The 57,671-nt window shown below is 42.8% G+C and carries 36 protein-coding genes (2 of these 36 cut by a window edge); 11 read left to right on the top strand and 25 right to left on the bottom strand.

Annotated features, from left to right (window positions below):
* Positions 1–774 carry the 5' portion of a DNA-binding domain-containing protein gene (locus NYE36_RS01415; protein ID WP_007409014.1) on the bottom strand. It extends 174 nt beyond the left edge of the window, so 774 of the gene's 948 nt are visible here — the first part of the coding sequence; the start codon lies at positions 772–774; its stop codon lies beyond the left edge, outside the window.
* A 1-nt stretch (position 775) separates the two neighbouring features.
* The gene (locus NYE36_RS01410; RefSeq protein WP_064107306.1) at positions 776–2,068 is read right to left on the bottom strand and encodes a sensor histidine kinase; all 1,293 of its coding nucleotides are present in this window, start codon (positions 2,066–2,068) and stop codon (positions 776–778) included.
* A 243-nt stretch (positions 2,069–2,311) separates the two neighbouring features.
* Here NYE36_RS01410 and NYE36_RS01405 point away from each other — a divergent pair, with 243 nt between their 5' ends.
* The 4 genes from NYE36_RS01405 (at position 2,312) to NYE36_RS01390 (ending at position 7,336) form a co-directional block, all read left to right on the top strand.
* The gene (locus tag NYE36_RS01405) at positions 2,312–3,295 is read left to right on the top strand and encodes a glutaminase (protein WP_007409011.1); all 984 of its coding nucleotides are present in this window, start codon (positions 2,312–2,314) and stop codon (positions 3,293–3,295) included.
* Positions 3,296–3,319: 24 nt separating this feature from the next.
* Positions 3,320–4,756 carry an alanine/glycine:cation symporter family protein gene (locus tag NYE36_RS01400; protein WP_032870223.1) on the top strand — a complete coding sequence of 479 codons (1,437 nt, stop codon included), beginning with the start codon at positions 3,320–3,322 and terminating at the stop codon, positions 4,754–4,756.
* A gap of 115 nt (positions 4,757–4,871) precedes the next feature.
* Positions 4,872–5,819, top strand: coding sequence for a homocysteine S-methyltransferase (mmuM, locus tag NYE36_RS01395; RefSeq protein WP_253620644.1), 948 nt, complete (start codon positions 4,872–4,874; stop codon positions 5,817–5,819).
* Between the two features lie 113 nt (positions 5,820–5,932).
* Positions 5,933–7,336: an amino acid permease gene (locus tag NYE36_RS01390; RefSeq protein ID WP_161620106.1), complete on the top strand. Its 1,404-nt coding sequence runs from the start codon at positions 5,933–5,935 to the stop codon at positions 7,334–7,336.
* 40 nt (positions 7,337–7,376) lie between these two features.
* Here NYE36_RS01390 and NYE36_RS01385 read toward each other — a convergent pair whose 3' ends face one another.
* Positions 7,377–8,444, bottom strand: coding sequence for a branched-chain amino acid aminotransferase (locus NYE36_RS01385; protein ID WP_251257347.1), 1,068 nt, complete (start codon positions 8,442–8,444; stop codon positions 7,377–7,379).
* 368 nt (positions 8,445–8,812) lie between these two features.
* Here NYE36_RS01385 and gltP point away from each other — a divergent pair, with 368 nt between their 5' ends.
* Positions 8,813–10,063, top strand: coding sequence for a glutamate-aspartate/proton symporter GltP (gene gltP / locus NYE36_RS01380; RefSeq protein WP_007409006.1), 1,251 nt, complete (start codon positions 8,813–8,815; stop codon positions 10,061–10,063).
* Positions 10,064–10,099: 36 nt separating this feature from the next.
* On the opposite strand, the gene NYE36_RS01375 is transcribed toward gltP, so the two are convergent.
* The 9 genes from NYE36_RS01375 to NYE36_RS01335 all read right to left on the bottom strand — a co-directional run bounded on the left by NYE36_RS01375 (position 10,100) and on the right by NYE36_RS01335 (position 17,342).
* Positions 10,100–11,068 (bottom strand): rhodanese-related sulfurtransferase, encoded by a 969-nt coding sequence (locus NYE36_RS01375; RefSeq protein WP_007609165.1) that lies wholly within the window; start codon positions 11,066–11,068, stop codon positions 10,100–10,102.
* 104 nt (positions 11,069–11,172) lie between these two features.
* The gene (locus NYE36_RS01370) at positions 11,173–11,448 is read right to left on the bottom strand and encodes a hypothetical protein (protein WP_064115784.1); all 276 of its coding nucleotides are present in this window, start codon (positions 11,446–11,448) and stop codon (positions 11,173–11,175) included.
* 42 nt (positions 11,449–11,490) lie between these two features.
* Positions 11,491–12,306, bottom strand: coding sequence for a phosphatidylserine decarboxylase (locus NYE36_RS01365; protein ID WP_015416721.1), 816 nt, complete (start codon positions 12,304–12,306; stop codon positions 11,491–11,493).
* Positions 12,299–12,787, bottom strand: coding sequence for a DedA family protein (locus tag NYE36_RS01360; RefSeq protein ID WP_003156711.1), 489 nt, complete (start codon positions 12,785–12,787; stop codon positions 12,299–12,301). The genes NYE36_RS01365 and NYE36_RS01360 overlap by 8 nt, the downstream gene beginning before the upstream one ends.
* The gene (gene pssA, locus NYE36_RS01355; protein WP_007409002.1) at positions 12,778–13,311 is read right to left on the bottom strand and encodes a CDP-diacylglycerol--serine O-phosphatidyltransferase; all 534 of its coding nucleotides are present in this window, start codon (positions 13,309–13,311) and stop codon (positions 12,778–12,780) included. The genes NYE36_RS01360 and pssA overlap by 10 nt, the downstream gene beginning before the upstream one ends.
* Positions 13,312–13,787: 476 nt before the next feature.
* Positions 13,788–14,942: a phosphoribosylglycinamide formyltransferase 2 gene (purT, locus tag NYE36_RS01350; protein ID WP_032870218.1), complete on the bottom strand. Its 1,155-nt coding sequence runs from the start codon at positions 14,940–14,942 to the stop codon at positions 13,788–13,790.
* 81 nt (positions 14,943–15,023) lie between these two features.
* On the bottom strand, positions 15,024–16,091 hold the full coding sequence (locus NYE36_RS01345; protein ID WP_265451258.1) for an iron-containing alcohol dehydrogenase family protein: 1,068 nt from the start codon (positions 16,089–16,091) through the stop codon (positions 15,024–15,026).
* Positions 16,092–16,163: 72 nt separating this feature from the next.
* Positions 16,164–16,634, bottom strand: coding sequence for a helix-turn-helix domain-containing protein (locus NYE36_RS01340; protein WP_003156718.1), 471 nt, complete (start codon positions 16,632–16,634; stop codon positions 16,164–16,166).
* A 264-nt stretch (positions 16,635–16,898) separates the two neighbouring features.
* The gene (locus NYE36_RS01335) at positions 16,899–17,342 is read right to left on the bottom strand and encodes a Ser-Thr-rich GPI-anchored membrane family protein (protein WP_007408999.1); all 444 of its coding nucleotides are present in this window, start codon (positions 17,340–17,342) and stop codon (positions 16,899–16,901) included.
* 375 nt (positions 17,343–17,717) lie between these two features.
* On the opposite strand from NYE36_RS01335, the gene NYE36_RS01330 reads away from it, so the two are divergent.
* The 3 genes from NYE36_RS01330 (at position 17,718) to hpaB (ending at position 21,986) form a co-directional block, all read left to right on the top strand.
* Complete coding sequence (locus tag NYE36_RS01330; RefSeq protein ID WP_265451259.1) at positions 17,718–19,892, top strand: glycoside hydrolase domain-containing protein; 2,175 nt, start codon at positions 17,718–17,720, stop codon at positions 19,890–19,892.
* A 72-nt stretch (positions 19,893–19,964) separates the two neighbouring features.
* Entirely contained in the window at positions 19,965–20,390 is a 426-nt protein-coding gene (locus tag NYE36_RS01325) for a hypothetical protein (RefSeq protein ID WP_023356680.1), read from the top strand.
* 150 nt (positions 20,391–20,540) lie between these two features.
* Positions 20,541–21,986: a 4-hydroxyphenylacetate 3-monooxygenase, oxygenase component gene (hpaB, locus tag NYE36_RS01320; protein WP_265451261.1), complete on the top strand. Its 1,446-nt coding sequence runs from the start codon at positions 20,541–20,543 to the stop codon at positions 21,984–21,986.
* Between the two features lie 55 nt (positions 21,987–22,041).
* Here the strand turns inward: hpaB and NYE36_RS01315 are convergent, their stop codons facing one another.
* Positions 22,042–22,284, bottom strand: a complete 243-nt coding sequence (locus tag NYE36_RS01315) for a DUF2651 family protein (protein ID WP_007408994.1) — start codon at positions 22,282–22,284, stop codon at positions 22,042–22,044.
* 334 nt (positions 22,285–22,618) lie between these two features.
* Here NYE36_RS01315 and glpT point away from each other — a divergent pair, with 334 nt between their 5' ends.
* Both glpT and NYE36_RS01305 read left to right on the top strand, forming a co-directional pair.
* Entirely contained in the window at positions 22,619–23,953 is a 1,335-nt protein-coding gene (gene glpT / locus NYE36_RS01310) for a glycerol-3-phosphate transporter (RefSeq protein ID WP_003156725.1), read from the top strand.
* 95 nt (positions 23,954–24,048) lie between these two features.
* Positions 24,049–24,936: a glycerophosphodiester phosphodiesterase gene (locus NYE36_RS01305; RefSeq protein WP_244805625.1), complete on the top strand. Its 888-nt coding sequence runs from the start codon at positions 24,049–24,051 to the stop codon at positions 24,934–24,936.
* A 68-nt stretch (positions 24,937–25,004) separates the two neighbouring features.
* Here NYE36_RS01305 and NYE36_RS01300 read toward each other — a convergent pair whose 3' ends face one another.
* Both NYE36_RS01300 and NYE36_RS01295 read right to left on the bottom strand, forming a co-directional pair.
* Positions 25,005–26,894: a glycosyltransferase family 2 protein gene (locus NYE36_RS01300; RefSeq protein ID WP_060675263.1), complete on the bottom strand. Its 1,890-nt coding sequence runs from the start codon at positions 26,892–26,894 to the stop codon at positions 25,005–25,007.
* Positions 26,895–27,323: 429 nt separating this feature from the next.
* Entirely contained in the window at positions 27,324–28,943 is a 1,620-nt protein-coding gene (locus NYE36_RS01295) for an APC family permease (protein ID WP_094032885.1), read from the bottom strand.
* A 185-nt stretch (positions 28,944–29,128) separates the two neighbouring features.
* On the opposite strand from NYE36_RS01295, the gene NYE36_RS01290 reads away from it, so the two are divergent.
* The gene (locus NYE36_RS01290; protein ID WP_003156732.1) at positions 29,129–29,389 is read left to right on the top strand and encodes a hypothetical protein; all 261 of its coding nucleotides are present in this window, start codon (positions 29,129–29,131) and stop codon (positions 29,387–29,389) included.
* A 44-nt stretch (positions 29,390–29,433) separates the two neighbouring features.
* Here NYE36_RS01290 and NYE36_RS01285 read toward each other — a convergent pair whose 3' ends face one another.
* From NYE36_RS01285 to NYE36_RS01240, 10 genes are all read right to left on the bottom strand, one after another.
* Positions 29,434–30,132, bottom strand: coding sequence for a hypothetical protein (locus NYE36_RS01285; RefSeq protein ID WP_094032884.1), 699 nt, complete (start codon positions 30,130–30,132; stop codon positions 29,434–29,436).
* A 109-nt stretch (positions 30,133–30,241) separates the two neighbouring features.
* Positions 30,242–30,490: a sigma-G-dependent sporulation-specific acid-soluble spore protein CsgA gene (locus NYE36_RS01280; RefSeq protein ID WP_007408989.1), complete on the bottom strand. Its 249-nt coding sequence runs from the start codon at positions 30,488–30,490 to the stop codon at positions 30,242–30,244.
* A gap of 80 nt (positions 30,491–30,570) precedes the next feature.
* Positions 30,571–31,047 (bottom strand): DUF4879 domain-containing protein, encoded by a 477-nt coding sequence (locus NYE36_RS01275; RefSeq protein WP_094032883.1) that lies wholly within the window; start codon positions 31,045–31,047, stop codon positions 30,571–30,573.
* Positions 31,048–31,203: 156 nt separating this feature from the next.
* A complete protein-coding gene (locus NYE36_RS01270; RefSeq protein WP_094032882.1) occupies positions 31,204–32,247 on the bottom strand; it encodes a methyltransferase in 1,044 nt (347 codons plus the stop codon).
* Between the two features lie 20 nt (positions 32,248–32,267).
* Complete coding sequence (locus tag NYE36_RS01265) at positions 32,268–38,894, bottom strand: amino acid adenylation domain-containing protein (RefSeq protein WP_342496874.1); 6,627 nt, start codon at positions 38,892–38,894, stop codon at positions 32,268–32,270.
* Between the two features lie 97 nt (positions 38,895–38,991).
* Positions 38,992–40,515: an FAD-dependent oxidoreductase gene (locus NYE36_RS01260; protein ID WP_053573785.1), complete on the bottom strand. Its 1,524-nt coding sequence runs from the start codon at positions 40,513–40,515 to the stop codon at positions 38,992–38,994.
* Positions 40,516–40,536: 21 nt separating this feature from the next.
* On the bottom strand, positions 40,537–45,327 hold the full coding sequence (locus NYE36_RS01255; protein ID WP_113766584.1) for a type I polyketide synthase: 4,791 nt from the start codon (positions 45,325–45,327) through the stop codon (positions 40,537–40,539).
* A 184-nt stretch (positions 45,328–45,511) separates the two neighbouring features.
* Positions 45,512–50,284 (bottom strand): type I polyketide synthase, encoded by a 4,773-nt coding sequence (locus NYE36_RS01250; protein ID WP_061861109.1) that lies wholly within the window; start codon positions 50,282–50,284, stop codon positions 45,512–45,514.
* 43 nt (positions 50,285–50,327) lie between these two features.
* Positions 50,328–51,581: an ACP S-malonyltransferase gene (gene fabD, locus NYE36_RS01245; protein WP_033575111.1), complete on the bottom strand. Its 1,254-nt coding sequence runs from the start codon at positions 51,579–51,581 to the stop codon at positions 50,328–50,330.
* 82 nt (positions 51,582–51,663) lie between these two features.
* Positions 51,664–57,671 carry the 3' portion of an amino acid adenylation domain-containing protein gene (locus NYE36_RS01240; RefSeq protein WP_342496873.1) on the bottom strand. The gene runs 4,750 nt beyond the window's last position, so only the last 6,008 of its 10,758 coding nucleotides appear in the window; its start codon lies beyond the right edge, outside the window — the gene reads right to left on this strand; the stop codon is at positions 51,664–51,666.

Genomic DNA, 57,671 nt, shown 5'->3' with positions numbered 1-57,671 from the left:
GGCGTAATATTCAAATTTGGGGTTTGAAAAATCAGTTGTGCCCAATGAAGCGAAATGGTTTAACGAATGAATGACGGCCCTTCTGATCCGCTGTTCCGAGGCTTTGATTTCCCTGTTAACCTCGGCTTGTGCCGCCGCAGGCCCCAGCTTCCGGATGGCGACGTTTGTAAACATCTGCTTTAAAGACGGGATGTTTCTTTCCGCCTGTTCATCCTCAAATAAATAGTGAAGGACGGCCATGAGGTCATGCGCCCCGCTTTCTCCCACGATGCCTAATTCCGATAAAAGAAATTTTCCTGTTTCTTTGATTGATTTCTCGTGCATCCCCCCCGGCCCGCTTTTTTTCGGCTCATTCCGCTGAATAAGACGGCTTAACGAGTGTTGGATGTCGCCGATCGAGGTTTCCAGTTCAATCCGCTCTTTTACTTTTCGCAAAACGGTGACGATCTCGATTTTGTTGATCGGTTTGTGGATAAAGTATTCGATGCCGAGAGAATAAGCTTCTCCCACCATTTCCTTTGCCTCCACCTGCGATATCATCACCGCTTTTCCGTTGTACGACCCCTGAAGATGCCGGATCGTCTCAATCCCGTCCCGACCCGGCATCAGCAGATCAATTAATAAAATATCGACTTGTTTAAAATGGAGATAATGCCCTTCAATCTGGCTTCCGTCCTCTGCCTCACCGACGACTTCTCCTAAGTCCTCGTCCTCGATCATCTGTTTTAAAATGGAACGGATCGCCCGGTCATCATCAGCTATAAAAAAACGCATACTATGAGTTCATCCTTTCTGCAATCAAATGCTTCACCGGCAGTTTAATCGTAAATATGACGCCTTTTGGCTTGTTATGAAAGGAAATGTCTCCGTCAAGTTCAGTTACGATTTCCTTCACGTAAGTAAGCCCGATGCCCGTTGAAGGTGTGCCGAATTCATCGTATTTGGATGTAAACCCGGGATCATAAACGACCTCTCCGATTTTTTCCGGAATGCCGGGACCGTCATCTTCCGCCTGAAATTCAGCCTTTTCTCCTTCCGTCCTGCGCAGCGCGAGGCGGATCTCACCCCTGTCACCCATGGCTTCGACGGCATTGGCGGTCAGGTTATTTAAGATCGACAGGACGGTAAAGACGTGATAATCGGGATGCTCTCCTTCAATCACGCTCCGGAATTGAATGTCCTTGCCTAAAGATTCGGCGTATTTTTCATTGATTCGGATGACGATGCCGACCAGAGCGGCGGCATTCATGTAATCCCGGAATCTCTCATTGGAAATCAGCTTCGACAGGCCGGCGAATATTCGCTGATTGTCTTTTTTCACTTCATGAATCTCTCCCGCAAGGCGCAGCATTCGGCTCCCGAGCTCCCGGTCGTTCCCGCTCATTTCCCGATATAGCTGATAGGATTCTTTCGTCACATGCTCCGTCGTTTTCAGCGTTTTTTTCAAATGAATCGTTTCTTCATATAAGTTAGACACAATCATCAGCATGTGCTCATGCTGCTTTCTCGTTTGTTTTTCCCTGACCTGAGATTCGTGCAGCTTCATCACGTTGAAAAAACTCAGCACAATAAATGTGTGAGAAACAGCGATAACCGCAATATCCGCCAGCTTGTCCGGCATCATAATCTGCCGGCCGCCGGAAAACTGAACCGTCATTTCAACGGCATCGGACGCAATTTCAATGAGAAAACCGAGAAAACCGATCATAAGCGGCCGATCCCAAAAAAGCCTGACCTTCAGCACATAAAACAAGCAGGCATATGTAAAGTAAAAAAAGAAACTGGGATATTGGCTGAAAAAAGCCTCCGTAAAGCCGGCATGCTCTCCTCCCCAGCACGCCAGGCCGATCCGGAATGCCACAACGGCTGCACCTGTCAACAGCCCTGACAATACTGCCGGCACATGCCGAAGCAGCAGCAGAAAAAAGAAAAAAGCCGGGGCGCCGAAGCTGATCCGATATACCTCATTCAGGGGGTAAAATTTCAGTTCCCCCGCCAGCGGCACGGTGACCAGCATAAGGGCGAAAAGATAGCCGTCTTTTTTCAGTAAATAGTCGAGCCTGATCATAATCACTTCCTTCTTCTGTCTATTTTGAACAAGACCGATACAGTCCGCAAATTTCTTTAGACCCGAATGGCGGGACGCTCCGGCTGATTTATAAATCTATCGGCTTATTTTAAGAATGATTTTGTCGTATTTTGTATGATTCTGTAGATGTCATTATACATTAACATGGAACACGCTATTTTTGAAAACGTTTTCCAAGACCGGTTTCCGCTTCGGACAGGCTTGCAATAGAGGAGGAATGTTATGAAAGATATGGTCAGAGAGCGCCTTGAAAAAGAGGAACTGGCTTCACTTTTACAAGATTGGGTCGAGCATTACCGACCGTTTTCCGTCAATGGAAAAAGCGCAAATTATATACCCGCCCTCGGAGAAATCAACGACTCTCAGCTGGGCATTTGCATATTAGAGCCGGATGGCTCAATGATTCATGCCGGTGAATGGAATGTCCCGTTCACATTGCAGAGCATCTCAAAAGTCATCAGCTTTATTGCCGCCTGCATGAACAGAGGCATTTCTTACGTGCTGGATCGTGTGGACGTGGAACCGACGGGTGATGCGTTTAATTCTATCATCCGGCTTGAAATCCATAAACCCGGGAAGCCCTTCAACCCGATGATCAATGCCGGCGCCATTACCGTCGCCTCGCTGCTTCCGGGTGAAACGGCGCATGATAAATTAGAATATCTCTTTTCCGTTTTTGAAAAATTAATAGGAAAACGGCCTCACATTCACGAGGAGGTCTTCCGTTCTGAATGGCAGACCGCGCATCGGAACAGAGCGCTCGCCTACTATTTAAAAGAAACGAACTTTCTAGAGGCGGATGTGGAAGAAACGCTTGAAGTGTATTTAAAGCAGTGCGCCATGGAGGGTACAACCGAGGACATCGCTTTAATCGGATTGATACTTGCCCATGACGGCTACCATCCGATCCGACGGGAACAGGTCATTCCGAAAGATGTCGCGAAACTCGCCAAAGCCCTGATGCTGACGTGCGGGATGTACAATGCGTCAGGCAAATATGCGGCTTTCGTCGGCGTCCCGGCCAAAAGCGGGGTATCCGGCGGCATTATGGCATTGGTTCCCCCAAGCGCCAGAAGAGAACAGCCTTTTCATAACGGCTGCGGCATCGGCATTTACGGTCCGGCCATTGATGAATACGGCAACAGCCTGACCGGCGGCATGCTGCTGAAACATATCGCACAGGAGTGGGAGCTCAGTATTTTTTAATCAAACGAACCAAGAGGTGATTGGATGCAGGAATTCCTTGAAAATGTAATCGGCTCGGCAAATGATTTTTTATGGTCAAAACTGTTAATCGTACTGCTTCTTTCTCTGGGACTGTTTTTTACGTTCAGATCAAAGGGTCTGCAAGTCCGCATGCTGAAGGAAATGATCCGGGTTTTGAAGGAAGGCGCGGCCGCCCGGACAAAAAACACCATTTCCCCGTTTCAGGCATTTTGCATCAGTATGGCGGCGCGTGTCGGAACCGGGAATATTACCGGAATCGCCATTGCGATCGCACTCGGCGGTCCGGGCGCTATTTTCTGGATGTGGATTATCGCAGTCATCGGTTCGGCTTCAAGCTTTGTTGAAAGCACGCTGGCCCAAATTTATAAAGTAAAAGATCAAAACGGATTTCGCGGAGGCCCGGCCTATTACATGGAAAAGGGTCTGAAGAAACGCTGGATGGGCGCGCTGTTCGCCGTATTAATCACACTGTCATTCGGGGTTGTTTTTAATTCCGTTCAATCCAATACGATCAGCGTCGCCTTTCAAAACGCATTCGGCACCAGCCGGCTTACATTGGGCATTATTTTAATCGTGGTTTTCGGCGGCGTAATCTTCGGCGGCGTCAAACGAATTGCGAAAATGGCGGAATACATCGTAGTCGTCTTGGCCGTTTTATATATCGGTGTCGCTTTCTTTGTCATTCTGACGAACATCACCCAATTGCCCGGCGTTCTGTCGCTAATCGTAAAAAATGCGTTCGGCATTGATCAGGCAGCGGGCGGCGCTTTAGGTGCGGCCTTGATGCAAGGTGTAAGGCGCGGGATTTTCTCAAATGAAGCGGGTATGGGAAGCGCTCCGAACGCGGCGGCGACAGCTACGACGAGCCACCCGGTGAAACAGGGGCTCATTCAGGCATTCGGCGTCCTGACGGATACACTCGTCATTTGTACAAGCACGGCGCTTATCATTTTATTTTCAGACGCTTATCACCAGCCGGGACTGAGCGGCATCGCGCTTTCTCAGGCCGCCTTGAGCGACCATGTCGGCGCGTGGGCGTCAGGTTTCCTTGCCGTCTTAATGCTTTTGTTCGGCTTCAGCGCTCTGATGGGCAACTATTATTACGGAGAAACCAATATCGGATTTTTAAGCCAGAACAAAAAATGGCTGTTCATTTACCGCATCTGCGTGCTCGGAATGGTACTGTTCGGCTGTATTTCCAAAGTCCAGCTTGTGTGGGATATGGCTGACTTGTTCATGGGCTTAATGGTGGTCGTGAACTTAATCGCGATTTTCCTTCTGTCGAAAAAAGCGTTTGCCGCTTTGAGCGATTATGCCCGGCAAAAGAAAGCCGGAAAGGACCCTGTCTTTTACAGAGATGTGCTCCCTGATGATGACGGGATCGACTGCTGGGAGTATTCAGACATCGCGAAAAGTGCGAAAGGCAAACACATTTCCTAAACAAAAGGTGTTCGGGCAGCGTCCTGAACACCTTTTTTCTGCCGGTTCATTGACAAAGAGAATAGCGTCCATTACCCTTTTTATATATTTTCAGTAAAGTCAGAAAGGAAGGCCTATGAATCCCATTACACAAATATTAAATGAATACCCGGTTATGATCATAGACGGCGCGATGGCAACCGAGCTTGAGCGGATGGGCTGTGATTTACATGACGATCTGTGGTCGGCCAAAATTCTTTTGGAGAGGCCAGAACTGATCAAACAGGTGCATGCAGAATATTTTGCCGCAGGCGCTGATTGCGCGATCACCGCCAGTTATCAATCGACAATTGAAGGATTTGCAGCGCGCGGCATCCCGGAAACCGATGCGATACGTCTCATTCAGACATCTGTTGAACTTGCCGCACAAGCACGCGATGAATTTTGGGCGCATGAAGAAAACCGTTTACACCGGCCCAAACCTTTGGTCGCCGCTTCTATCGGCCCTTACGGCGCGAGCCTCGCTGACGGCTCAGAATATCGCGGGCATTACGGACTGACGGAGGATGAGCTGATCAGCTTTCACCGCCCCCGGATGAAAGCCCTTATAGAATCCGGCGCCGATCTTTTGGCCTGTGAGACCATTCCGTGCCTGTCAGAAGCAAAAGCGATCACAAGGCTGCTGGAGGAATTCCCCGGCACTTATGCATGGATCAGCTTCAGCGCCAAAGACGGACGGCATATCAGCGAAGGCACGCCAATTTCCGAATGTGCGGTCCTGCTTGACTCCTGCAGCCAAATCGCAGCGATCGGCATCAACTGCACACCGATTGAACATATTCCGCCGTTGATAGAAGAAATCAAACGGTCAGCATCCAAACCGATTATCGCCTATCCGAACTCCGGCGAACAATATGACCCAGTGACAAAAACCTGGAAAGGCGCAGCGTGCGAAAACCATTTCGGGAAAAGCGCGCAAGGCTGGTACGAAAACGGCGTGAGCCTGATCGGAGGGTGCTGCCGGACAAAACCCGCGGACATTCAGGCCATTGCCGATTGGGCCAAAACCTTAAAAACAACTTGACTAATCGGAATAGTTTGTATATTCTATTCAAAAAGCCGGTTCGCCGGAATCTCGTGCCGTTCGCCGGCATGAGATTTTTTATTAGAACGGCCCTCGCAGAAAGTTGGAAAACAATGAACAACAAGAACGAGACGAATTTTCAGAGAAGTATGAAAAGCAGACACCTCTTTATGCTATCACTCGGAGGTGTGATCGGAACGGGGCTGTTTTTAAGCTCTGGGTATACCATTCATCAGGCGGGTCCGGCGGGCACCATTTTCGCTTACCTTTTGGGCGCGGGCATCGTCTATCTTGTCATGCTTTGCCTTGGTGAACTGTCAGTGGCCATGCCGGTGACGGGCGCATTCCACACCTATGCGAAGACCTATATCGGGCCGGCGACGGGCTTTACGGTCGCATGGCTGTACTGGCTGACGTGGGCGGTGGCGCTGGGCTCTGAATTCACGGCGGCCGGGCTTTTCATGCAGCGTTGGTTCCCGCATACTTCGGTTTGGATGTGGAGTGCGGTATTCGCTCTTTTCATCTTTTTATTAAACGCCTTCTCCGTGAAATTTTTTGCTGAATCGGAGTTTTGGTTCTCAAGCATTAAAGTCTTAGCCATCTTACTGTTTATTTTATTGGGCGGAGCAGCGATGTTCGGCATCGTCCCGATGAAAAGCGGTGAGGCCGCACCTATGCTGTCGAACTTTACGGATGGCGGCAGCCTTTTTCCAAATGGCTTTTTCCCGATACTGATGACGATGCTTTCAGTAAACTTTGCTTTTTCAGGGACGGAGTTGATCGGAATCGCCGCAGGGGAAAGCGCCGATCCGGAAAAAACCGTTCCGCGCGCCATTAAGACCACAGTCTGGCGGCTGGCGCTTTTCTTTATCGGAACGATTTTTGTGCTGTCAGGGATGATCTCCATCAAGGAAGCCGGTGTGATTGAAAGCCCGTTCGTCACGGTATTTGACAGAGTCGGCGTGCCTTATGCGGCCGATCTGATGAATTTCGTCATTTTAACGGCGCTACTGTCTGCGGCCAATTCAGGGCTGTACGCGTCATCACGTATGCTGTGGTCCCTGTCTAAAGAAGGGGAGCTTCATCCCGCCTTTGCCAGGCTGACCTCTAAAGGCATTCCTTTTAACGCTCTGATCTTCAGTATGATCGGCGGCATTCTGTCGTTGTTGTCAAGCGTATTTGCAGCGGATACAGTCTATCTTGTTCTCGTCTCCGTCTCAGGATTTGCGGTAGTGGCTGTGTGGATGAGCATCGCCGCATCGCAATTTTTGTTCCGAAGACGGTTTCTTACAGAAGGGCACCAGCTTTCAGACTTGAAATACAGGACGCCGGGATATCCGGCCGTACCGATAGCGGCCTTTCTCCTGTGCCTCGCCTCCTGTATCGGCATCGCTTTTGATCCGAACCAGGCCATCGCCCTTTATTGCGGAATTGCATTTATGGCCGTTTGCTACACCGCTTATTACTTGAAAAACCGGAAAAGCAGAGCCCGCGTGCAAGCCGTAAAATCCCAATAACCAAAAAAAGAACCCTGCAGCGCAAGGGTTCTTTTTTCATTTATACTTCAACCACCCACCTGAACGAATCCCGCACCTTCCCGACTTGGATGCCGGCAATCGTTTCATAGAGCCTTTCTGACACTTCACCGATCAAACCGTTATTCAGTTCAATCGTTGCTCCGTGAATGTGCAGCGCGCCGACCGGCGAGATGACGGCCGCGGTTCCCGTACCGAATACCTCTGACACCTCGCCTCTCATCGCAGCCTCATAGATGTCTTCAATGGCGACCTGTTCTTCCCTGACGCGGATGCCCCAGCTTTTTAACAGCTCTATCACAGATGCGCGTGTGATGCCCCCGAGAATGCTTCCGTTTAACGCCGGCGTTACGGCCTCTCCGTTTATGATGAAAAAGATATTCATACTCCCTACCTCTTCGGCATATTTCTTTTCCACCCCGTCGAGCCAAAGCACCTGATCATACCCCAGTTCTTCGGCTTTCCGCTGAGCCTGTAAGCTGGCCGCATAATTTCCGGACGTTTTGACGTCGCCCACTCCGCCGGTGACGGCACGCACATACTCATCCTCCACATAAATTCGGATCGGTTTCAGCTGATCGCCGTAATACGAACCGACAGGCGTCAGAACAACCATGAACTTGTAACGCTTTGACGGCCGGACGCCTAAAGAAGGCTCAGTCGCAATTACAAACGGACGGATATATAAAGAGGTTCCTTTTTCTATCGGTATCCATTCCTGTTCCAGCTCCACCAATTGTATCAATGCCTCCAGCGCCAGCTTCTCATCAAGAGGCGGCATGCTCATCCGCCGTAACGATTTATTCAGCCGTTTTATATTTTGGTCAGGACGGAACATCAACACCCGTCCGTCTTCTGACCTGTAAGCCTTCAGCCCTTCAAATACGGCCTGCCCGTAATGGAAAACCGATGCGGAAGGATCCAGATGGACCGGTTCATAAGGGGTGATTCTCGGATCATGCCACCCTCTCTCCTCTTCGTAATCCATGACAAACATGTAATCTGTGAAGTACTTGCCAAACCCCAATGAAGCGGAGTCCGGTTTTTCTTTTCTTGCTGTGACCTTACGTCTTTCAATCAGTTGATTCAACAAAAGCACACCTTTCTTGTAATTGTTCAAATTTTCAGTCTTTTATAAGCTGCCTGTTTTCTCTGCCTGAATCGTGTATGCACAGATATATGTGATGCAGTTGACCGTATCATATCAAATATACCACTTATAAGAGGATAATTATCAAAATTTTTGATATTTTCAAGCGAAAATCTAACTTTATTTTATTCTCCTTCATTTTTTTCAATGAGGACTTTCTGTCATATTAAATGATTGCGCTTACATAATGTAAAGCAATCCTTTCTTTCGCACAGTCAATCATGTGACAAATTTATGGCGGATAGGAAGGTGGTTGCCGCCTGCTTCACGAATTACGTATGAAATGCGCAAGTAAAAGGGGGATTCGCTTGAAAAAATTTATCGCATTCCAGATTTTGATCGCTTTAGCCATCGGAGCATTGATCGGCCATTTCTTCCCGGATTTCGGGATGGCGCTGCGGCCCGTCGGAGACGGATTTATCCGCCTGATTAAAATGATTGTCGTGCCGATCGTGTTTTCGACCATTGTTATCGGAGCCGCCGGCAGCGGCAGTATGAAAAAGATGGGCAGTCTCGGCATCAAAACGATTATTTGGTTTGAAGTGATTACGACGCTTGTTCTGGCGCTCGGTCTGTTGTTGGCGAACGTGCTGAAGCCGGGAGTCGGCCTTAACCTCTCTCATCTTGCTAAAAAAGATATTCACGAGCTTTCCGGCTATACGGAAAAAGTAGTCGACCTGAAACAAATGCTTCTTGATATTATCCCCGTTAACATCATTGACGTCATGGCGAAAAACGATCTTCTCGCCGTCATTTTTTTCGCGATTTTATTCGGTGTTGCCGCAGCCGGCATCGGCAAAGCCTCCGCACCTGTCATGAGTTTCTTCGAATCCACGGCAAATATTATGTTCAAGCTGACGCAAATGGTAATGGTCACCGCTCCGATCGGCGTTCTCGCCCTGATGGCCGCCTCTGTCGGGCAATTCGGAATCGCGCTTTTGCTTCCGATGCTGAAGCTGATCGGCACTGTGTTCCTCGGGCTGTTCCTGATACTCTTCGTTCTGTTTCCGATCGTGGGGCTTATCTTTAAAATCAAATACTTTGAAGTGCTGAAAATGATTTGGGATCTGTTTTTGATCGCTTTCTCCACGACAAGCACAGAAACCATTCTGCCTCAGCTGATGGATCGGATGGAGAAATACGGCTGTCCGAAGCGGGTCGTCTCCTTTGTGGTTCCGTCAGGTTTATCGCTGAACTGTGACGGCTCAAGCCTCTATTTATCGGTGTCCTGTATTTTTCTGGCGCAGGCGTTTCATGTGGAGATGCCGCTTTCTCAGCAGCTTCTGATGATGCTTGTCCTCGTCATGACAAGCAAAGGTATTGCCGCCGTCCCGTCAGGCTCACTCGTCGTGCTTCTGGCGACAGCGAATGCCGTCGGTCTCCCCGCGGAAGGCGTCGCCATCATTGCCGGTGTCGACCGCGTCATGGACATGGCGAGAACCGGCGTTAACGTGCCCGGCCATGCGGTCGCCTGCATCGTCGTGTCCAAGTGGGAAAAAGCATTCAAATATAAAGGACCCGTCACGGCAGACCAGACCGCCCGGACAGAAAGTATGTAAACACAAAAAAGACCACCTTATTGGTGGTCTTTTCTATTAATCAATCGCCGCATGATCCTCTTTCTCAATCAAAGCAAGGCGTTCATTGATTTCTTCCTGAGTCATTTCATGCTCTTTCACATACATGTTACGTTCGTTCGTACGGCATTCGTGACTGCAGCTGCGCATGTATTTGTATTCATTCTCAGGTGTGCAGATCATTTTTTTATTACATGCCGGATTTGCGCAGTTCACATAACGCTCGCACGGCTCGCCCGTGAAATAGTCTTTTCCGATGATAACGTGCTCTACGCGGTTGACCGGTACGCTGATTCTTTCGTCAAACACGTAGCACTGTCCGTCCCACAGTTGCCCTTTCACTTCAGGATCTTTACCGTAAGTGACGATACCGCCGTCAAGCTGGGACACGTCTTCAAAGCCCTTCTTCAGCAGCCAGCCGGAAAATTTTTCACAGCGTACGCCGCCTGTGCAGTACGTGAGGATTTTTTTGCCTTCAAGCATGTCTTTGTGCTCTTCAATCCAGTCCGGCAGCTCACGGAACGCCTCAATATCAGGTCTGACCGCTCCGCGGAAATGACCGAGGTCATACTCATAGTCGTTTCTGGCGTCGATCACGATCGTGTCAGGATCCTGCATTTGCTCATAAAAGTCTTTCGGTTTCAAATGCTTGCCCGTCGTGACATTCGGATCAACATCATCTTCGAGACGAAGCGTCACCAATTCTTTTTTATGGCGCACAAACATTTTGCGGAATGCATGTCCGTCAGCCTCGTCAATTTTGATCGGCATGTCGGCAAAGCGCGGATCAGCTTTCAGCGCATTCATGTATTGTTCCGTCTGTTCAACCGTTCCGGACACCGTACCGTTAATACCTTCCTCAGAAATCAAAATACGGCCTAACAGACCGAGCTCCTTACAAAACTTCAAATGCTGAGCCGTGAACTCCTCAGGCTCATCAATCTTTACATATTTATAATAAAGTAAAACTCTATATTGTTTTTCCATGATTTATACACCCTGTTCAATTATATTAATGATCGCACACTCTACTATATCATACAGGAAAACGGGCGAAAGATGAACATTTCCGTCCGCACTCTTTCTTCCAGTCACGCTTCGCCTTTTAAAACCTGCTGAAAATAAAACCGATACGTGTTGCGCAAAAAGGTCTCAAGCGAAAGGCCGGCTGCGGTCTGATACTTGCCGATAATAAACGGAAAACGGTCACGGCCTTTTGCCCGCAGAAGATCGGCGCTGTCTTCAGCCAGTTCTGAGATGAGCGCCTCAACGACAGGCCGGCATGCGTCCCGCACGGCTTCAAGAATTTGCTGATCCCCTGTATGCTGGTACTGCTTTATCAGCTTTGCCAAGTCCTTTTCTTCCATAATGTTCACTTCCTTACACCATATAAAAAAGAGGAGCAGCTTTTATAAAGCGGACGCCTCCTCCTGTGACTCCGCATAACCGATGATCTGGCCGACCTGTAATTCACGGCCTTCAGTCAGGTTATCCGAAGGGGTAAACATATCTTTCTCGAATACTAAAATAACGGTCGATCCAAATGAAAAATAGCCCAGCTCTTCCCCCGTCTCAAGCCTGTTTCCGGTGTTTGTCTGAACGATCGAGTTAATATTCATCGCACCTACCGGAATCATGAGCATCTGCTGATCAGCACGGGTCAGCTCGTACACATAACGGTAATTTTTTGAGAGCACATCTTTCCCGTACTTTAACCCCATCGTATTAACGGGATAGGAGCGTTTCCCCAGCTCGGCCAGCTTCTGATACGTGCAGCTGACGGGAGAATGGAAGCGGTGGTAATGTCTCGGGCTCAGGTAAAGCACGGCAAAACACCCGCCGTTATACTTGTGATCGGCGCATTTAAACCCCGTCAGTTCGGCGAACGAATAATCCTTCCCTTTTACCATGAAAGTTTGATTAGGATTAATCATGCCCACCGTCTGAACGACGCCGTCCACCGGGCTGACGATGGCGTTCTTCTCTTTTGCCACGGGGCGGAGATTCAAATTAATATCACGAATGAAAAATGACGCCAGTGAATCAAAGTCAGAAGCCGTGCGTTCCGTTTCATTCCAGTTGATGCGATAGTGTTTGGAAAACAGCGGAATCATCGGCTTGCTCAGTTTCGATTCACAGAAGTTTTTAATGAGATAAGACGTTAATCGATTATTAGTCAGTTCAATCAATGAACGGTAAAGAACTTTAGCGGCAGTATTAAACATTGATTACTCCTATGAATTTTCCTATAGTAATAAAAATAAAACACCATAAAAACGCTCCGATGGCGGCGAAGCATAAGTAGGTTTTGAATTCCATTCTGCCGATTCCGGAAAAGTAGCAGGTCACGTGTCTGATGCCGGGGATGAAATAACCTAAAATAATAGTGTACGGCCCGTACTTCTTCATCCACCTGTCTACTTTCTCCATCCTCTTTTCCTTCAGGCCGACCCATTTCCCGAACTTATTAATAAACGGCCGGCCGGCTTTTCTGCCGATGAAGTAGCTGATAATCATCCCCAGGAGCGCTCCGATAAAGCTGATCAGAATGGAGAGCCCGTAATTCAGCACGTTTAAATGAGCGAAGTAGCCCACAAGCGTCATCATGACTTCATCCGGAATAGGCAATCCGATAATACCGAGTGTCAGCATAAGAAAAATCGCGATATATCCGTAATCGGATATTAATTGCTGAACTAATTCCATCTTCTGCTCTCCAGGTTTTCAGGCGCCTGTTTTTTAAAGTGCGGAAATTTAATGTTGCTGACCATTAAATAACCGAGCGCGATCGTTCCCGCCCCCAGAAGAAAAGCGTTATTGATAAAGCTCAAAATGACAAGACACATACCCGCAAACGGAATCGGCATCCCGATAAACGTCGGCAGCTTGCTTTGTTCAATATTAAATCTCGAAAGACGGATCATCCCGCAGATGCTGTAGGAAAGCGCGATTAAAATTCCGATGAACGGAATCGTATATAGCGAAACACTGTAAGCGAGCATGGACGGCGCTACGCCGAACGTCACGAGATCAGCAAAAGAGTCAAGCTCCCTTCCCATCTCCGATACCGCGTTCAGCTTACGGGCGGCCAAACCATCAAAGAAATCAAGAAACATCCCGGTGAAAATAAAGATCACCGCAGAGTGTATATTATGATACAAAAGGGAATGAATCGATAAGAGCCCGCAAATAAAATTTCCAATTGTAATCATACTAGGTATATAATTCACAGTTTACACAAACCCCCAATTAAAACCATATCAAATCGGACTGCGTATGCATAAAGGCTCCATTTTACGGAAACATAAAATGAAATTCTTTCAATGCTATCATTCAAATTCTTTTATTATACAGCATTTGGTGTTATTTGAACAATCTAATCTGGTGATTTTTGTTTTTTCGCCGTTCATATTAAGGTAAGCAATCATGGATGCCTTTATTCCGGATTACCCTGCTTCAATATTCCATGCCGCGATCCGGATTGTCCGTTCTTGATGAATGAAAAGCCGTATGATGTATTGTTATTTCCTTCTCCGTGAAATGAGAACATTACATATAACGATTGCGGACATAAAAAGTTTCATGAATTAAAAAGCCGGCACAAAACGGCCTCATACATTATCTCACAACCCCGTTTTCCAGTATATAGTCTGCCAAACAAAAAAGGCGCCTTACCATTACGGTAAAAACGCCTTTTAAGATCATTTTATGTAATTGATAAATGACTGAGTGCTTCGGCCGCTCTTTCTCTGGCTTCTTCAACGGTCTCAGCTGCAGAAAGCGCAACCGCCATACGGCGTCCTACTTTCGTGACGGGTTTACCGAATACGCGGACCTGAGTGCTTTTTACCCCCAAAGCCTTCTCCAAACCTTCAACCGCATAATCAGCAAGCTCTTTTGGCGCCTTCAGCGGACGGCTTGCCCCCGGCGACAGCTGAGTGATTTCCGGAATCGGGAATCCCAATACCGCGCGGACATGAAGCGCAAACTCCGACAAATTCTGCGTTACAAGCGTAACGAGCCCCGTATCATGCGGACGGGGAGACACCTCGCTGAAATATACTTTATCTTCAGTAAGGAAAAGCTCCACCCCGAACAAACCGTATCCGCCGAGCTCGTCCGTTATGCTTTTCGCAATGTGTTTCGCCTCTTTGATCTGCTGTTCCGTCATATGATGAGGCTGCCATGATTCAATATAGTCACCGTCTTTTTGTTCATGTCCGATCGGCGCGCAAAAGGACGTACCGTTCGCCGCACGCACTGTCAGAAGAGTGATTTCTGATTCAAACGGAATGAATTCCTCAACGATGACCCGGCCGTTTTTCACCCGGCCGCCTTCCATCGCCATGTCCCAGCAGCTTTTCAGCCCGGAAGCCGAGCGGCACACGCTTTGCCCTTTTCCGGAAGAGCTCATCAGCGGTTTTACCACGCACGGAAAGCCGATTGTTTCCGCCGCTTCTTTAAATTCTTCATATGTATTCGCGAATTCATAGCCGGCAGTCGGAAGATGAAGCGTCTCTGCCGCAAGCCGTCTGATGCCTTCACGGTCCATCGTCAGCTTTGCCGCACGCGCATTCGGAATGACGTGAAAACCTTCTTCCTCAAGCTTCAGCAGCTCATCCGTCGCAATGGCTTCCACTTCCGGCACGATCAAGTCCGGTTTTTCTTTCTCAATGACTTCTCTGACCTGCGCTTTATCAAGCATATCAATCACATAGCTTTTGTGCGCGGCCTGCATGGCGGGAGCATGCTCATAGCTGTCAACGGCTACAGTGACAACCCCGAGCCGCTGCGCTTCAATGACGACTTCTTTCCCCAGCTCGCCTGATCCTAATAACAACATCTTCTTCGCCTGATACATGTCCTTTGGCCCCTCCCTTTCTATACCCCACTCATTATAACGGAAATATTCAAAAAATAAAGACAAGATAGATGACAAGCTCTATCCTGTCTTTTGCGCTGATTCGAGCGATTCAATCGCAGCTGACACGTCCTTCTCGCGATATTGCCCCATTAAGCATAACGATTCTTCCGCCCGGCAGGCGTGAGAAGCAATACAGCGCTTGGCTTCCTCATGGTTGTCAAGGATGCCGAGATCACAGAGGCTGACGGGGAAACCGAGCCGGCGGTAAAACGGAAGCAGCTCTTCAATCTCAGGTCTCCGATTCTCAAGCGCGAGCTGCACCAATATGCCGTAAGCAACCTTCTGGCCATGCAGCACCTGATGTGTCTCCTGAAGAAAACTGAGTCCGTTGTGGACCGCATGCGCCCCTGCCATCCTGCACAAACGGCCGCCATACCCGCCGACCGTTCCCGCAAGCATAATGATCGTTTCCGCCGTATGGATGAACGGCACGGACAGCTCGCCTTTCTCCATGCTTCCGACGGCCGCTTCACTGTAACGCAATAACAGATTACGGATATATTCCGCCTGTCTCAGCCCCGCCTGCGCCATCAGCGGCGCCGCCTCCGTATTTCTGATGACCGCCTCAGCCTCATACCATTTCGCCAGCGTATCACCGATCCCGCTTTTCATATATTCAATGGGAGAGGAAAGCAAAAACAGCGGATCAACAAGCGTCAAATAGCTTGAACGCTTATGATAATCAACTCTGATAAAATTGCCGCTCTCATCATATATGACACTCAACGGCGTACTTGCCGCACACGTCCCCGCAATGGAAGGAACCATCACAGCTTCAATATCAAGCCGGTCTGCCGCCGCTTTTGCCAAATCCAAAATCGTGCCGCCTCCGATACCGATGATCACATCCGCGTCTTCCGCCTGCTCACAGACCTTACGCACCGCCTCAGGTGAACAGTATCCTTTATGCTGAATCACATCCCAGGAAGAACCGCCGCCGTAATCGGAGAACGCCTGATAGGATTTGATTCCGGTCACAATAACGGGTTTTCTGAATGTCTCCAGCAGCCCCAGAAGTTCTTTTGCGATTCCTTCCTTGCATATGTACTGATTCGGGCCGCTTCGGACGATATCTTCAGGCTTCATTCGAATCTCTCCTTTGGCTGGAATTTATATATATTTTCCCACTTGTCAGAAAATACATCAACCGGAGGTGCGTCAGCGCTTCGCTTCTTCCGCCTCCAAAAACAGCTCATCAAGCCGCTCCAAAGCCTCTGCCTTTTCAAAACTGCTGAACCACAGATCATCATAAGAATCAAGGATGCGGTAATGGTGGGAAATCAAATGCTGCTGCAAGCGGAACTCGCCTTTTTTCTCGATGGCTTTCCACCACACCTTGCCGCCCATCGTCTTCCCCTTCGGCCTGTCAATTGTGCGGTGAGCAACCGTTTCAATGACCTCCAGCGGATCATCTCCTAATACGGATTGCAGTGTTTCACTTGATCTGAAAAGCGCGCAAACCGCCACAACATGCGGCCATTCCGCAAGCGCCCGCCCTTTCTCAATCTGCACCAGCGACTTTTTAGAAAGGCCGATCACATCCGCCATTTTCTCCTGTGTGTAGCCTCTCTCCGACCGGATTTTCTTCAGCTGGACTGAGACAAGCTCAGTCATATAATCTTGATCCATCTCAACCTCCATATTTATCAATATAGCCATTTTACACCGCGGCACGCCTTTTTTATATCAGAACATTTTCAAACGAAGCAAAAGAACCCGGGATTGGCTTATCATTGAAGCGATGTACCTTTCCGCATAATCCAGAATGATGCGGTGAAATACAAACGTACGCCCGAAGAGACAGGTGCGGGCTCCCTGGCGGTTGAGCTCCGGACAAAATAAAAAGCTGCCGCAGCTGCAGCAGCTAAAACTTTATAGACCGGAAAATCAGCATTATGAAGCGAATACAATCCATCTTGCACTATAATTGACACGTTTTTTCGAACCCTGATTGACCATTTTAAATCTGTATGAATCTCCTTTTTTTAACGAAGGTGTTTCAAAATAAGTCGTTCCATTTTTCTTTGCATTGGCGGTTTTGATTGTTTTCCAGGCACCTTTGCCGTTGACTTGCTTTTGGACGTATATTTTATACGTGCCCTTCCCTTTACTGTTGGATTTAAAAGTCACGGCTCTCAAGGTGTACTTTTTTGTCGTTTTAGTGAATTTAGGGTGATATGTATTGATCACATAGTTAGTGAAATACCCGCTTTTATAAGTATGAAGCCAGTCTTTAGCCTCTGCTTTTTGCGGAGAAGAAAAACCCATAAAACCAATTCCGCTGATTAAAAGAGTAAAGATAATGATGAGCGACTTAAAAATCTTTTTGCTTTTCATCGAGAAAATCCTTCCTTCCTGTAACTATTTACCCTATTTATGTTAATGACAATATAGCCAATCATAAATCCGTCCAACTAACCATTTTGACCGCAGGAAGAGATGTGAACAGCCCTTAAAATGACTATATGACTACTACTTATGATTCTTGTTATTTTTGATTAAGTGATAAAGTTACTTTAAACCGCTATTCATTTTGTTGTTTTTATATCAATTGTCATAGCGAGGTCTTTTCCTATCAATGCCTCTCTTTCGGCGTTTGTTCTGCGGCTGTATGATGGGGCTCTCCTTGGATAAACTCCTGCACCCATGACAAACTGTCATACGTTTGCCACCTATGAATGAACGCACACTACACGCAATGGAGGGATTACAATGGACGAAATGGTCCTGGAAACACAACAATGGCTGAATGAGACGTACAAAGGCAGACACGGGTACAACAAAGTGCCGGAAAACGGAAAAACGGGCTGGGATACCATTTACGGTCTGACACGGGCGCTTCAAATTGAGCTTGGTATTTCAGAACCTGCCGATAACTTCGGACCGACGACACAAAGATTGTTTAAGCCGTTGAAAAAGCAGGCTCCCGATTCTAAGCCGACAAACATGAATTACATTCTGCAAGGGGCGCTGTGGTGTAAAGGTTTTAACCCCGGCGGATTTTCAGGCGTTTTCTATGAAAATACCGAAAGCGCTGTAAAAGAGTTTCAAAAAGCGGCCGGGCTCACTAAGCAAGACGGCATCGTCACGGCACTCATTATGAAAGCCTTGCTGGATATGAGCGCTTTTCGATTAGTAGCGGGAGGCGACAAAAGAATCCGCCAAATCCAGCAGAACCTGAACCGGGATTACAATGACTACATCGGCTTGATGCCTTGTGACGGCTTATATGCCCGCGATACAAACAAGGCTCTCATTTATGCCCTGCAAAAAGAAGAAGGCATGAGCACAAGCGTCGCCAATGGATTTTTCGGAAACGGAACGACCAGCTTATGCCCTACCTTGACTCCCGGCGATTCACGGACAGGCTTTGTCTTGATTGTCCAATACGCGCTTTACTGTAATGGGGAAGCGTTTGATCCCGGTGAATTCGACGGAAAATACGGCGTCGGAGTTGTATCGGCAGTGAAAGCTTTCCAAAAGTTTATGTGCCTGCCGCAGACTGGTTATGCGGACATGCCGACGATTAAAGCTTTATTATCAAGCTCAGGCGACACAACACGGGCTGCTTCAGCTTGTGACACCGCTGCCATTTTGACGGCAGATACGGCCAAAACTTTGCGTGAGAATGGCTATAAGATCGTGGGAAGATATCTGACCGGGAATGTGCGGACAAGCAGCGGACTGACATCGAAAGCGTTAACGTCAAAAGAACTTTCCACGATTTTCAATGCCGGCTTAAGCGTGTTTCCGATTTATCAGGACGGCGGCTATGAATCTTCTTATTTTGTAAAAGACCAAGGAACGAGAGATGCGTACAGCGCTGCATCAGCCGCCCGAAGATTAGGTTTTCCGTCAGGAACGACCATTTACTTTGCGGTCGATTTCGATGCGTATGATTATGAAGTCACAGATAAAATCATCCCTTACTTTCAAGAAATCAAGTCAGCTTTTATGAAAATGCAGGCGTTCTCAACTGCGCCGAAATATGAAATCGGCGTATACGGACCGAGAAACATTTGTATCCGGACGTCAGAAGCAGGTCTGACCAAATATAGCTTTACGGCTAACATGTCGACCGGATTCAGCGGCAACCTCGGATACCCGATGCCGAAAAACTGGGCTTTTGATCAATTTTATGAAGGCACGATCGGAAGCGGAGCGGGAAAAGTCGCCATTGACAAAGACGGATACTCCGGAAAAGACTCGGGTGCAAGCAGCGTCCATCCGCCTTCTGATCCCGTGTATGATGCAAGACTGCGCACACTGACGGATATTTTAACAACCATTCCTGCTTTAGAAAATATATCGAATCTTGCGAATGCCATGTTTGAATTCGACAAGACAGAAACCATTTATGCATCACCTGAAATGGATATTCTTTTATCTACTTCACTTTTGGCAACAGTGCCAAGCGAAGGTTCTCCCAACACAGTTACCATTACAAATGGCAAACCGGGAGCTTATATTACCGGTCTGATGGGAGATTCACAAGTCTCTTTTACAGCATCACAAATTGATTCCTATCAAAACCTGCTTAACAGTCTGAGCTTGTCAGTCCGCAACGGTTATTTAGAAGTGTATGTCAATCCGGCTGCAGGATCGCTGAATATTCAATTTAAAATTTATACACCTGATATTCCGGTCGGTGACAGTGCTACAACTGGACTAACAACTACCATTACATTTAAAATAAAACAAAAGAGCTTCAGGTTGCCGGATTCCGAAGAGGTGTACTCCCCGGATTGGAATTCTGTCGTGAATACCATGGCTATTGCAGGCGCAGGAATTATTGTTATTGTAGGGATCGGTGCTTTAGTCGTTTTAGCACCTGAATTAGGAGGAGCTGCAGCCTTGTTCAGCACGGTTTTATCACTATTTCTATAATTGAACAGGCAGCTCCTTGCTCCAGGAATGCTCAATGAGTATTCTTGGAGTTATTTCTAAAGGAGGATTCGCATGAAGATTGATATGCAGACATACAAGGAAACCGTTCAAAAAATAGAAACCGATTTGATTCCGCGAAGTCAAAATGACAAAGAACTGCTTACATACTTAATGAAACAAGATTCGCTCACACTGAATCAAATGAAAATGTGTTTCACTGAACCGCCCCTCACCTTCCAACATACTGTCAAAATCGTATGTACAGTCACATTCATCACGTTATATATCTTTTTTTTCAGCACTCATTTTAATGATTTGATTGAAATGGCTCTGCAGATGGTTTTCGGCCTGGCCGGCCTTGTTTGGATTATTGCTGTATTTCCGTTTTCAAGAAAAATCCAAGTGTCTGACCGTTTCAGACAAAAATCTGAAAACACCCGTATCACCGGAATGATAGACTTCGTCCTCGAACAACGATACAAAGACATGATCAGTTAAAAACCCCTCTGCTTAAGGGGTTTTTTTATTATGCAATCCCTTCACCCCCCTTATCAAAAAAGGCTCTTCTCCTTTGGAAATAACCGGAACACCCAATTTCGTTTTCAATATAATGAGGTAGTGGATCCGCAAAGAAAGAAGGGCGACATGATGGGTATCATTAATGGCAAAATGTTCATTGACCGATTAAATCAGCTTGGAAATGAGATTTGGCTTGATGGTGAAAAGATCGAGGGACAGATTTCTGAGCATCCCGCATTTAAGGGCCTTCTGGAAACGAAGCGCTCTCTTTATGATTTGCAAACGAAACCGGATATGAAAGATCAAATGACTTACAGTCTTCCCGGTAAAAAAGAACGGGCCGGGCTTTCATACCTGCAGCCGAAAACGAAAGAAGACGTAAAAAGAAGAAGAAACATGTTCGAACATTGGGCCAGACACACGCACGGAATGATGGGACGAAGCCCGGATTATATGAATACCGTGCTGATGAGCTTCGCCTCCTCCGCCGCGCTTTTGAAAGACCGCGAGCATTGTTTTCCGGAACATGTTCAAGCGCTGTACGAACGCGCTGCTGCACAGGATCTTTCTTTTACGCACACGTTTATCACCCCTCAGGTGAATCGTTCACAAATGGGTGTAAACGTATCGCCGACACCTATCTCGGCAAAAGTCGTCGATAAAAATGAAAAAGGCCTCATCATACACGGCGCCCGGATTTTAGCCACACAAGGCGGCCTGACGGATGAAGTGCTCGTGGTTTCTCTGCCTAAAATGTATTTTGAATCGGATGAAGCGTTCGCTTTTTCAATCCCTTCCAATACAAAGGGAGTAAAATTCATCTGCAGGGAATCTTTCGTACTCGGAAAATCATCGTTTGATTATCCGCTCAGCTCAAGATATGAAGAAATGGATTCTATCGTTGTATTTGATCACGTTTTGGTCCCTTGGGAACGCGTATTTTTTTATAATAATTACGAGGCGGCTTTTGATTTTAATATGAAAAGCTCTTTTAACGCCTTCTCATTTCATCAAGTCATCACGAGACAAATTGTAAAGACGGAGTTTCTCCTGGGCCTCGCCCAAACGCTTGTCGAAGCGATAGATGTGGGCGAATATCAGCATATTCAGGCTAAGATGGCTGAAATCATCACCGGTCTGGAAACGATGAAAGCCCTTTTGGAAAAGTCGGAGAATGATGCGGAAACAGATGAATGGGGTTATATGCGTCCGAGTGTCACTCCGCTTCGTGTGGTCAGCGCGATTTTTCCCGACATCTACCCGCGCTTCACGGAAATCATTCAGCTGATCGGGGCAAGCGGAATGGTGACTTTGCCGACTGAAAAAGCGTTCCGTTCTGACATCAGAGGAGACCTTGACCAATATTTGCAGGCGGCCGAATTGAACGCTGAGGACCGGGTAAAAGTGTTCCGCCTCGCATGGGATTTGACCATGAGCCCCTTCGGAACAAGACAGACACAATATGAGCGGTACTTCTTCGGTGACCCCGTCCGCTTAACCAGCCATCTGTACAGAAGCTATCCAAAAGAAGAACAGACCGCGGTCATCAAGGAATTCCTGCACATTCATAAATAAAACAAAGCAGAGAGCGCATCTCTGCTTATGATAGCTGGATCGGCTGCCGCCGATCCTATTTTTTATTTTGGCTGATCACCACCATCGTAATATGCGATAACGCGAAAGAGACAAGCGTATACACGACGGCCCACCCGATAAACGAGAAATTCAATACGGTAAAGGTGCATATAAGGCAAACGGCCAAAGCGGCAGCCGGCATAATGAACGCGTTTTTAAACAGGTACGTTCCGGCGACTGACAAGATGATGATACAAAGCGGCAGAACACCGAACGCAAAATCCAATTCATCAATCAACAGATGCACTCCCTTCGCTTTTCTTAGTCCGGCCTAACACATCTTATGCCTGAGTACAAAATCGAGTACTTCAAATCTTTCGCGCTCCGGCTGATTTTCCCTCCGGTTATTTATTCAAAAAAATGAAAACTTTCCTTAAAGCGTTTACATTCACGTCAGACTGTGATAATTTAAGAAAGCGCTATCATACACAAGTTAATGATTTTTGGATGGAGATGAGGAGAACCAGGAAACCCCGCCCTTTCACAAGGGTGATTTCTGGTTCTTTTTGTCATTTTCAAGGAAAGGAGTCATACATACATCATGATAGACGTTCAGCAAAGGGGAGGATATGATGTTTCAATTGTTTAAGCCGGCTCCGCATATTGAGAGATTGGATGATTCAAAGACGGATGCGGCCTATAAACGGCTCAGGCTGCAAGTATTTTTGGGGATTTTCATCGGGTATGCCGGGTATTATTTGCTTCGCAAAAACTTTGCCTTCGCTATTCCTTATTTTCAGGAACAAGGGTTTTCAAAAGGGGAACTTGGCTTGGTGCTTGCGGCCGTATCAATCGCTTACGGCTTCAGTAAATTTATTATGGGGATGGTGTCTGACCGCTGCAACCCGAGGTATTTCCTTGCGACGGGTCTGTTTTTGTCAGGTGTCGTAAACATTTTATTTGTTTCCATGCCGTGGGTCACGTCAAGCGTGACGATTATGTTTATTTTTATGTTTATTAACGGATGGTTTCAAGGAATGGGCTGGCCGCCTTGCGGACGGACGATGGCTCATTGGTTTTCCATCAGTGAACGCGGCACGAAAATGTCGATATGGAATGTCGCCCATAACATAGGCGGAGGTATTCTCGCCCCGCTCGTGACTCTCGGCATCGCCATGTTTGTTACTTGGAAAAGCGTGTTTTTCTTTCCGGCGATTATCGCCATCGTCATTTCATTTGTGATTGTTCTTCTCGTACGGGACACGCCGCAATCCTGCGGGCTTCCGCCGATTGAAGAATACCGGAATGACTATCCGAAGCATGCGTTCAAAGACCAGGAAAAAGAGATGACGACCAAAGAAATTCTTTTCAAATACGTGCTGAATAATAAGTTTCTGTGGTATATCGCATTTGCCAATGTCTTTGTTTATTTCGTACGGTACGGTGTCGTTGACTGGGCGCCGACTTATTTGACGGAAGCGAAAGGGTTCTCTCCTGAAGATTCCAGATGGTCTTATTTCCTTTATGAATATGCGGGAATTCCGGGAACGATTTTGTGCGGCTGGATCAGCGACCGGTTTTTCAAAAGCCGCCGCGCGCCGGCAGGCGTACTGTTCATGGCCGGCGTATTTATCGCTGTATTGGTCTACTGGCTTAACCCTGCCGGTCATCCGCTCATCGATAATATCGCGCTGATCAGCATCGGCTTCTTAATCTATGGACCTGTCATGCTGATCGGGCTTCAGGCCATTGACCTTGCGCCTAAAAAAGCGGCGGGAACGGCAGCCGGCTTAACCGGGTTTTTCGGCTACATCGGAGGCTCTGCTTTCGCCAACGCCATCATGGGTTATGTCGTAGACCGCTTTGACTGGAACGGCGGCTTTATCATGCTTATCTCCTCATGCGTGCTGTCCATCGTCTTCTTGGCTATGACGTGGAATACGGGCAAGCGGGCGGAGCATGTGTAAGAAAACAACATAAAAGATTAATATTTTTGCAGTACAGCATTTACAACGATTTTCTACGCTAGAGACAGATATTGATTTTTAAGGGGGAAGAAAACATGCGGAAACATAAATTGTTTGCTCTGGTATTGCTTTCATTCGGTTTATTGTCATTCATCGTCACGCCTGTATCGGCGGCGGGAAAAGGAAACCTCTTGTCTCCTGACAGAATTTTGACCATTGCCCACCGCGGTGCTTCGGGATATGTCCCGGAGCACACGATCCTTTCTTATGAAACTGCGCAAAAAATGAAGGCTGACTATATTGAGCTGGATTTACAAATGACAAAAGACGGCAAGCTGATCGTCATGCATGATGAAAAACTGGACCGCACCACAAACGGACAAGGCTGGGTGAAGGATCATACATTAGCCGAGATTCAAAAGCTCGACGCCGGCTCTTGGTTCAATAAGGCCTATCCGGAAAAAGCAAAACCGCAATACGCCGGACTTCGCGTTCCCACACTTGATGACGTGTTAAAACGGTTCGGCAGACATGCAAACTATTATATTGAAACAAAGGCGCCCGAAACATATCCGGGTATGGAAGAAAAACTGATCGCTTCACTGAAAAAACACAAATTGGCAGGTAAGCATGCGAAACTTGGACAAGTTATCATTCAGTCTTTCAGCAGGGACAGCCTTCTGAAAATCAAACAGCTCGATCCGAAACTTCCCGCCGTCCAATTGCTTGAAGCGGAACAGATGACGTCAATGACTGACGCAGATTTAACGGACATTAAAACATATGCCGTCGGAATCGGACCGGATTACAAAGCGCTGAACGCTCAAAATGTCCGAAACATTCGCAGCCACGGCCTTCTGCTTCATCCTTACACCGTAAACAGCGAGGCGGACATGCGCCGTCTGCTGAATTGGGGCGTAACCGGTGTGTTTACCAACTATGCGGATATATTTAATTTTGTTAAATCTAATAGGGATCAATAGGTTTACGAATCTAAAGATTTCAAAACAAAAACTGCACGTATATCGCGTGCAGTTTTATAATATTAATTTTAAATATTTCTCCCTTTAAATAACGGTCTTAGTATATTCTTAACTTTTGCTTTAATAGATTTGCCCTTATAAATAACAGGAACACTTTGTTGCAAATGACCAATAATCACTTCTGCATTCTTTTTTAGCTTAATTTGTTTTAACTCCTGCTTAGTTACTTCAAAACTAAAATCATATGACATTTTTTTTCGAGTAGAATCTTTAAGTACCACATCAGGTTTAAACATAAGAAACCTTCCAAAATTAACCTGGAAAGAATTCTGTTCTCCAAAACTTAAATCTGTTTCACAATCAAAATGTCCTTTAATCCTAGGACCGCTGCAGGTTAACACAAAGTTTTTAAAATGTAACATTTGATGTTTAACAACAAGAGAAAGATTACCCCATTTAGTTAGATACGAGTTTATAACGATAGGTTCTTTACATCCTTTTGCAATATAAGAAGCATTTTTTAAATAAACGCTTTCTTTCGATTTTAATCTCAATGATTTCGTATAATCTTCTATCTTACTAATTAATCTTAAATCTAATATACCATCTTCGCTATTTAAGTGGAGCAAAGATTCTATAGGTATATACGCGTGAAAATAAGTGATTTTTTCTTTTGTTATAATTTGCGTATCTATTTCAAAAGGATATTTTTTTTCAAAAAGGCTTCTATAAGCTGGAAATGAAATTGTTTTATCTTTTTGTTCTCTCAAAGAGACTTCGATAAATAAACGCTCATTTGAGGAGTCAACATGTGAATGATAACAAAAACCCTCTAACAAAACGGCATTCTCTAATTTCTCTATTTTTGTTATTTCTCCTTCAAATTTATTATTACGATGAAAGGAAATAGACTCATGCAAGGCCAAATTGTATGCTAATTCTGGTTTTGGATAGACCTTTCCATGTTGTACTACCATGTTACCAGGTTGTTTTTCAGCGTACCAGAAAGAAATTAAATCCTCCAATTGTCCTTTCTCAATTAAACGTAATAAGAGTTTATGGCGGGAAGAAAACTGCTGGTAGTAATCTAAGTATTGATACTTGTCAAGCATTTTCTTTAATTTATTAAAAATAAAGATTTTATCTTCAATTAGAAAAGACTTTGAAATCAGTGCGCTTAACTCCACTTCCATAATCCTTTCCCAGTAATGAAAGAAAATCAGCCGTTTTTTATCTGTTTCAAGGTTCAGTAATTCAATAGATGCCAATGTTTCTTCGATTCTGAACATAAAACTTTCACCTGATAATGGTTTCTTAGTAAGTTGAACCCTTCCTATTGTTTGATGATTGGTCAAATAATAACATGGGTAATCTTTAACAAGGGCTATGGAATTTGAATATGCATACGCTTGAATCATAAACGGTTGATCTTCTCCTAGAGAGAAGTGTTCCGGAAAACGAATATTATGTTTAATTAATAACTCCCGTTTAAATAGTTTTTGAGCACTCATCGTAAAAAGAGCATTGGAACCAGGGAAGGAAAAACAATCTGGATTCTTTTTAAATACAGCCACAGGAACACCTCTATTAATTCCTTCATAACGGCCGATAATTATATCACTTTGATACTGAACTATTTTTTCTTCCATCTTTTCTAAAGCTTCAGGTCCTAAATAATCATCTCCGTCTAGAAAATAAATATAATCACCTGTTGCTGCTTCTATAGCTTTGTTCCTCGGTCTGCCAGGTGCGCCGCTATTCTGCTGATGAATTACTTTAATAAACTTGTACTTGCTCATGTATTCATCTAAAATATTACCGCTTTTATCAGTTGAACCATCATTTACACAGATAATTTCAAGTTTGTCCTCTCCAACTGTTTGGTTCACCACGCTATCAAGACAATCTCTAATTGTGTTTTGATCATTATAAACCGGAATAGCTACAGTAAATATCATCTTTTTTCTCCTTAATTATTTTTTCCTATATAAAAACAAGTCCAGAATTATTCGTTTCCAATTTTAAAAGTTTACCATAATTTCTTTCTTTTATAAATATGGTTAAAAATTTTAATGTGTTTTTAAACCTAGCCACCGTAATCTAGATAATAAGATGGAATATTTCCAGTAATTAAATCGGATTCCATAAGGCCCCTAACAAATGTTCAAAATAAAAATACATTAGTACAGGCTTTGATTCATTTTCTCTTTGAATTTGGAAAGCTCACTTCATTTAATCCTAATTACGATACTTTGCGGATTTTTAATTTCACCCATGAAAAAACACCTCTAAGTCGTTTTCAGGTATTATACCTGCTTTTCAACTTAAAGGTGCCTTTGTCCTGCGCTTACAGGCTCAGACTCTCAAAAACTTCAACTTTTTATAACTTATTCTTTTCCGGCAGCGGCTTCCGCCTGTCCGCCTTTTAATTGATCGTTGATTGCTTTGGCGTCTTTCAAATACTCAGTCTTGAATCCGCTCTTCAGGGCCCACGCATAGAAGGCAAGGGCAACGATTGCGATCAGCCCCATATCCCAGCCGTACGGAATGATGTTCAGACCGCCGAATTTTTCACTTCCGAGCCATGAAATGACCATCATGCTGAGCAGATAGACAACCATCCAGACGCCGCCTTTAAAGTTTCTGCGGAATCCTTTCCACTTCGCTTTCGCTTGGTAGTAGAAATAAATCGGAAGGCCGATCAAAATGATAAACAGCACCTGCCCTGTTAACGGCCAGCGCGCCCAATACAGCACGAGAGACGCGAACACGAAGCCGAGCGGTGCAACCACGCTGAGGCCTTTCAGACGGAGAGGCCGGTACAAATCCGCCGCCGTCCGCCGCAGCGTCATCACCGTCACGGGACCCGTGATATAAGAAATCAGCGTCGCAACGGAAATGATTTCAGCAAGCACGCCCCATCCTCTGAATAAAAACAGAAAGATAAACGATACGATCAGGTTGAAAATCATCGCTTGGCGCGGCACGCCGTACAGCGGATGAAGCTTTCCGAAAATGCTCGGCATATATTTATTTTTTTCCATGCCGTAAATCATGCGTGACGTCGTGGCGGTATATGTGATACCCGTTCCTGACGGAGATACGAACGCATCCGCATAAAGAATAATGACAAGCCAGTTGATATTCAATGCGATCGCCAAATCGGCAAATGGAGAGTTGAAGTTCAGGTGACTCCAGCCGTGAACAATCATGGAAGGTTCAACCGCACCGATAAATGCGATTTGCAATAGGACGTAAATGACGGTTGCGACCAACAGCGAACCGACAACCGCAATCGGAATCGATTTGCCGGGATTTTTTGCTTCTCCGGCCATGTTAATCGGGCTTTGAAACCCGTTAAACGCAAATACGATACCTGATGTGGCCACCGCCGTCAGCACGCTCGCCCAGCCGTTCGGCGCAATGCTTGAACCGGATGTGAAGTTTCCGCCGTGAAAACCGGTAAACAGCAGCGCTCCGATTGTCAGCCCCGGAATAATGATTTTAAAGACGGTAATCAATGAATTCGCTTTTGAAAATAAGTTAACTGTCCAATAATTCAGTAAAAAGTAAATAATCAGTAATACGGATGCGAAGCCGAGCCCCTCTCCCGTAAGAGTGCCGTTGTGAACGAGATTGCTTGTCCATTTTGCCCATTCCCACGGCCATGAGCTCATGTATTGAACAGACGCAACCGCTTCCACCGGAATAACGGAAACAATCGCAATCCAGTTTGCCCATCCTGCGATAAATCCAATAAATGATCCATGAGAATATTGAGTATATTTTACCATTCCCCCGGCTTCCGGGAACATTGAACCCAATTCACTGTAAGAAAGTGCGATAAACAAAATAACGATCATACCGATAATCCAGGAAATAATTGCGGCAGGTCCCGCAATCTGAGCCGCCCGCCACGCCCCGAATAACCAGCCGGAGCCAATCATCGACCCAAGTCCGACCATCATGAGTGCAAACGTTCCCATTCTGCGATGTAATTGATTCATAAAGTTAACACCTTTCAATTAAAATATGACTCCAGCGCTATCATATATTTATAATATTATTCTGAAAATAGTTTTGTCAATCTTTATCGCATTAAAGCGGCAAGCCAAAATTAACCTTCCGATGTTTAAACAGCCGTTAAGCGGGAATAACTACTGCAAGCCAGAAATAGAAAGGAGTTTTTATCGTGAAACAAAAACTGCTCATTTCAGGACTTGCCGTGTCGACTGTCGGAGTGACTTCCTACCTGCTCAAAGATAAATCAAACCGCCAAAAGGTGATGAACTTTATCCGCAATATGAAAACATCGCTCTCCGGGAAGCAGGATATTGAATCATTCCCCGTCAACAAAGCAGGCAACCCGCATCCCGAAGATATTGAAGATAACAAAATGGTATCCGAAGGCTCCATGTACCCGGTTCAATATTATGATGACAAGAAGAAATAATCTGTTCCCGGGCTGCCCGGCCGTATCAAACGGCGGCAGCTTTTTTATGCAGACGGCGTTTGATAGAACCGCCAATATTGGCGCGAGCCTTTATCCCGCACGGTAATGCCCAGTTTGGATATTTCCGCTTTCAGTTCTTTCGCATCAGCCTTTTCCTCCTCTTTCAGCGCCTTTTCTCTCGCTTTTAAAAGAGCATTTGCCCCTGGCTCCAAATCCGGCGTGTCCGGCACCCACCGTTTGTATTCTTCTTTAAAAGGATCTTCCGTCCCCAGCCAGACATACCCATGCGCGCGAAACGCATCAGCCGCTTTTTCAACCGCCGGCTCAAGCTTCTCCCGAAAAAGCTCCTGTCCTTCAGTGCCTAATAAGACAAGATGCTTCTCATCCGTAAACACACCGGAAATGCTGTCTTTCGAAAACACGCTTTCTTCATTATATATGGTTAAGGACACCTCGCTATCCGTCACGACTGCCACAAGAGTTTCTTTAAAAGCTGCCCGCGTCAGCCACACTCCCCCGATTAAGCCGATAACGGCGGTTGCAGCCGCAGCCTTCCATCCGTGAAAAGAAGCGATAATGTCCAGCGGCCCGTGAAAAGGCAGCCAATCCAATGTTACGGCCCACTTCGCAATGACCGGCAGAAACCATCCGATGACCAGCCCCAATAATGGCGGCACCAGAAAAACCAAAGCTTTTTCAACCGATGACAACTCAAGAACCGTCTGTTTTTTTTCGTCGTTCATGTTTCTCCTCCGTCTGTGTTTTTCACAACTATCCATTATACAAAGGGTTGGATGATTCTGTAAACTGTTTCCGAAACAATAAAAAGCCTCCCGACCGCCGGGAGGCTTTTTAAAACAGGAGCTCATATACTTCATTCAATTCCATCGTGCGCTTCTCATCCTGCTCGTTCTCAGCATATTTGATTTCCTTTTCAAGCACCTGATTCAGCGCGTCCATTTCCAAATCATTTAGATCTTTCACAAACTCGCCCTCATTTGCATAATGCTTCACCTGAAGCTTTTTATAAATCCCTCGGCACACATCATGCTCCAAGTGGTTCGAAAGCGACTCGCGCAAATAGCCGAGTGTCCTGTCCATCATGTAAGCCCTCCCTTTTCTTTAAGAATAGCTTCCCGGAAAGAGAGAAAAACTATACATGAAAGCACCGAACGGCTGTTTTAACTCTGTACCTGAATGGAGAAAAATCCGCTGCTTAACGGCGTGTACGGCCCGTTCAGCCCCGTTGCGGAGAAAGAGAACGTTCCTGAACTGACATAAGAAAGAGGAACACTGTAATATTTAATGTAGCCTGTAACGATATTGCCGTTTTTCGTATATTCATCTTCCAGCGCTTTTGACGTAAGATTTGTAATATTCGTTCCGTTGTTAAACGCCTGGATCGTGTTATTGTTCGGATACCCTTGGAAATATACGGCTAAATAACCCGTTGTACCCTTCATCGGTTTTGATGCGCTGATTTGGTTCGGCCCGATATTTTCCCATTGGTAACTCTGACCGTCAGACGTCACACCGATAATACGGATTTGTGTTAAAGCAGGAGCCGGCGCCGCAGACGCTGACGGAGCCCACAACCCGCTCACAAGCAACAAAGCAGCGGCGGCCGCGGCAAATAGCATAACGAGTCTCTTTTTCATGTTTCTTCCTCCCTGATGGTTCAAATTTATAATTATGTTAAATATTATAAGTTTTATTTTATCAGAGAAATCAATAGATAGACAGAATCAATCAGTCAAATTGGTGAACTTTTTATATAAAAAAGCTATCTCCTAAAGGAGATAGCTTATATAACATTATTTCTTTCCACACTCCAAAATTGTGTATTTACTCGGGGTCTGAATTACATTTAATAGTGTTAATCCGGCTTTCTCAATCAATTGTTCAAACTCGGTTTTCTTTCTGACTCTGCCGCCTGCAGAGCATACTAAAAATAATAAATCACGAAAAGCTTCTTCAGGGGACAGCTTGTCTGCTTCAGGCACATTTTCAACTATAATCAGCTTGGAATGATCAGACATGGCACCGGCTATATTTTCAAGAATAGCAACCACATGCTCATCATCCCAATCATTTAACACTTTGCTTATCACATACAAGTCTCCCCCGGAAGGAATTTCCTCAAACATACTCCCTTCCGTAAACTGACAGCGTTCGCTCATCTCTGAAGATGCTGAATGCTTTTTTGCACTTTGTATCGTTTTTGGAAGATCAAACAATATCCCCTTTGATTTAGGAGCAGCACCTAAAATGCCTGTTATTAACTGGCCCATTCCTCCCGCGACGTCTACGATAACATCAAACTTTTCAAATGAGTAAGCTTTCAATATGGATGGCAGACTCATTTTTGAATAAATCTCCATCGCCTTATCCATTGTTTTTAAGTAATCTTGATCAAGACTATTATTCTCATACCATTTATCGCCATAAATGGCTTCAAAAGCGGATTTGCCGGTTTTGATACTATAATCCATTTTAAACATAGACTGCACTACTGTTTCATGCAGCAGATATTCTACCAAAGGCTCAATGGATTTTGCTTTCCCAGGCATCAAAGTGGCACCATACTCTGTTACATCATAATAGCCATTTTGAGCTTGGGCGACCAAACCGACGGATTCCAGCGCTCTTAAGAGCCTGAATAAGGCAGAGGGGTTCAATTCAAGGGCTTCAGCTATCGCTTCCGCTGAAGCTGGTCCATTTTGAAAAGCGGAAAATACATCTAATTCTACCGCTGTTTTAACTGCCAGGGAAAACCCCAGCCCTGAAACCATTTGCATGACTGCGGCCTGAGGATATTTCTTCGGTACTTGTTTATCTTGCTGAACTGAATTGGTCATTTACGTTAACCTCCGATTAATTAAATGGTTTCTGCTGCTTTTTTGATATAATGCATATACTGATTGAGCAGATTTTCTACAGTACTCTTATGGTACTGATTTTGATTATATTCAATTCCAATGCTTAATTTTTTCTCTCTTACCAACACAATAAACTTAAACTTGTAATTCCAAATTTCATCTTCACTTATATCATTCCCGGTTGAAAGCGGAGAGACCGTAAAGCTTTCTGTGTGCAGTTCATTATCAAATTCGCCCATATAATTAAATGAAATGTCTGGTTTTGATTTCTCTTTTATACCTTGTTTTAAATATCTTAAAATACCATATCCTATCCCTTGATCAGGAATATTGGCTAAGGTCGAGTTAACATTATCTAAACTCGAACCGATATGATCTGAATCGGAGACCTCCAAAGCCACTGGATAGATTGCAGAAAATCTGCCTACTGTTCTGTAGATATTAAGCTTCTCACTCTGATGAGTGCGGCCATGGTTGCCTAAGTGCACGAGAGATGTATTACTGCCTGTTTGATGTTTTATTGTCAAACCTAAAGCTGTGAGCAAAACAGTCTCAATAGTGAAATGATCTTGTCCTTGAATCGCATTCATTATATCTTCAGTTTCCCGAACATTAAACTGCCTGTATACTTGTCTGTTATCTTTGACTTTGGCAATTTGCCCCTGAATATCAACCGGAATAGACGGAGCATAAACATTTTCGATTTTTGTCCAATACTCTTTCTCAAACAACAGCCGTTCACTTTCAGCATATTTATAGAGATAATCAGACCATTTTAAATACGAATCGGTTTTATTTGGTAATACAATGTCTTCGTTACTTTTAACTTGCTGATATGCTGTATTAAAATCTTCAAGCAGTATTCTCCAAGACATATGATCAATTATCATTTGGTGAATGACGATTAACAGATGTTCCCCATCTGCTTCCTTAATCAGTGCCAATTTAACAAGCGGTCCGTGAGTCAGATCCATACTGGCTTGTATTTGATTTATTTTCATTTTTAAATCTGATTGCGGCATGTTTATTGCATTAATCAGATGAAAGTCAAACAAGTCGCCGTCCGTCAGGCCTCTGATTACCTGTACCATTCTATCGCCTTTACGTTTGAATACTGTTCTCAGACTGTCATGATGCTGAATAATCCGGGTGAAAATGTCTTTTACAATGTCTTCGCCAAACCCGGCTTCCCTGTATAGCATAAAAGAAAGATTCCGATGGTGCAGAGTATCATTATGGCGTTCAGCCAGCCAGCATTGAATTGGCACAAGACCGGCTTCCCCCGTTATCACACTGTTATCAGATGCCGTTGTTATATAACTGACTTTATTCGAAACTCCTTCGATTGTCTGGTAATGAAAAATGTCTTTCACTTCCAGCCTAAGATTGTATTTTTCCATTCTGACCGCTGCTTGTATGGCTTTAATTGAGTCTCCGCCTAAAACGAAAAAATTATCTTTTATACTGATTTTAGAAACTTCAAGAATGTCGGACCAGACCTCACTGACGATTCGTTCAATCTCGTTTCTCGGAGCAATAAAGTGATGCAGCTCGGCATTATTTTCAGCTGGTAGCGGCAAACGTTTTACATCAGTCTTCCCATTGTTCGTCAACGGAATTTTATCTATGCCCATAATGACTGTCGGGACCATATATTCCGGCAGATATTCCAATAAGTATTCTTTTAGCTGAGAAGGCGGCTGCGTATCTTTACATACTGTATAGGCATATATCTGATCATTGTGAGCAATCGCAACCGCTTCTTGAACATTTTGGTGAGACAGCAGTCTGTTTACAATCTCATCCAGTTCAATTCTAAATCCTCTGATTTTTACTTGACGATCGATTCTTCCGGCAAATTCTATATTCCCATCCTCATTCCACTTGCCTAAATCTCCGGTTTTATACATTTTCTCACCAGAATGAACAAGATCCGGGATAAACTTAGCCTCGGTTAGTTCTTCACGATTGCAATAACCCCGTCCAACTCCTTCCCCTCCGATGTATAACTCTCCGATAACTCCCGGCGGCACAGGCTTCTGCTGTTTATCTAGTATGTAGATAGAACAGTTTTTTATCGGCGTGCCGATAGGGATCCTCTTTATATTGGAAATATTATCTGGGTTTATCGTATAAGATGCAGCATCAACACAGCATTCCGTCGGTCCATATACATTTGTTATATAAGGACGGTCATTCTTCTTAAATACTTTATAAAAACGCTTTACTTCTTCAGGTTTAAGCACTTCGCCGCCTATAATAAAATGTTTTACACCTATACGGCCACACTGCGGAGACTCAGAGAGCAGGCTGAGATAGGCTGGTGTTCCATCAGAAATATTTATTTTATTTTGGATATAGAACTCAGCAAGTTTCGTGATATCATGCCTGGCTTCTTCAGAGATGATGTAAAGAGAGTGTCCCAAAAGCAGCGCAGAAAAAATCTGTTTGACAGAAGCGTCAAAGGAAAAGGGTGCCAACAACGCTACATTCTGCCGCCCGCCATGTTTGCAGTAGATACGTTCATGCAGGGCTTCTGTTAAATTCACTATACTTTTATGTTCGATCATCACACCTTTTGGGTGTCCCGTTGATCCAGAAGTGTAGATGATATAGGCAAGGCTGTGCCGTTCCGCTCCTCCTTTAACATTTCTCCCGTCGTCTGGAACTGTTTCCAATTCATTCAGACAAACACTTTCTACTCCGTACCTTTGACAATGATTGTTACGATCCGTCAGTAACAAGCGGGCCCCGCTGTCTTTGAGCATATACTCAACTCTTTCTTGCGGATATGATGGATCAATTGGCAGATAAGCTGCTCCCGCTTTTAAAATTCCCATTACTCCGATGATAAAATCAGTGGTTCGGTCTGCAGCTATGCCCACTGCTTCATTCTTTTTGATACCTTTTTGAATGAGTGCTCTTCCAAGCCGGTTTGCATTTTTGTTCAGCTCACTATAAGTTAAGCTTCCGTCTTGTGCAGACACGGCTATTTGATTCGGCGTTGCTTCCGCCTGCTTCTCAAAAAGCTCACAGATAGATGCATCTGCGCCTCTGCTTCTCAGTGATCTTCCACTGCCACTGTAACTCAACATCTCGCGTCGTTCATTTTCTTCTAAAATGTTAATCTCCCCGATTAGTCCATTTTGACTTTCAACAATATGATTGAGAATCATTAAGAATCGATGTGAGAATTTTTCTACAGTTGTGCGCTTAAACAAGTTTGATGAATAAGTGAACTCAAACTTGATATCCTCTTCTGAAGGAAATGCTTGAAGCAAAAGATCAAATTTGGCTGTTTTGTTTTCGTAAGGATACGGCTTATATTTCAGCCCATTTACTTCAATTGCCGGATTATCCATCAGCTGAAGGACAAACATAACGTTGAAAAGAGCATTCTGGTTTATATCCCTCTCAAGGTTCAAATGGTCTACAAGCTCTTCAAAAGGATAATCTTGATTTTCATAAGCCAGAAGCGCATTATCCCTAACGGCTTCAAGCAGTTCTTTGAATGTTTTGTCGGCAGATGGTTTATTTCTCAGTGCCAGCGTATTTACAAACATTCCTATCATGTTTTCTAATTCTTTATGCTTTCTTCCGGCTACAGGTGTGCCGATAATAATATCTTCTTGACCAGTAAGTTTATGGAGAAGCACATTAAATGAAGCCATTAAAGTCATGAAAAGGGTGACTTTTTGTTTTGCGTTTAATTCTTTTAACTTGGCGGTCAGCTCTCTTCCTGCATAAAAATAGATTCGTTCACCTTGATCATCTCGTTCGGCTTCTCTTGAAAAATCTGCGGGCAGATTGAGAGCGGGAATTTCTCCTTTAAACTCATTTAACCAAAAATCTTTTTGTTTTTTCATTTCTTCAGTATGAAATAATTCATTTTGCCATTTCGCAAAATCTTTAAATTGAATGTTCAATGGCGGCAGTTCGTTGCCTTCGTATAAATTTATCAATTCCCTTTGGAGGATCGGGATAGACGCCCCATCCGCTATAATATGCTGTAAATCTATCATTAAAAGATGTTTTTGATGACTAATCTCGGCTAATCCTGCACGCAGTAAAGGAGCCTTTTCTACATCAAACGGGCGGACAAAATTAGCCATAAGGCTCTCTAATTCTTCGTCGGAGGTCTTGATTCTATCCATTTTAAATCGAACGTCTTTTTCTATGTTTTGCACAAGCTGCCCGTCTCTTAAAACTATGGACGTTCTTAAAACCTCATGCCTGATTATTAATTTTTTAAACGCATCTTCTAAACGTTTATCGTCCAACTCTCCTTCAATCATTAAAAAGAACGGGATATTATAAGAAGTGCTGTTTTTATTTAATTGATCTAGAATAAAAATTCTTTTCTGTGCAGATGATGCCTCATACCACTCAAAATCGCCTGCTTTGGGAATCACATTCACATCATTTGTCTTCCTCAGAGAATATTCATCCAAATAAGCTGAAAAGAGTTTTATATTCGAATGCTTTAGCAAGTCTGAAACTGAAAGCTCCGTTCCTTGCTGTTTATTGATAAAGTTGATGATTTCTATTGCTATGATTGAATCTCCGCCCATTTCATAAAAATCGGATGTAACATCGATCGGATTGATTCCAAGGGCATTTCCCCAAATTTGTCCTGCCATTAGCTCTGTTTCTGAATAACAGCCGTCTTCCCTGCCACTCAGTCTTATTATTTGAGGCTTGTTGACTGAGGGGTTATCTAGTGCATTGCTTATCGGTAATTTTTCAGGCAGTTTCACCCAATGTCTCTCCCGCAAAAATGCGTAACCCGGCAAGCTGATTTTTCTTCTTTTTTCTCCTTCATATATCTTTTCCCAATCGATCTCTGCACCTTTTTCATAGAGCTTGCTTATATCAATCAGAAGACTCTCATCTGTTCTCCCGCCTGCATTATAAGCCTTAAGTTTCTCTCCAGCAGCGGTACTTAGATCTCTATCGGGCTTAAAAGAAAATGCAGCTTCTTCTTGCTGAACCGGCGCTTCGAGCAGACTTTCAAGTTTTTCCTTCAGATCTTCGATGTCTTTTACGAGAAAACACACTCTATTCTCCAGATGTCTTCTTCCCGTATTCGCTGTATAACAAAGATCAGAGAGATTCAAATTGTTTTCTTCCGAGATAAAATGAAGATACTTTGATGCAATATCATTCAGGATGGACTTATTTTTTGCAGACAGAGTGAATACCTCTTTTACCTGTCTCTGTTCAGTCTCACCTATTATTCCAGGTGCTTCTTCCAATACAATATGACAGTTGGTTCCGTTGAAGCCAAACGAACTTACACCGGCTCTTCTTGGCGTCTCTCCTTTTTCCCAATTTCTTATCATGTCATTCACATAAACAGGTGAATTCGAAAAATTAATTAAAGGATTCGGTTCATTAAAGTTGATACTTGGGGGGATGACCTTCTCTTTTAAAGCCATGCATGCTTTAATGAGAGACGCCATGCCTGATGCCCCGACTGTATGGCCGATATTGGGTTTGACTGAACCTATACCGCAAAACTGCTTTTTATCGGTATATTTCTTAAACGCATTCGTTATCCCTTTGATCTCAATCGGGTCTCCCAAAATCGTGCCTGTTCCATGCGTTTCAATATAAGAAATAGTTTCCGGACTAATATTCGCATTCTTCCAGGCACGCGTAATCAATTTCTCTTGTGATTCAGCATTAGGAGCGGTGATTCCGTTAGAAGCCCCGTCATTATTCGTAGCGCTCCCTTTAATGACAGCATATATGTGGTCTCTGTCTTCTATTGCTCTATGTAAAGGTTTTAATACAATAGCAGAAATCCCCTCACCCCATGCTGTCCCCTTTGCATTTTTATCAAAAATGCTGATTTTAGCGTTTTCCGCTTCTATCTCGCTCATCGTACCTATATTTTCAGGTCTTAGAAATAAATTAACGCCTCCCGCTATAGCCATGCTGCATTCTTCATTTTTAAGTGCCTCACAAGCAAGATGAACCGAAACGAGTCCGGAAGAGCAGGCTGTATCAACAACCAGGCTTGGCCCTTTCAGATTAAAAATGTAGGAGGTCCTGCTTGCCAATATGCCGGGATAAGTACCTGTCATTGCAATCATATCCGCATCATTTACTAGGGAAGCATAGGAAAACTTCAAGTCACCGCTATGATCATGTCCAACGAAAATACCTGTATTCGAACCTTGTAACTTGTTCCCAGCATAACCGGAGTCTTCAATAGCGTGATAAACTGTCTCCAAAAACAATCTTTGTTTCGGATCCATAAGCATGGCTTCTCTTGGCGAAATTCTGAAAAATGATGAATCAAACTTATCAATTTCATCTAAGAAACCCGCTTTAAAATAAGAATTCTCATTCGCACTGGGCAGCAATGGATCAATATCTTTCCGCCGCTTCTTCGGTAAGTCCCGGATGCATGAGGCACGGTTCATAATGTTTTGCCAGTATTCTTTTGCATTATTGGCTTTTGAGAAACGGCAGGATATGCCGATAATGGCAATATCACATTGATTTTTCTTGGACTTATCTGATAATCCTTTCAAAATGCGCAAAGCCATTTCCCTGTCCATTTTTTGCTCTTTTACTTGCTCCAATACATATTGTTTTATAATCGAAATATCATCCACGATTAATCACCCCTATCGATTTTGATTCTATATAAAATATGAGAAGCATCATGGATATATAGAATAGCTGCTTCAATTGAAGAAGCAGCTTATTGAATTAGTTAATTTTTGTCTCAAACACCTTTCCATCTTCTTTACATAACACCTGCACTAGATTTCTTGCCTGTAAGACAACACTCGGAAGACCTCCTCCCACTTGACTCCAATGCCCAACCATATAAAAGTCTTTAAGTCCGGGAAGTGAACGTTTCAGTTTTTTCTCGTGTATGATGCCTTCCATCTGTTTTTCCCAGCCCTGCCAGCTTCCATTTCTATTATTTGTGTATCTTCTGATCGTATATGGGGTGGATACATCAGTCACGTCAATATTTGATTTAATTTCACCAAACCATTTGTCTAATTCATCAATCATTACATTCGCAATTGCTTTTTTCTCTTCTTCATATTTTTCGCGGTTGTTTTTTTGCAAAGTCTCCCAGTATTCAGCAGAAGTTTTCGCATACACGATAATACTCGTTTTGCCATCAGGTGCGAAGGAAGGATTTTCGTTATATATTTTCACAAATATGTTTTTAACGTTGTCACAGCCATAGCTATTAAGAGGCTGTTCTAATTCCAGGCTCAAATAATGAGGATATTTTTCAAACGTTTTTGATACGCCCAATCCGACATAAATTTGCGGTGCACTTGTTTTAAGGTTGTCATAACAAAATGTCAGTTCATCATCTGTATATTTTCCATCCAGCATTTCAAAAATAGTTTTATAGCCATCCGCTGCTGAAATGACGATATCTCCATAATGACACTGCCCGTTTTTCAACTCTATTCCGATCGCTTTATCATTTTCTACTAAAACCTTAGAAACAGGTGATTTATATTGAATCTCACCGCCTAATTCAACATATCTAGCTTCAATAATTTTTGCGAATTGCAGAGAACCTTCTACAGGATGTCCTGAAGATTTGCTATTAGCCCAGCCTAAAGTAGCCATAAAATAAGATATAGGGGTATCTACATTAAACCAAAACAGACGATTTACATTCTCTCTTACAAAACTGCTTTTAAAGCGCTGGGCGAATTCTTTGATCGTCACTTTTCCCCATTGCCCCATTACTTTCATGTAAGGGCCAGCCTTTGCTTTGAAGGCCTCAAAGTCTGCTAAATCGAACAGTTCGGGCGCTTTATCCAAATCCAGCTCTACATCAGAAACAACTCGAATGCCATCAGTTAAAAGCTTAATTGTTTCCGCATCTTCAGGTGCAACTCTTAAAAACTCCTGTTCTAATTTATCTACATCTGCATACAGCGTAAATGTATCACCATTTCTAAAGTTAACAACCGCAAATTCTTCATCATTAATGAATTCCATATTTTGTATTACGTTCAGTTCTTTCCAAAATTTATGGAACGTATTGTTAGGTCCTGAACCGACCAGCCAGCTGATACAACCGTCAAAAAAGTACCCTTTTCTCTTCCAGCCGGTACATAAACCACCCGGCAGCAAACCCATTTCAAAGATTTTCGTGCTGTATCCGTTCATTTGCAAGTAACAGCCCGCGGCCATTCCTGCAATACCGCCTCCGATTATGATTGCAGTCTTGTTTTCTTCTGTATTCTTCATTATTTTTCCCCTTTTCCGTAACTAGTTTTCTAGAATTTTCAATCCTTCTTGTATATTGATTTTGCCGTTCTCCAGGTCGTCAAATAGATTGTTGAGTTCTTGCTCAAGCCGATTTTCAGCAGTATCTTCTTCCGTTTCTTGCTGTGAATCTTTATTCAGCTGCTTGTCAATATACTCTGATAGCTCCACTACAGAGGAATATGTAAATATATCGGATATATCCACGATGTCAGGATATTGTTCATTAATCAGTTTTAACAGTTGGGTTGCCATAATAGAATCGCCGCCCATGGCGCTAAAGCTTTCATATAAATCTAGCTCTTGCATATCCAAAACCATAGAGTACATTTGCGCAATACTTTTTTCGGTATCGGAGTAAAGTTCTCCCTTTCCTTTCAGCACTATATCTTCAGTATCTGTTCTTCGACGTTTTTCTGCTTCGTTTTTTGTCCTGTTTTTATCTATTAATTTGTTTTTGATTTGCTCAGATAATTCAAAAGACAATTCATCCTTCGCAAAAGCGAGGAGCTTCATATTTAATGTACCTGGAATGATATTAGTAAGCTTATTCGATGCTATTTCTTCTAAAACGGAAATAGCCCTTTCTACCGTCAATAATCTGAAAATAGAGCTCTCATCAGTAATTCCATAATCGACAGCTATGCCGACCTCATCCCAAGCCGGCCAGTTAATTGACAGCGTGTTTTTTCCCTGTTTGTTTTGCATATAAGCAAAGGAATCTAAATAAGCATTTGCAGCTGTATAATCTCCCTGTCCGGCACCTCCGAAAATAGAATTAATTGAGGAGAACAAAATCGTGAAATCTAAATCTACGTCTCTCGTTAAATGATTGATAACCCATGTTCCATTAATTTTAGGAGCGAGCACTTCTTTAAAAATATTAGCTTCTTTTCTAAAGAGGAAACCGTCCCCGGCAACTCCGGCACAATGGAACACGCCATTGATCGTACCGTATTTCTGTTTTATTTCTTCAATTACCGGCCCCATGCTGTTTAAGTCAGAAACTTCACAGCTGTAGCAATCAACTTTAGAACCCATTGACTCGATAGCTCTGATGGACTTCAGTTTTCTGCAAAGCTTTAAATCCGTTCCATCAGCAATGATGTCGTCCCATCGGCTTTGATCAGGCAGTTTAGAGCGATTGAGCAATACAGCATTGACGTTATGTTTTCCAGCCAGGTGCTTTGCGATCTCCAAACCGATTCCGCCGGTGCCGCCGGTAATCATATAGACACCGTTTTCTTTAATTTCCAAACCGCCGTGTTTCTTATTCTTTATTGGTTCAACCGTATCCAACCGACTGATATACCGCTTACCATCCCTAAAGGCGACTTGATAGTGTTTCCCTTTTGTTCTTAACTCCTCACTAATAATTTCCGGTGAAGTATGTTCATCAATATCAATTGCTTTACATGAAACATTTTGGAACTCCTGCGAAATAACACGTCCCAGACCAAACAACGCGGCGCCCAATGGATTGATTGTATTTTCTTCTCCGGACACTTCTGTCACAAGATCAGAAATAAGATGCAAATTAATATTGCTTTTCATCTTATTCTTACTTAACCCCCGGACTAAGCGGAACAGGCTGTATACGCCTTTATTCTGCATGTCTTCTAAATCTGTTAATGATTCCGTTCCTTGGCGGCTGATAGAAGACATATGTATAATGCTGCTGATATTTTGATCGTTTATGCTATGCAATAATTGAACATAGTCTTCTTCTGATCCGCTAATTAGAAATTTCCGCCCATTTATCTTCTGAAACTCATCCCCAAACTCCACTTCAATAACATCATCGTCACGAATTTTCAACTGTTCCAGTATAGATTTATAAATTTCCATGTTGTCTTTAAATAACAGTACAGGACCTGTTACCTCTGTTTTTTCTTCTTCAAAAGCTTCTTGCGCCATCCATTTTAATTGATAAAGTGATTCAGAACTTTCTTCAAAAAGGGCATTAATCCGATTTACTTTTTTTAATACATAATCGGTGATTTCTGCAAAAACATGTCCTTCTGTATCTATTAACTGAATATCACACAGCTTTGTCTCTTTGCTGCTTGCGTTCTTTTTGACAAACGCATAAAAATGCTGCGGCATTCTTGAGTAAATCTTCACACTTTTATATGAAAAAGGAAGGAATGTACTATCGTCATCATCTTCTCCAATAAACACGTTCACCGCATTATCTAGCAAAGCGGGATGTAAAAAGACGTCTTTTAAATCTGTTGTAAATTCATCAGCCAATTTTAATTCGGCCAATTGTTCATCAGGGCCCAGTATGACTTCTTTGAAGTTCAGCCACCTCGGTCCGAAAGTAAAGACTTTGCTGATTAAACCATTTTTATTTTCATAATTGACTTTTATCTTCTCTCTGTTACTGTCATTCCTAACAGAGTCTAAATCAAACATTGATACAGAGTCCGTTAATGGAAACGCTTTTCCTTCTGCATGTGTAATCCAGGTTTCTCCTTCCTGACTGGCTATTATAAATTGAATAAATTCTTTCTTTTTCTTAATGATTGTGTGTACAACCTTATTCTCACCCTCATTTACCGTTAACGGAGTGAAGAAGATAATATCTCGTAATTCTAATTGATTGCTTTTATAGTAAGTGGCACTTGCTCTTCTTCCCATTTCGATATAAGTCGTTCCCGGAATAACACAAGCCCCCATGATTTTATGGTCACTTAAAACCCAATCCTTATTCACATTAAATGTCGTTGAATAAATCGTCTCATTCATTGAATCAGCCAAACACTGGTCAATCAGCGGGTGACTGATATTTTTCTGATGCGGCGCTTCACCTCTTCTGTCCTTTACTTCTCCCCAGCATAATGTTCTTTCAAATTGGTATGTCGGAAGACTGACAATCTTTCTGTGCTCATCCTTGTACATTTTTGTCCATTCTACTTTTGCTCCTCTGATATACAGGTTGCAAATTTCCGTAAGGTTTAGCAGTAAATATTCATCCCCTTCAGTAAGAATGTCATGTATCAAATTGTCAGATTGAGCATTCATTTTTCGATGTTCAGATAAGGAAATTTCTCCTTCATCCATAATCTGTTTTCTATCAGAACCAACTTTATGGAAAGAAAAATATACGCCTTTTTCTGATATTTCATTCAGGTTTTGTCCTGCAAGCCTGCCGATTTTTCTCTTTAATTCTTCGTAACTTTTTACAATCAGAGCCAATCGGTAGCCGTAATGGCCCCGCCCTGTGTTTGCCGTATAGCAAATGTGTTTTACGTTTTTTTGAGTTCCTTTTTTAAAGAATTCATTATATTCCTTGATGAGTTTCATTAAAGAATTCTCTGTTTTAGCTGATAAAGTAAATATCTCAAATGTTTCATTTGCAGGAATGACCTCTTCAACCTCATCTCCAGCATCTTCAATCACTACATGTGAATTGGTCCCCACAAAGCCGAAAGAACTGATTCCCGCTCTCCTCGGTGAGTTATTTTTAGGCCATTCATGGGCTTTGTCTGTAACAAATACAGGTGACTTCACAAAGTTAATCAATGAATTCGGTTCTTTAAAATTAATACTCGGAGGGATGACTTGATGCTTCATAGACAGAACGATCTTGATAAGTGACGCCAAACCCGAAACGGCAACAGTATGGCCAATATTAGATTTAACAGATCCGATCCCGCAAAACTGCAACTTGTCCGTATATTTTGAAAACGCATTGGAAATCCCCTTTATTTCAATTGGATCTCCAAGCTTTGTGCCTGTACCGTGCGCTTCGATATATTGAATGGTTTCGGGATCAATTTGAGCATTTTCCCATGCCTGAACCAGTACTTCTTCCTGGGCGATGGCATTTGGAGCTGTCAATCCGTTTGAGGCCCCGTCATTATTAACTGCACTCCCTTTGATAACAGCATAAATATGATCTCCGTCCTGCTTGGCTTTACTTAAAGGTTTTAAGATGACTGCCGCTACTCCGTCACTGAAAAATGTCCCGTCTGCGTCTTTATCAAATGAGTGTACTTTATCACTTACTGATTCCATCATTGATTTTTTGGACGTTTTGAAGCGCGGAAAGAATCCTAATGAAATTCCGCTGACAATAGACATATCGCATTCTTTATTTTTCAAAGCATTACAGGCAAGATGCACACCAAGCAGCCCCGAGCTGCAAGCAGAATCCAAAACCATAGAACTTCCTTTTAAATTTAATAAATAATTAATCCGCCCCGCCATCAAACCCGGCCAGTTGCCCGTCATACTTGTCGATTCTGATTCTGTAATGTAGCGGTACAACGTATTATTGACATGGTCTTTTCCAACAAAGAGCGATGTGTTGCTTCCATAAATTTTGTCCCCTGCATACCCTGCATCTTCAATCGCAGTCCATACCGTCTCCAGCAATACTCTATGAGACGGGTCAATGGCCTTTGCTTCTTTAGGAGAAATATTAAAAAATTCAGGATCGAACTTGTCTACATCTTCTAAATATCCGCCAGGTTTCCAGTTATCTGCTTGTTCTTCCGTCAGATATCCTGAACCGAGAAAATCAGTAAACCCTTTATTGTTTACGATCGGCTTAATGTAATTGATCATATCTTTTGGATATTCCGCCTTGCAGTCTTCTCCATTCATCAGATTCTGCCAGTATTCATCTGTATTGTTTGCTTTCGGCAGTCTGCAGGAAATTCCAATGATAGCAATATCTTCATTGCTGCTTGCAGCCTTTAATTCTTTTAGCATTCGCTTTGCTTCTTTCTGGCTTAGCTTATGCTGTTTCACTTGTTCAAATATATAAGATTGAACGCTATTCATTACGGATCACTCCCGCTTTCTTTCTAAGAAAATTTTTGATAGGAAGGGTAATAAGATCTACAATTTTACCTTAAAATGGAATTCAGTTCCCATAATAATGTGATAGGCAGGCTGCTTTTTCTTCATTCCATTCGCAGCCTGCCAATATTCCATTTGCGAATATATTTTTACAGGCCCAATTCAGTTATTTTCGGTCTGGATGAAATATTTGATTTGCTTCGCTGACTTCCATCTCTCCGGATGCCAGCTTATTCAAAATTGCATCCAGGTCATCTTCATTGTCTTCTTCAGGGATTCGGTCAGAAGACTTCTGATCACTGAAGTGGGATTCAAGGTAGGTTGACATCTCCTTAATGGAGGGATACGTAAAAATATCAGAAACATCAATGAGAGAAGGCCATTCTTTCTCTATTTCTTTTACCAGATATATCGCGGATATTGAATCTCCGCCCAAATCATAAAATTTATCAGTTATACTGATTTGTTCTAAGCCTAAAACTTTTATCCAAGCTTTCATTAGTTTATTTTCAATATCGCTGAAGCAAAATGTCTGATCAGTTTTCGACTCAACAGATTTTTTTACAATCGCCTGCTCCTTAAAAGTCAAAATATCCGGGGATAATCGGAACTGAATTTGATCTTGATTTAATTCCAGTACCCGATGATCAATTTCCCCGATGATCACATTCCGGATGTCCTTTTGCATGACTTCATCGAAGGCACGTATCGCTTCAGCTGAGGTAATCGTCTTAAAGCCGTTTTCATCTTTATGTTCGTTTCCGGCCTTTTGACGCTCTTCAATATATTCGGCAAGCATACCCACATCAGACCAGCCGCACCAATTAATCGTAACTGTTTTTTCATCCGGTCTTCTTCGCTGTCTGCGTTCTGCGAAGGAATCCAAGTAGGCATTAGCCGCAGTATAATCAGCCTGCCCCATACTCCCCGCAAGTGCTGTGATAGAAGAAAACATTATGAAGAAATCCAGATGCTCATGCTTTGTCAGCTCGTTTAATATCCATGTTCCATTAACTTTCGGTCTGAGCACGTTATCAAACACTTTTTTTTCCTTTCTGAAAATAAACCCATCTCCAGAAACACCAGCACTATGTATGACACCGTGGATTGTATTGTATTTACTCTTTATTTCCTCGAATACATGAATCATTTCACTTTCATTTGCGACATCGGCCTTATAGTAATCTACCTTAGAACCGCTTTCTTTTATTTCTTTTAGAGCATCGATTTTCTTTTTGTTTCCCTTCTCCATGTTGATCTGCTGCTCGGAGCGTCCAATGAGGATTAATTGGACATTTTCTTTTGATGATAAATACTTGGCCATTTCTAATCCCAGTCCGCCCATACCGCCGGTAATAACATATACACCGTTCTTTCTGATGCTTATTTTCCCTTCCCGAATTACGGATAAGTCTTCAGTCTGGAGCTCTTGAACGTATTTATGCCGGTCTCTGTAAGCGACAAGCTCTGACTGTTTTTTTGAGTTGATTTCAAACATGATGTTTTCCGCCATAAGATTTTGATCCAAATCTATGCATCTGACACTTACACGCGAATATTCCTTTTCAATTACTTTTCCAAAACCGAAAAATGCCGCGTTATGCGGGTTAATGTCTGGTTCTTCACCGCTTACTTGATGTGCAAGGTCTGCAAACAGCATCAGTTCTATGTTATTTTTTGTATTTTCTACAAGTGATTTTGTTAAATAAAATAAACTGTCTACCCCTGAGGATATTTTTTTCTGAAGCTGATATATGTTTTTGTCTTTCTCATCGCTGATAGACATCAAATGGACAATCTGAGAAACCTTTTCACTTTGAAGAGTTTTTACAAGACAGTCATAATCTTCTTGAGAATCACTGACTGTATAATGATGGCTTCCGATTTTAGAGAAATAGTCACCCTGTTCCGCGACAATCACAGTTTTCCCTTCCAGTTCTAAGCTTCGAATGATTTCCTCGGATAAACTGCAGCCATTATTCTTAAATAATAAAATAGGATGATGAATTTCTCGCATCTCGTGTGATTGATCGCTTTCTCTTATCCAAGATAGCTTATGATATATATTGTTTCTTTTAGTCTTTTCAGCTGCTTTATGCACCCTTTTTACGATGTAATTGTTTATTTCACCGAATACTTCTCCAGTCTCATTCAGCAGGACGATGCGAAACGTTCCTGTTTCTCCGTTGCTTCGGCTCTTTTTCTTGATATAACTGTAAAACTTTTTAGAAGCGGAGCCATAAATCTTAAATTCTTTATAAAAATAAGGGAGATAGGTTTCGTTATCTATCGTGAATGTCCCGGCATTAACGGCACAATCCATCATCGCAGGATGAAGCGAAAACTGAACGAAATCACTCTCATATTCTTTCGGCAATTCCAATTCACATAGAAGCCTGTCGTCGTCTCTGTAGATTGCATTGGTGCATTTCCATCTGCCTCCGACTTGAACGATGCTTTCCGGTCTATTGGTATCTTCTATATGATAAACCGACTTGTATTCATCGGTGTTTATTTCTGTCAATGGATGATTATTACGTTGAATGGCATAGACAGCATTGAAGCTTTTCTTTAAATCCTCAATGTCATATGTTTCCCGTACCGGTTCTTCTTTCGCAATGACCGCTTCCGCGTGCTTTATCCATTTATCGCCGGACTTACTTATCACACTAAACTCTAAAACGCTGTCCTTTTTCTTTATGATCGTATGAACTTCTTTAACTTCATTTGCTTTTACCTTTAACTGATTTGAAAACGTAACGTCTTTTAACAGAATGCCGACAGGTTCGCCGAAGTATTTTCTTCCCGCTTCTCTAGCTGTTTCTATATAAACCGTTCCAGGGATAACGTAAGAATCATTCACTTTATGTTCATTTAAAAACCAATAATCAGTGACATTCAAATGGGATATATACACTTCCAGATTCAGTGACTGCACTGCAAGATTGCTCAATAAAGATTGTTTTTTCTCATCGGCTGAAGGGCCGTCTGCAGCCGGCTCAGCCCATAATCTTTTTCCGCTGAATTTGTATGTCGGCAAGCTGACCTTTTGAAAATTCATCTCGCTATAAAGATCTTCAAAGTTGATATTCGCCCCATCACAATACATTTCACATAAAATATGTGAGTCAGAGGTTGAAATATTAGAGACGTTTTGTCTGACTCTTTGAATCACATTTTTTATTGTTTGAGTATTCTGCACACTGTCTGTATGCGTTTTTCCTATAAACTTTGTTTGATTTGTTATCGATTGAAAGTATATATTTTTCTCCCGATACGTTTTCCATTCAGAGCATGATAAAAACTCCAGCTTTTCCAGCAGTTCCGCGACAGAGCTTATTACCATAGCGATTCTGTATTTGTTTGGCAATCTCCCAGTGTTTGCTGTATAACATATATCTCCCAGATTCACATCTGTTTCTCTCTTTAAATAATCTATATGATCTGTAAGCAAGTGCGCGAGTGATGTTTTAGTCCTAGCTGAAACAGTAAAAATATGTTCAGATAAAACGGATTGATCGACTTTTTCAACTGCGGGTGCCTCTTCTAAAATGACATGACAGTTTGTACCGCTCAGCCCAAAACTGCTGATGCCGCACCTGTATACTCCGCTGCTCTCCCATGCTGAAACGGAGTCATTGACGTAAACAGGCGATTCATGAAAATTGATATTTCGGTTCGGCACTTTAAAATGTAAACTTGGCGGAATTTTTTTATGCTTTAATGCCATTACCGCTTTAATTAAACCCGCTATTCCCGCCAAACTATCAAGATGCCCGATGTTTGTTTTGACTGAAGATACGGCACAGAACTGTTTTCGGTCTGTATATTTTCTGAAAGCCCGTTGCAACGCATTTATTTCAATCGGATCCCCTAATTTGGTCCCTGTCCCATGAGCTTCAATATATGTAATTGTTTTAGGATCTATTTTTGCATTTTTCCACGCATCTACTATTACTTGTTCTTGAGCTGCTGCGTTAGGAGCGGTAATTCCTACTGAGCTGCCGTCCTGGTTAACAGCGCTCCCCTTAATGACTGCATAGATCTGGTCATGATCACGAATCGCTTGGGCCAGCGGCTTCAGCAATACGGCAGCGACTCCTTCGCCGCTATTCGTGCCGTCAGCTGAATCATCGAAAGTCCTTACAGCAAAATCAGATGAAGAATTCCCGATATTTAACCTGCTCTCCTCTATTGTCTTGGGGAATACTTTTATGTTCACTCCGCCGGCTAATGCCATATCGCAATCCTTATTTCTTATTGCCTGACAAGCCGTATGGAGGGCGACAAGCGATGAAGAGCATGCAGTATCGATTACCATTGCTGGCCCTTTAAAATCCAAGATATATGACAGTCTGCTTGCGATAACTGATTTAATGTTACCCGCGGTAGCCAGTCCGAGTAACGATTGATCTCCTTTTTCAAGCAATCTGAAGTATTCATTTGAGCCGTCACTGCTGAGTCCAATGTATACTCCCGTATTTGTCCCACATAATTTTCCGCCGCCGTAACCCCCGTCTTCCAATGCATTCCAGGCCGTTTCAATAAATAATCTTTGTCTGGGATCAATCAACTTTGCTTCATTTGGAAGGATACTGAAAAAGTCACAATCAAATTTATCAATCTCATCCATATAGGCTATTTTTGTATAGGCTGCATCTTTACTGTACTTGGTTCCGCTGTTTTTTAATGACTGGTCAGCATCTTTTTTTCTGTTCAGCGGAATGTCTCTGATGAACTCTTTTCCTCGTAAAAGTAAATCCCAATATTCATTTACGTGATTGGCTTCGCCGATTCTGCATGATAAACCGACAATGGCAATGTCATCTCCGGAAATGTCTTTGGCCCCTTCCTCGTTTTTTTGTTTCTTTACATTCAGAGTTTGATTTGTAAAAGCGGCCGCTTTTAAATTACTTAAACTTATAAAGTCTGTTTTCATTTTTTTACCTCGCTGAGAATCACTAGATAGGTAATCATACCTGTCAAACTTCAAAGTCTTCAAAGTGTTTTTTTGTGTTTGTTTCAGAAAATAATTGATTAAATCTTTTTTTCTGTTCATCTATAGGGGTTTTTTTGGTTCGAAACACTGACTTCAGCATTTCTACTGCCATATGCATTTGTTCTCTTGACGGCTGACGACCTGATGTTTCAAGTTCAGCCTGTATGGCAGCTACTTTTTCATATGGTTCGATTACACCTTTGGCGTATTCCTCATTGTTCCAGTTGTAATTTTTAGTAGCAACCGCGATCCCTAAACTTCTCGAGATAATAGAAAAACCGGCTTGCAGTGAAACAGATTCGTTCAAAAGAGTCTCTTTTATAATTTTCACGTCCTCTTCTTTGTCATAGCTGTACGATTTGATGTCAGCGATATTGTTTCTTACAAGATTCCTTAATACAGATTTCGGTCCAAATTCAATCACAGTATCAGTATGGTTTGCTTCTAAATACTTCATGATTCCCATCCAATTTACCGGTTTTACGATTTGAGTTCCCAGTATGTCAGCCATTTGCTGTTTATCCGAATATGGAAGAGCCGTCACATTAGATAAAACTTTGTATTTTGGAGTTCTGAGATCATACTTTTTTAGCTCATGGCTGAATTTTTCCGCAGCAAAACCCATGATCGGAGAATGAAAAGCAGCACTTACATTTAATTTAAAAATGTCTGCTCCTCTGGCTTTAAGAGTTTCACTAAGCTCTTCAACTGCTGCCGCTTCTCCGGATACCACAACATCTTTATATCCATTGTAGTTAGAAACAGCAATCGTTTTTCCTCTTGAAGAGAGAGATTCGCACTCTTCTTCTGCTATTCTTTCATCCAGGTTCCTGATAACAGCCATTGCTCCGGTCCCTTGTGCGGCAGCTTCTTTCATTAATAATCCTCTGGCTCTCACCAGCTTTACAGCGTCCTGAAAATCCAAAACGTCACTGCAAACCAAGGCAGAATATTCTCCTAAACTATGGCCGGCGATGTATTCAGGTTCTTTTCCGACCTCTTCCATGTAGATTCTGAATTGTGCAATACTTGTTGCCAGGATGGCCGGCTGAGTATTTTCTGTTTGAGATAGCTCAGCGGCACTTCCATCTATACATAATTTCTTCAGGTCAAATCCCAATGCATCACTGGCTTCGTCAAACGTTTTTTTAGCGATAATAAAATTGTCACATAAACGTTTGCCCATTCCTGCATATTGAGATCCTTGTCCTGAAAATAAAAAACCTATTTTCGACATTTAAATACCTCCAAAGTCTCTATAATGCCTGATTTGCCTTACATTCTGCCGATCAGCAAAATGTAAGGCAGAACCGGCCGCTTTATATTGAATTGTCTGCTTTGTCTGCTGTAATCACTTGAATCAAATTCATGTAGTTATAAAATAAATCTTTCATTTTGTGCTCATTTAGTTTCTGATGGTTATATATAAAAACGATTTCTGCTTCGGATGGCTTTTCATGAACTGCAAAAACCAGATCATATAATTCTGAGTACTCTTTTTTTGATTCATTACTAATATAAAAAAGAGGAAAAACATCTTGGGCCGAACTTGATTTCTTATAGTGAGTATTCAAATCGTATTGATCTGAATCCTCTTGATTCTCAATCTGCTCCTTCGCCATACGAATAATATCGTGAAAATTCTCGATATCAGACAGATCAAAAGACAGCTGACTCATCCGATCATCTCCATGACCCGAAAATTGGATATGAACCAAGTTTTGCTGGCTGACATCAGCTAATAAAAATACATAACCCGCTAATAAAACATGAGAAATATCATATTTGTAGGTATTGCATATTGTTTTTAAACCATCATAATAATTCGCATTTACCGCATATTCGTGCATGGCTGTATGACTTTGTCCAGTTGATTCCGAGATGTATTCAAGCGGTAAAGTAATAGGAATGATTTCTTTTTCCAAGGACACTGCTATCTCCGCAAAGGCTATAGCTGATTCTATATATTCGGACAATCTGTAAATAGTCGGATATGCAAACAAGTCAGCAATTTGAATTTGTTTTGGATACAGCTTCTGAAGCTCATTATAAACTGCAACGATTTTGATTGAATTACCGCCTGCTTCAAAGAAGTTATCATGTATTCCAAGCTCTTCTATTTTTAAAACATCGGTCCAAACACGGCTGATACTTTTTTGTACATCCGTTACCGCTTCCTCAAAAGGCCGGTTAAAACCTGTTCTATCTATCACAGGTTCAGGCAGTGCCAGGACATTTATTTTTCCGTTTGCTGTCAGCGGAATTTGGTCAATTTTCATAAAGATCTGCGGAATCATATACTCAGGAAGCACAGGTGATAATAATTTAATAAATTCTGAAGGATATACAGTGCTTTCTGCCACATAATACAGAACTAAATCTTGGACTCCTGCGGAATTTGTTTTTCCGGCAGCTACACATTCCTTAACTTTTTCGTGTTGGTTTACTATGCTTTCAATCTCTCCCAATTCTATCCGATACCCTCTGATCTTTACCTGATTGTCCATTCTTCCGATAACGTCCAGTTCACCATTAGGCAGCCACCTTGCTAAATCTCCTGTCTTATACATCTTGGTTCCTTTAACAAACGGATTGTCTACAAACTTTTGCGCAGTCAAATCTTCTTTTCCTAAATATCCTCTGGCCATTCCGGCTCCAGCAATGCATAATTCGCCAGTACTGCCGAGCGGTACAGTGTTTCCATCATGATCTACAATATATATCTGTGTATTCGCAATCGGCTTGCCTATATTTACACTATTTTCATTGGTTAAGTCTTTCACAGAAGACCAAATCGTCGTCTCAGTCGGACCGTACATATTATAGATCTTCAGATTTTTATATTTTTTTAGTTCAAATAACAATTCCCGTTGAAATACCTCGCCCCCAACCATGATGGTCTTCAATTTCTGAAGACTCTCCGTGCTGTTTTCTGCACTTAGCATCAGCTTTAATCTGGATGGCGTAAGCTGAATAGTATTGACATCAGTCTCAACAACGATCTTGTTTAACAAGTACGGATCTCTTTGTTCCGCTTCACCGGCTATGACAACTTTCAGCCCTTGAGTTAAAGGCAGCAGCGACTCTAATCCGAATATGTCAAATGAACACGTGGTGACCGAAAGAAGGACATTGTCTTGTGAAAAGCTGATCCTGTCTGTTATTCCCTTGATAAAGTTATGAACGGCACGGTGCTCTACGGCGACCCCTTTCGGTTTTCCGGTTGATCCCGACGTATAAATGACATATGCTAAATCTTCGGCCCTGTTAATAACATCAATGTTCGTCTCCAAGTGATGTAATAAATACTCTGAATCTATGTTAAATACAGTTCCGCTGTACGTTAATTCATTTGGAAGTCCTTCCTCAGTTAACAGCAGGCCGCTTTTACTGTCTTTCAGCATATAATTGATCCTGTCTGCCGGATAATCTGGATCAAGCGGTAAGTAACATCCCCCTGCCTTTAGTATTCCTAATATTCCTATAATCAATCGGAAAGACCTTCTTACCAAAATAGGAACCACAACATTCTCTTTGATGCCGTTTTCCCTGAGGGCTCGTGCCAATTGATTTGCCTTATTATTCAGCTCCTTATAGGTCAGGAAGTCTCCGTTCCATTCCAGAGCGATTGCATCAGGTGTCCTTACAACTTGCTCTTCGAAAAGCTCTTGTAACGTCTTTTCTTTCTTATATGATAATTCCGTGCAGTTGAATTCTTTCACCAGCTTTTGTTTCTCTGTCTCATTTACCATATCGATCTGAGAAACCATTACTTCATGATCAGCCGCTGCCTGCTGTAAAACGCTAACCAGGTTATCCAAGATTGAACTTACCGTTTCTTTACTGTAAACACTGGCGTTATATGTGATTTTCATATGCAATTCGTCACCGGGAGCAATTAAAAGCTCTAAATCATAGTTGGTTTGTTCAAACCCATGTTCAGCAGTTATTTTTACACTCGAACGGGCTGAATCTTGGAAAAGATCCTCATTCAACGGGTAATTTTCATACACGACTACGTGATTGATTAATTTATTCTTCATACTTGTCAAAGACTGTATGTCTGCCAGAGAACAATAACTGTATTCGTTCGCTTCAATAAAGTCTTTATTTATTTGTTTAGCCAATGAAATAAATGATGTATCACATTCTCTTTTCACTCTGATTGGCACTGCATTTATAAATAAGCCGACCATATTTTCAATTCCGTTTATCTCACTCGGTCTGCCTGAAACAATGGAACCAAATACCACATCATTTGTATTGTTATATTTCTGCAGCAATATCCCCCATGCTGTTTGAACGATAGAATTTAATGTAATGCTGTTTGACTCAGCGATTTTTTTCAGCTTAGCGGCGGTTTCACCGTTAAGCGCTCCCAGTTTTTGATCATGCTGATACTCGTCAGATTTCAATTCCAGTTCCGGAAATGAGATCTCTTGTTCATATGCAGAAAGGTATTCCTTCCAATATTCAAATGCACGGTCCTTGTCCTGCTGATCAAGCCATTCAAGATAACGACTGTACGGTACAGGTGTTTCTTGAAGGAGTTTTTTCCCTTCAGCCACGTCACCGTATAGATCCATAAGCTCTTTTAACAGAATACCGACACTCCAGCCATCCAAAATAATGTGGTGGAAACTGTATATGACTTTAAATTTATTTCTTCCCAGCTTGATCACCGATACTCTGATCAAACAATCTTTGTTCAGATCAAACGGAGTATTCCTGTCTCTCACCTTGAATTGCCCTACAAAGGCATCCTTCTTCTGCTCCTCCCATTGGCTGATATCATGATATTGAATGTTTAGTTTTCTTTCTTTTAAAATGGCTTGTTTAAATACACGGAAACCGTTATAGAAAAATGATGTTCTTAATATTTCATATTTAGCAATCAGTCTGTTTAATGCGTCACTGAGAACTTCTGTATTCAGATTTCCTTCAACTGTTATTTCACTTTGTTCGAAATAAGCGCTAGATTGATGGTCAATCACAGCGTTATACAGCATGCCTTCCTGCATCGGTGAAAGAGAATGAATTTTTTCTACTTCAGCACCGCTTGCAAGAATTTGATTTAACTCCTCTATTTGAAGATCGGGATCCCCATAATCCCATGGGGTTTTCTCAGATATTTTCTTATTCACACAATGTTCTATGATCTGATTTATTTTCAATTGATAGGCTTTCGTAAATTGCTCAATCGTCTCTCGTTTATATTGGTTTGCACTGTAATTGAACGAAAACATCAGCCTGCCATCCATGATATATCCATTTATTTCTATACTATGTGTCTTTTTATTTCTTCCAGATATGCTCGTTCCGGCGGACAAAGGTGATATTTGAAATAGGTTGCTGCGATCTTCTTGGCCAAATTCACCCAAGTAGTTAAAACTGATATCAGGTTTTAATTGAAGGTGAACCGAGTCCGACAAATATCTGAGTATTCCGTAACCAATCCCGTTTTGGGGGATATGTCTAAGCATTTCCTTTGTATACTTAATGGAGCTTGATAAACTATTACTTTCTGTCATATCGAGAACAATTGGGTATATTGTCGTAAACCAGCCTATTGTGCGATGGACCGGGGTTTTTATAACACTTTCACGGCCGTGCCCTTCAAGATTCACAAGGATCTTCTCGTTGCCGGTCCACTCTTTGGCTGCAAGTCCCAGTGAGCAAAGCAATATATCATTAATTTGTGTATGATATGCTGCATTTGTATTTCTTAAAAGTGTTTTTGTTTGATCCTCTGTTAATTCAATTTTAATTTCTTTACTATCTTCATAAGAGCAGCTTTCGGCAATGAAATCCTTTGGAAGAGGTTCAATAATAGCCGTTTCTATGGTCTCCCAGTACCCAGCTTCCTTTTGAAGAGCCTTGCTGTTTGCATATTCTTTCAATTGACGCGCCCATTCTTTGAACGATGCTGTTTTAGTTTCCAGCTCCACCTTGTTCCCATTAACTGTTTGAAGATAAGCAGTTTCAAAATCTTCCAATAGGATTCTCCAAGATACTCCGTCAATGATCATATGATGAATGGTTAATAGAAGATGATCTCCGTTTTTGGTTTTAAATACCGCCAGTTTTATTAAAATCCCCTTTTCCAAGCTCAATTCGTTCTGCATACGGTCAGCCAGTGATTCAATTGCCATGGCTGGATCTTCTGTTTGTGTCATATCAAATACGTCTAAAGTAAATGTTTCTTTTGCCTGTTTAATGCCCCTATTCCATTGCTTAATTTCACCGTTTTCCTTTTTAAACTGCATCCTGAGGGCATCATGATGCCTCACCAATTCCAAAAAGGCCGTTTCGATTGCTTTTTCTTCTATGCCGGACTTTTTGTAAAGCATAAAGGCTTGGTTATAGTGGTTTTCTTGTTCAAATCTCTGTTCTATAAACCATTTTTGAATCGGTGTCAGATCAACGTCTCCTTCTACAATCGACTGATCTGCTTGTATATCAGCTGATTTTACGTGAGCACTCAAGTCTTTTATGTGCGGATATTTCATTAAATCTCTGACTTCAAGTTTTAAGCCGTATTTTTGGAGTTCGGAAACTACTAAAATGGATTTAATTGAGTCTCCGCCGATCTCGTAATAGTTATAGTTAATCCCGATTGATTTCATCCCCAGAACTTTCTCCCATACGCATGCGAGAATTTGTTCCTTTTTATTTCGCGGTGCTTCATATGCAGACTCCAATACATCCGCAATATCTATAATCGGCAATGATTTCGTATCTATTTTTCCGTTTGAGCTTAACGGCATTTTTTCAATCTGGAAGATATAACTTGGCACCATAAATAACGGTAATTCTTTAGACAGATTTTCTTTTAAAGCATAAACATCTATTTTTTTGTCGGAAGTAACATAACCGCAGAGATATTTATCCCCATGTTGGTCATCTCTCGCTACAACAACAGCCTCTCTTATGTGACTCATTTTCAGAAGCCGGTTTTCTATTTCTCCCGTTTCAATACGATACCCTCTGATTTTGACTTGATCATCAATTCTTCCTAAATAATCAATTGTCCCGTCCGGCATCCATTTTGCCATATCCCCTGTTCTGTATAACTTAGCCCCGGGTTCAAAGGGGTTATCTACAAATTTTTCTGACGTCAAGCCCGCTTTATTTTTATATCCGTCCGCAAGCCCTTCTCCGCTGACACAAAGTTCCCCGGCTGCCCCTAAAGGAAGTAATTCCAATTGTTTTCCTAATATATAAAGCTTAGTATTATCCGCAGGTTTGCCTATTGATACTGCATTGCCATTGTCTCTTTCAATATGATATTGATGAATCATACACCCGACTGTAGCCTCTGTCGGGC

This window comes from Bacillus sp. FSL R5-0593, assembly GCF_038603755.1.
GTDB lineage: Bacteria > Bacillota > Bacilli > Bacillales > Bacillaceae > Bacillus > Bacillus velezensis.
The sequence above is the reverse complement of the archived record's forward strand: the minus strand, read 5'-3'. Positions and strand labels throughout refer to the sequence as shown.

Bases quoted from the DNA above. Each gene is read 5' to 3' on its own strand.
- NYE36_RS01345 (WP_265451258.1), bottom strand. From the start codon at position 16,091: ATGAAGCCTGAAGATATCGTCCGAAGCGGCCCGAATCAGTACATATGC.
- mmuM (WP_253620644.1), top strand. From the start codon at position 4,872: ATGAATCCCATTACACAAATATTAAATGAATACCCGGTTATGATCATA.
- NYE36_RS01260 (WP_053573785.1), bottom strand. From the start codon at position 40,515: ATGAAGAATACAGAAGAAAACAAGACTGCAATCATAATCGGAGGCGGT.
- NYE36_RS01295 (WP_094032885.1), bottom strand. From the start codon at position 28,943: ATGAATCAATTACATCGCAGAATGGGAACGTTTGCACTCATGATGGTC.
- NYE36_RS01390 (WP_161620106.1), top strand. From the start codon at position 5,933: ATGAACAACAAGAACGAGACGAATTTTCAGAGAAGTATGAAAAGCAGA.
- NYE36_RS01405 (WP_007409011.1), top strand. From the start codon at position 2,312: ATGAAAGATATGGTCAGAGAGCGCCTTGAAAAAGAGGAACTGGCTTCA.
- NYE36_RS01335 (WP_007408999.1), bottom strand. From the start codon at position 17,342: ATGAAAAGCAAAAAGATTTTTAAGTCGCTCATCATTATCTTTACTCTT.
- hpaB (WP_265451261.1), top strand. From the start codon at position 20,541: ATGGGTATCATTAATGGCAAAATGTTCATTGACCGATTAAATCAGCTT.
- NYE36_RS01255 (WP_113766584.1), bottom strand. From the start codon at position 45,327: ATGAATAGCGTTCAATCTTATATATTTGAACAAGTGAAACAGCATAAG.
- NYE36_RS01305 (WP_244805625.1), top strand. From the start codon at position 24,049: ATGCGGAAACATAAATTGTTTGCTCTGGTATTGCTTTCATTCGGTTTA.
- NYE36_RS01280 (WP_007408989.1), bottom strand. From the start codon at position 30,490: ATGGACAGGACACTCGGCTATTTGCGCGAGTCGCTTTCGAACCACTTG.
- NYE36_RS01410 (WP_064107306.1), bottom strand. From the start codon at position 2,068: ATGATCAGGCTCGACTATTTACTGAAAAAAGACGGCTATCTTTTCGCC.
- fabD (WP_033575111.1), bottom strand. From the start codon at position 51,581: ATGTCGAAAATAGGTTTTTTATTTTCAGGACAAGGATCTCAATATGCA.
- NYE36_RS01270 (WP_094032882.1), bottom strand. From the start codon at position 32,247: ATGACCAATTCAGTTCAGCAAGATAAACAAGTACCGAAGAAATATCCT.
- NYE36_RS01400 (WP_032870223.1), top strand. From the start codon at position 3,320: ATGCAGGAATTCCTTGAAAATGTAATCGGCTCGGCAAATGATTTTTTA.
- NYE36_RS01360 (WP_003156711.1), bottom strand. From the start codon at position 12,787: ATGGAATTAGTTCAGCAATTAATATCCGATTACGGATATATCGCGATT.
- NYE36_RS01370 (WP_064115784.1), bottom strand. From the start codon at position 11,448: ATGGAAGAAAAGGACTTGGCAAAGCTGATAAAGCAGTACCAGCATACA.
- NYE36_RS01300 (WP_060675263.1), bottom strand. From the start codon at position 26,894: ATGATATTTACTGTAGCTATTCCGGTTTATAATGATCAAAACACAATT.
- NYE36_RS01325 (WP_023356680.1), top strand. From the start codon at position 19,965: ATGAAGATTGATATGCAGACATACAAGGAAACCGTTCAAAAAATAGAA.
- NYE36_RS01250 (WP_061861109.1), bottom strand. From the start codon at position 50,284: ATGAAAACAGACTTTATAAGTTTAAGTAATTTAAAAGCGGCCGCTTTT.
- NYE36_RS01375 (WP_007609165.1), bottom strand. From the start codon at position 11,068: ATGGAAAAACAATATAGAGTTTTACTTTATTATAAATATGTAAAGATT.
- purT (WP_032870218.1), bottom strand. From the start codon at position 14,942: ATGTATCAGGCGAAGAAGATGTTGTTATTAGGATCAGGCGAGCTGGGG.
- NYE36_RS01330 (WP_265451259.1), top strand. From the start codon at position 17,718: ATGGACGAAATGGTCCTGGAAACACAACAATGGCTGAATGAGACGTAC.
- NYE36_RS01340 (WP_003156718.1), bottom strand. From the start codon at position 16,634: ATGGATCAAGATTATATGACTGAGCTTGTCTCAGTCCAGCTGAAGAAA.
- NYE36_RS01285 (WP_094032884.1), bottom strand. From the start codon at position 30,132: ATGAACGACGAAAAAAAACAGACGGTTCTTGAGTTGTCATCGGTTGAA.
- NYE36_RS01275 (WP_094032883.1), bottom strand. From the start codon at position 31,047: ATGAAAAAGAGACTCGTTATGCTATTTGCCGCGGCCGCCGCTGCTTTG.
- glpT (WP_003156725.1), top strand. From the start codon at position 22,619: ATGTTTCAATTGTTTAAGCCGGCTCCGCATATTGAGAGATTGGATGAT.
- NYE36_RS01365 (WP_015416721.1), bottom strand. From the start codon at position 12,306: ATGTTTAATACTGCCGCTAAAGTTCTTTACCGTTCATTGATTGAACTG.